Genomic DNA, 57671 nt, shown 5'->3' with positions numbered 1-57671 from the left:
TGCGGAAAACACTATGACATCCACTTCCAATGGTTCAGCGTCTTTGAACACCAAACGATGTCGAGCGGTTTCGCCGTCGCAGATCTTTTCTGTGATCATTGAGTTGTGAACGCTCAGCCCCATGGCTTCGATTTTTTCTTTTAGCACAGTGCCCGCTCCGTCATCGAGCTGGACGGGCATCAAGCGTGGCGCAAATTCCACAACGTGGGTCTTAACTCCAAGCAGTTTCAACGCATTTGCGGCTTCAAGACCTAGCAATCCACCGCCAATAACCGCACCTGTTTTCGCCCCTTGGCACGCTTGTTTGATCCGAGAAAGATCTTCCAAAGTACGATAAACAAAGATGTCTTCCCTGTCTTTGCCTTCAATCGGCGGAACAAAAGGATACGAACCTGTCGCAAGCACCAACTGGTCGTAGCCAAGAATATCTTCGCCATCCAGTACAATACGTTTAGCCTGCTTAGCGATAGAAGTGACCTGACTACCCAGAACCAACTCAATCCCGTGTCTCTGATACCATTCCTCACTACTCAGCATTAGATCCTGATGAGATTTTCCCGAAAACAAAGACGACAATTGAACTCGGTCGTAGGCAATAAACCTCTCTTCACCAATCACGGTGATCTTCTTTTCCAAATGCGCCCCACGCTCGACGAGCTGTGCGACAAAGTGGTGGCCGACCATGCCATTACCGACAATCACTACATGTTCCATACTCACGTCCTTATGCTGTCTTCGCAGGTGCAGGTTTGCTGTTTACTTTTTTCTTATCTGCTGGCAACTCTTGTTTCGATTGTTTTTCGTACAGGAATTTCAAAACAGATTGGCGATAGCGTTGATAAACAGGGTTATCCGCCAGTTCCACGCGATTTCGTGGACGAGGAAGTTCAATTTCCAGAACTTCACCAATGGTTGCCGCTGGTCCGTTAGTCATCATGACTATCTTGTCTGAAAGCAGCACAGCTTCATCAACATCGTGAGTAATCATAATCACGGTGTTGTTTAGCTCCGCCTGAATGTTCATTAATGAGTCCTGAAGGCGTGCGCGTGTTAGTGCATCCAGCGCGCCAAACGGCTCATCCATAAGCAAGACTTTTGGCTTGAGTGCCAGTGCTCTAGCGATCCCAACACGTTGCTTCATCCCTCCAGAGATTTCATCCGGTTTTTTATCCGCAGCCTGAGTCATCTGAATCAGGTCAAGGTAGTGTTCAACTTGCTCGCGAACCCAGTGTTTACCTTTACCACCAGCCACCTGCTTTACCGCCAGCTCTACGTTTTGATACACCGTTAGCCAAGGGAGTAAGGAGTGATTCTGGAACACTACAGCCCTATCAGGTCCCGGCCCGCTCACTTCACGGCTATCGACAATTACTCCGCCATCAGTAGGTAGGTGCAGCCCAGCGACAAGGTTGAGGACCGTTGATTTACCACAGCCAGAGTGGCCAATCAGCGACACAAATTCGCCTTTATTAATTTGGAGGTTGACGTTTTTCAGCGCGATGAACTCACCATTCGGTGTCGGGAATCGCATTCCGAGTTGCGTCAAATCTAATAGTGGTTTTGACATCATTATTTCCTTTTATCGCAATGCTTGCTGTTTGTTCCATGAAAGCCATTTCTGAAGCTGCAACATTCCTCTATCGAGCATCAGTCCAATAAAGCCAATCGTAATGACAGCGACCATAATCCGCCCTAGTGACGCTGAACTGCCGTTTTGAAATTCATCCCAGACGAATTTCCCTAACCCTGGGTTTTGCGCAAGCATCTCAGCCGCAATAAGCACCATCCATGCGATACCAAGCGATAACCTGAGGCCGGTGAAGATCATAGGAATAGCTGAAGGCAGAACAATGGTTCGGATATGCTGCCACCAAGACAGTTGAAGTACCTTGCTGACGTTAATCAGATCTTTGTCGACACTCGTAACACCTACAGCAGTATTAATTAAAGTCGGCCATAAGCTACACAAAGCCACCGTCAGTAGTGAGTTAATAAAAGACTTCGCAAACAAAGGATCGTCACTCACATAGGTCGCGCTCACTACCATTGTGACAATAGGTAACCAAGCCAATGGCGACACTGGTTTTAGTAATTGAATGATTGGGTTAAATGCTTGATAAAGCCCTTGGTTGAGCCCCAGCATTATCCCGAGTGGGATGGCAATCAGTGTCGCCAACAAAAATCCGGCTGCCACCGTAATTAGACTGGTGATGATCTGGTCAAAGAATGTCGGCTTTCCTGTATAAGGCCTTATCTTCACTTTTGCTTCAGGGTTCTTTGCCAACTTTGCTGCGTTGCGCTTTTCCTGACGTTCAATGAAAGCTTGTTCTTTGTCTCTTTCTTGCCAATGTTCATTGACTAGATTACTAAACTGTTGATATGTCTGAACTGGCCCCGGCAATGTGCCGAGTGATGTTTCGACCTGACGGGCGCTTAAATGCCAAAACATGAGAAACATCAGAATGCCGATCAGAGGGAACAGAATCAGTTTACTTTTATTAGCCACCAGCTTAGGGCTGGAAACTAGCGATATGACATTGCTAGGCATACTTACTCCTTTACTTCTTAATTCCTTTTTAAAGGAGAGCAGATTGCTCCCCTTCATTGCCTCTAAACCTTGTCTTTACCTTTCAAACCAATACTGAATTTCTTGAGGTAGGCATTAGGCTCGCGACCGTCGTAAACAATGTTGTCGATGAAATGGGTTTGAGGAGCTCGAAAGCCATCTTCCTTAGCGAAATCTGGGAAATCTTTCGCAGTCAGAACACCGTCCTCTATTAATGCATCGGCTGCTTGCTGGTAGATATCTGGTCGGTAGACTTTTTTCGCGATGTCCATGTACCAGTCATCCGATTGTTCCTGAGAAATTTGGCCCCAGCGGCGCATTTGCGTCAGATACCAAATAGCGTCGCTGTAGTAAGGATACGTTGCGTTGTAACGGAAAAAGACGTTGAAATCCGGCACAGCTCGCTTGTCGCCTTTTTCGTATTCAAACGTTCCCGTCATTGAATTCGCGATCACTTCCGCATCTGCACCAACGTACTCGCTTTTCGCCAGCAGTTTGACTGCTTCGTCTCGGTTCGCGTTGTTATTTTCATCCAACCAATGTGCCGCTCGAATTAAGGCTTTCACAACCCGTATGTGGGTATTTGGGTATTTCTCTGCCCATGACTTCGACACGCCGAATACTTTCTCCGGATTGTTTTTCCAGATTTCATAGTCCGTAACCACTGGTGCGCCAATCCCTTTAAACACCGCCTGTTGATTCCAAGGTTCACCTACGCAGTAACCTTTGATGGTACCCGCCTCCAAGGTAGCTGGCATCTGTGGCGGTGGTGTTACGCTCAGCAATACATCTGCATTGACTTGTCCGCTGTTATCACCCGTTTCAGGTGCGTAGTAGCCTGGGTGTATGCCGCCTGCAGCTAACCAGTAACGTAGTTCGTAGTTATGTGTCGACACTGGAAACACCATCCCCATGTTGAAGGGCTTACCTTCATCAAGGTAGCTTTCGACAACTGGTTTGAGTGCATCCGCTTTGATTGGGTGAACAGGTTTTCCATCAGCCTGTTTGGGGATGTGTGGCTTCATCTCTTCCCAAGTATCATTAGAGACCGTGATCGCATTACCATTTAGGTCCATGCTAAACGCAGTGATAACTTCCGCCTGTGTACCAATACCGATGGTTGCCCCCAAAGGTTGACCAGATAACATGTGCGCACCGTCAAGCTCACCATCAATGACACGATCAAGTAGTACCTTCCAGTTAGCTTGCGCTTCCAGCGTGACATAGAGACCTTCATCTTCAAAAAAGCCTTTCTCGTAAGCAACCGCGAGCGGCGCCATATCAGTGAGCTTAATAAAGCCAAACTTGAGATCTTCCAGCTCAGGCTCGCCGAGTTCAGCCCAAGCCGAAGGTACAGAGACCGACAATGCAAGGGGAAGAGCCAATAGTGATTGTTTAAAAGTTGACGTCCATTTCATTCGTTTTCTCCAAATAAAAAGCGCTACTGCTCTTTCGAGCAGTAGCGCCGTTGCATTCCTTCATTACCGCCGTTGATAACGTTGAATCGCGTGTGAACCAAATTTCTAAAATATGTATTCCAAGTTACGTGCCAATACTGAATTTCTTTTTATTTCATCACGTTAGCTTCCTAAAGCGTTTGATAGCAAAGATTGATGCTATTAAGTTGTGCATACTGCACCATTAAGGAAATTTATACCTAACCATAAAGAGGTAGTTCACTATTTCAAGGTTTCCAAAGTGATCAGAATGTTTTTCGCCACTTGGGCTAGGGTCTGGCTCGACTGCATTGCAGATTTCCGCATCGCTTTGTAAGCCGACTCTTCGTCCACATTATGTATTTTCATTAGCAACCCTTTGGCTTTCTCTATCATTTTTCGTTCTTCCAACTTCCCTGCTAAGGATTCAATCTCAGACTCCATCGCCAGCAATGATGCTCTCGCAACAGCGGCATGTTCTAGCCAAGGTTTAAGACTAAGATTAGAATCCGCAGGTAACAAAACGTAATCCATATGCTCAGGTAAACGATTAATATCATTGGATAAAAACTGCTTAATCACGACGAGTAGTGGCCGCTGTTTCTCGCGACAAACATCAATGATTAAACGAAGTTCCGCACTGGGCTGTTTCCAACCCGCTACAACATTGGCACCCGGTTCACGCCGTAACAAGGTTTCAAATTGGTTGAGCTGACATCCAATGACATCGTCATAATCCTGAGCCAATAAGGTGGTAAGCCTTGCTTGTTCTTCCAGCGAATCGCAGCAAACAATGGTGGGAGTTTTAGAGATTTTCTTTTGCATAACATTCCTTGTTTTATCTCTTTGCTTGTAAGAGACATAACAAGGAATGTGCCAGAGTGATTAAGTCAACTTAGGAAGGGGCTCAAAATGCTTATGAGCGAGACTCACAATGCTTTGACCATAGCTGATACGCTTGCTCAAAGGATTTATCTTTGTCGCCCGTTTCAGCAAACAGAATGCTTGCCATTGTGGTAACAACCGTGTTCGCCATCATGTTCAGCTCTTCCACTGGTGTACCTAACGGGCATTCATCAGGTAATGGAATGTCTGTGAGCATTTGTTCCGTCCAGTAGTGCGATTCCACACCGGAAGGTGTACTCATCCAAACCGTTTGGCTGACCTTAGGATTATACTCGGACTCTCCAGATTGGCCTTTGAACGACACAACAGCGTGGCGAGTCAGCCCTATCTCACCTTCTACTTCAGCATGCAACTGCTGAAATCCGGGATGGAAGCTGCCCCGAATGCCAATCTTGGCACCACCTGGGTTTAGCGCTCTCACCACGGTGTTAATTGGGGTACGCAAACCATAACGATTTTTCCAGCCAATCATGGTTTCGGCTTGAGGCGCGAAATGCTTGAGTGGTAAGTAGGCAATGTTGCTTTCTTCGAGCACATTCTTGGCGTGTTCCGCTGACTCGACCATTTTGACATCCAGTACACTCAGGTAATCTTCTGCATGCTCTCGCCCAGCGGGCCTGTCGTGATAGCCGTGCAATAGTACTTTTCTACCACTATCAGCCAGTATTTTCGCTGCCAACAGATGCCATGGTTTACCTGCGGCTTTTCTTTTACCTGCGTAACATGGCCAGTCAATATCAGCGCCAATGTTAGGCACGCGAGATTGAAATGCTTTTACGAAGCCAGCAATTTCCTGACGAGTTTCATTTTGCACTCGAATCAGCATCAGCAGCATAGCCATTTGATCATCGTCGCATCGGCCATCAAGATAATCATCCATGACATGAAAAGCTTGATCAAAAGTCAGTGGCTTACGACCTCGCTCACCTCGACCCACTGTTCGAATACATTCCTGAATAATGCTCATGTTACCTCTTGAGAAATCACCGACTCTACGGTCGCGTTAAGTTGTTCACGAAGTGTGACGACTTCCCCTAAGATAATCAATGCCGGACTCACACCTTTAAGCGCTTCTGACAGAATTATTAAGCGACTCAAACTTGATACATGGACTTTCTGTTGAGAGCTGCACCCGTGTGTCACTACCGCTAAAGGAAAGTCATCTCTCATGCCGAGACGAAGCAACCCCTCTTGTATCTCATTGGCCTTTTCCAGTCCCATATAAAACACCAACGTTTGCCCCGACGATACGAGTTGAGCCCACGCCGGAAGCGCGCCTGATACGACTTGCCCAGTCACAAATGTCACGCTTCGGGCCAACGCTCTGTGCGTCAACGGAATATAGGACGCCGCTGCACAACCAATGGCGGCGGTAATGCCAGGTACTACTTCATAATCAATGCTGTTCTGTGCCAGTAGTAGCCCTTCTTCACCACCACGACCGAAAATAAATGGGTCGCCTCCTTTAAGCCTCACGACCATGTACCCAGATTCTGCTAAATCCACCAAAATCTGACTGATTTCTTCCTGCTTTAGACTTGGCTGCCCACATCGTTTACCTACATAGATCCGTTTCTCTGCCTTTTCTGCTAACTCTAGAATCTCTCGATTGACTAAGCGGTCGTAAACCACCACATCAGCCTGCTTAATTAGTTTTAGCGCTTTGACGGTCAGCAAGTCAGGGTCATTTGGGCCAGCGCCAACTAGATAGACTTTTCCTTTTGAACGATAGCGGTCAGGTTTCTGTAGCTTACAAGAATCTTTATACAGTCGACGGTGTTCGCTGAAGCTTGCACCATTCAAATTTGTGTATGAACCTTCCCTTAGATTGATATCGTATTTCATCTTTCGCCCCTTTATTTCATCACTGCAGTCTTAGCACTATGCTCATTTACTAACGCTTCAATCTGAGGAATACACGAACCGCAATTAGTGCCGCATTTGAGCTGATTTTGTAATTGGGAAACGTTGTGACAACGACCACTCTCCAAAGCAGAAGTAATCTGTTTGTCGCTAACTCGAAAGCAGCTACATACCAGTTGGCTGGACTTCTCACTCGAAGCGACCGTAATTAGCTCAGAAAATGACAGTGGTTTACCAATCAAATCAATCAGTTTGGTGTAATCAATTTCAACAGGCTTGGGGGAGACAACAAGGATAGAAGTGACAATACGGCAACTTGAGGTCTCTTCATAATCAAAAGCCAACCAGCCTACTGGCAGATCAAGCATGATCCTCTGATGGTTAGATTTCTGACCATAAGACTTGGATACGCGTTTTGTATTAGCAAATCGCCAAATGCCAGACTGCTTTTCCGCCTGAAATGCACAGTAAGCAAAAGACTCGTTAGAGAATTGAGCACCAATGTACAAACCGTAGCTAGCAATCTTCTCTGGCAATACGTCAACACGACTGGACTTAAAAGCTGGCTGCCCAGAATGAGGGTCTACCATGCGGCTTACTACAGCATTAACTTGACTATTTCCAGCATAATCTCCAGCCCAATGCATCGACATATACAGCTGTTTTATCGGCAGATTCTCTTCAATCGTGGCTTTAGCCAGTATGCTGTTGTCACCGTTCACGACCCTAACCAACTCACCCTTTTTAGCACCTAATAGATCGGCGGATAATTGGCTCATATAAACTGTAGGCTCCAATTCGCTGGCAGCCAGATGAGCAATGTGCCCTGTCCGTGTCATTGTATGCCACTGGTCTCGCTGCCTACCTGTATTGAGCCACCAGTGCGGATCTTGAGCTTCTGGCAGCTGGTCACTGACAACAAATTTTGCCTTACCATCAGGAAAGCTAAATTTTCCATCTGAAAATGGCTGGTCTTTACCCCACTGTTGCGGCCGCCAATCGTCATACTCCTGTTCGGAAATATCTGCGTGTTCAGAGAGATCAAGCATCAATGATGAGTCTTGATTCAATGCTGTCATGGCGGCGAACTCTCTAAATACTTCCACCTCATTGGAGAAACCAAATCCGTTTGCTATTTCCATTCGTTCACAGAGCTTTTGGCCCACTTCACAAATCGCTTGCCAGTCTGGCTTGGCACACCCTGGTGGTTGAATAAATCGACGTTGTCGAGTCATACGCCTCTCTGAATTGGTGACCATACCCTGCTTTTCTCCCCAGCCAGCTGCAGGTAAAAGAAGGTTGGCGTATTTCGCAACATCCGAATCGGGCGTAATGTCGGAAACAATGACCATTGGGCAGCGTTCCAATGCTCGACGGACGTAGCCGTTATCCGGCATGGATACCACGGGATTCGTCGCCATGATCCAGATAACCTTGATATCACCACGTTCAACCGCTTCAAACATCTCTACCGCTTTTAATCCCGGTTTTGTCGCAATATCAGGTGAGCGCCAAAACGCTTTGATAACGTCAATCGATTCTTGGTCGAAGCCGCGATGAATCGCCAGCTGATTGGCCAGCCCGCCAACTTCACGCCCACCCATGGCATTGGGCTGGCCAGTAATTGAAAACGGTCCTGCGCCTTCCATACCAATAGAGCCAGTGGCTAAATGCGCATTAATGATCGCATTACCTTTGTCAGAACCAGTTTGTGACTGGTTTACACCCTGACAAAATACCGTAACCACTTTCCGTGTTTCGCTGAACCAGCGATAGAATGTCAACAGCGATTGTTTATCAATACCAAGCGTATCGCTCAGTTGAGCGAGAGCGAATTTGGAACTTTTGATCTTTTCCGCTAACTGGTTGAAGCCTGAGGTGTGCCGCTCAATAAATTCAGTATCCAAGCAGCCAGTGTCAATACAGTGCCTTATAAGCCCATCGAAAAGCGCGATATCAGCATCGTTGGGGATAGAAAGATGAAGATCCGCTTGTTGAGCCGTTACCGTTTTCCGGGGATCAATCACCACGAGCTTCAGCTTCGGATTCTTTTCTCTTGCTTGCTGGATACGCCTGAAGATCACCGGATGCGTCCATGCGGTATTCGCGCCGCATATAACAATGAGTTCGGCTTTATCTAGGTCGCTGTAGTTGACCGGTACCACATCTTCCCCAAACGCACGATTATGTGCCACTACCGCAGAAGACATGCAAAGCCGTGAATTGGTATCAATGTTTGCACTGCCAACGAAGCCTTTCATCAGCTTGTTTGCGACATAATAATCTTCAGTCAGAAGCTGGCCCGATACATACATCGCTACAGAATCAGGGCCCTCCGTTTGTATTGAGTTGTTCATGGCTTCTGCAATCACATCTGTCGCTTCATCCCAACTGATTTCTTTGCCATTGAACTTAGGGTAAAGCAAACGAGACGGCATATTGAGGCTCTCAGCTAACGCTGAACCTTTCACACACAGCGCCCCTTTGTTCGCAGGATGCACATCGTCACCTACAATCTTCCCTTTATCGACCTTCACCCCACAGCCGACTCCGCAATAAGGACAGGCTGTCTTTATACATTCCGTTGTCATCACTCACTCCTTGAAATAAAAAAGCCCCCTCCACTGCTTTAGTGAAGGAGGCTTCATTGCCCGTGACGTTGTTGTGCATTCTTTTCTAACTCGCTACTTTGAACGCGAGCAAAACCAATGCCATACTAGGATTTTATATAATTCAATAAGTTAGCATTTCAATGACTTCCCAGTCGCACCAAAATTGTGCATCGCAATACCATAGTGGTTCGCTTCATCGGTATCTTCATCAACTGAACATGCGCACTATTTTCGGCATTTGCGTACGCTCGCATACGGGCTGACGCCTTTACATTATTTACCCTCTCTCCTTAAGAATTATCTAATGACTCTTTCTCTAATTATTGTGGCATTATTTGAGTAACTTGTTCCAACAATGATTTATTTAAATAAATCATTAAAAAATTAACCACAAATATTTTACAGATATACAGTTATTTAAAACATGCGTTTGGGAAATAAATTATTAAATATTTTTGAATAACAGTTCTATCACTTAAGCTTTTGTTTTTATGAATTAATAACTATTGAGACCTTTATTTATCTGGCCTGCCATTTATTTAACTTTTACTAATTTAAATATTACTAAAAATAGAGCGAACAAACATTGATCAGCAAATTATATTTTATGTGATCAATAACGCATTCTAATCGATATCATTGCTATAGATTTAGCCAAAATGCTTGACGGAGGTAATAAAAAAACAAACTTATAAAGAACCCTATTAAAACAACACAGCTTGCTAGAAATATAAAACTCAACTCTTTTTGCTATATAAAATGCTTTAAATGGCAGGGTCGAGTACAAATAAAAATAAGGTATTAGAATGAAAAACATAAAAAAGCCACTTCTGCTATCAACACTTTGTTTAAGCTTAATCGCCGCTGGTGTGCAGGCTTCTACGTCAAATCAGGCACTGACTCCAAACTCTGCTGAGCAACAAATCGGCCAGATCAGTTACGACACCATTATGGGTGAAAACGGTGCGTTTATTGATTTGGACACAGACGAGTTTGTTCTAAATCAGAAAGAATGGTTCCAGATTCAAACATACGTTGAAGGCGCTCTGTCTTTACCAATCACAGAAGCGAGCATGAAATCCGCGTTTGATATCGCTGATGATGTCCCGTTTTCAAACTTTAAAGCGTTGATGGAACAATACGGCAAGGTCCACGCAGAGGCGTTTTACTGGAAAGAGGACCTTTACCCTGACATCGTCGATTTGGCGCTGTCGCTATCCAATTACAATGACATTCAGAAATACATGATTGACCCTCTGAGCGATCAGCTGACTGTCATCCTCACCAAGTCTATTTCTCCACTGCCAGCAGATGTTCAGGCTGTCGAGCAAGCACGTCAGCTTTCTATTGCGTACTTAAGCGCGCTGAAGAACTTCTCGGTTAATAACCAACAGAAAGTGGAAAAAGCCAGTGAAGACCTGCTGACTTTCGCTACTAAGATTGAAGAACAGAAGTTACAACTGGATGTGTTGAAGAGCACTCACAGTGGCTACCTGGAAGATGATGGCAGTGTACTGCAACAACGAGTGAACGATCTGAATGACCGTATCGATCAGCTTAATAAAGATTACGATCACTATGTGACTGTTGCTGCGACAGCCGTTACTTACGCTTGGTTCCCAGCGGTAGCCGTTCCGATCATGGGTGTTTATGGTGACAAAGCCGAGAAGGCTAGAAAGCTTCGTAATCAGCTTCAGGACGAAGCAAAGGTGCTTGAGGCTCAACTGTCTACCACTCAAAAGATCTACAACTCTTACACACGCTCAACGGAAAGCATCAACATCATTTCAAGCAAAATCGAGAACGCGATCCCTTATGTCAACAAGCTAAAGCTTCACTGGCAGAAGATGAATACCGACTTCGACTCACTGATCGTTGCGCTTGAAGCCGCTGAAGCAAATACTGAAATTCTACAATCCAACGCTATTCTGGCCGCAGCGGGAGCAATGGCAAATACCGCAGTTGCAGAGCAAAACTGGAACAGTATCAGCGAAAAAGCCAAAACATTCGCTAACAACGCATACATACAAAAAGCCGAATAGCCCAATTCAGGCATAAAACAATAACGGGATTCAATCCCTAAATACCTTCCCCACCCGCGCTTCTGCGTCGGGTGCGGGAAAGGCTACTCAAAATTTTGCTTGGGTAGCACCTCATAAGGAAATAAAAATGAAAACAATCCTTGCACTTGCTGTTACCGCAGCGGTATCGAATGGGGTTATGGCCTCTGACTGGCTGGACATCAATAACCTGCCTGCAAACACACAATATCCTGAGTGGCTTGATAACCCATACTCAAAAACGGACCCAATCACTCGTTCAACTTCTGATCTGTACGTCAATCTTAAAGAATGGGTAACACAGCAAAATCTGTATCAAACTAAACCAACCAAAGTGTATATCTTTGCTGATACCCTTGAAGTCTCCGACAACTTCAATCTGGTGATGAATAACCAAAACATTGTTATTTTTGCACGTAAAATCGTTGGTTCTGGCGTCCCAACTTTCGTCCTCGGTCAACAAGGCGCTGCGGCTTCTATTACGGTTATCGCAGAGGAGATGGAAACACCGTTTAATGTGCTCGCCTTCACCCCGGACGGAGGTGTAACGGCTGATACAATCGGAACCAGCGAAAGTACGGGTACTTCCATTATTCTTTCTGGCGAGCATTACATCAAACAACAGCTTGCCGATGACCTTGCCGCCAACTTCCAGCTCGCAAAATCGCAGTTTTCAGACATTGTGAACCGTTCATTCGATATGGCCATCAGCCTGTATGATGAACAGCCTCAGACTAGCCTAGCCTTGCTGAACTGGGTAGAGCGCAGTATGCGTAATGCAGGCACGACAGTATCTGATGACCCATTGCTTACCGATCTTTACTTGCAAACTGTTGCGTTCAAACAGTTTACTGATTTGAGTAGTCGCTCGGACAACTTCGTCCCTTACCTTGACCGTTCGCTTTATCAGGATAAATACAAAGCATATCTTGATGCGATGATCGCTTTTGAACAAAAACGCGATGTCGTTGCAGACCGAAATACTCAGGTTGAAGATAAGATTGAAAACGCCCAGCTTGCCCTAGGCAATATCGAAGATGTTTTGCAATCTCAGAACGCCGTTGTAGATCAGTCAGAACAAAACATTGCCAAGTTGCTTGATAGTGTCACTGAAGTGGAAAGCCAGTATAAAACTCAAGAACTCACCGCTTTAAGTGCTCGCAGTGACTACCTCTATGGCGTTGAAGTATGGAAGACTCAGCAGCAGCTTAACGCGGCGTTAGCGATATTTAAAGCCATCGCAGAGATAGGTAGTGCAGTCAGCGGTGTCTTTACTGGCAACTTGTCAGGCATTAACGATGTCACCGAACAGTTGGCTAAAACGCCAGAAGCATTAGATAAAGCCAAGAACCTAGTAACCAACGTTAAGAGCGTGACCGGCATTATCGATAGCATTACCAAAACGGTCGCGGGTATCGCATCTCTGACAACTGAAGTGAAATCCACAATTAAGATGCAACGTATCTCAGAGACGATGGATTCTTTCGACTTCGCGGTGCCTTCTTTGAATGAAAGTAACTTAGCCTGGGACCTTATGATCGCGGAAGTTAGAAGCAATCTACGCTACGCGGATTCCCTTGGCATTAAGGGGGCGCGGGTCTATCTACTTGAGTTAGAGAAACAGGTTTTGCTTGGCAAAGCGATTAACGCTTCACAACTCAATCTTGTTCAGGAACAAGCTAAACTGGTCGATCTCCTTTTAACGCGTAAAGTGACCATTAACCAGAAAGAACGCCTGAATCAGCTAATTGCGAATGCCTCCGATGACAGCAGTGCACTAGAGAAAGTTGAGCAGGAACTGGCACGGGTTTCACTCCACTTTAAACGCCCGATGTTTGTAGCGCTTTCAAACTACGTCGCAGCCTATGAATATTGGGCACTTAAAGACAGCGACATCAAACCAAGCCTGAACAAATCCTATCTTGATTATCAATTTGATTTAGCAGCAATTGAAAACGAGTATGTCAATGCACTCAATAGCTTCCAACCTGCTCCGCAAAGCTTCAATAATTTCAACTTCCGCAATTTCATTATTGACGATGCAAAACAAATTGAAGCCTTGTTCAAAACTGGCGAGTTCAACTTCAACATTCCTTTAGATCAACCACAATTTTGTTTCTATGATCGAGTGAGGTTAGACACCATTCGCGTATTCCTCGAAGGTGAAAACCTGCCTTATGGCAAAGAATTCAATTTGAGTATTTCCAACGACGGTAATTACTATGATCGATTCGAACAAAAAGAATTTAAGTTTAGTGCTAACCCAATGACAAGAGCCTTCTACTATCGACTCGATGATGCGGCTAACAACCAAGTGAGTATCAGTACTGACGGTTCTTTATCAGACAGGTTCGCATACGCCTACTTCGAGCCAACGCCGTTCACTAACTGGAATGTGACACTCGACAACTTTGATCACAATGATGCAGAGAATAACCAATATCTAAACTCGGTAGAGCGTTTAAGAGTCGAGTTTTCTGGCAATGGCATACCGAACGGAAGGGGTTGTTCAAACTGAGGAGAGCACGAAAAAACAATAATAATCACTATCTAAAATGATTTTTCGATACGCAGATACAAAAAAACCAGCAAAAGCTGGTCACTGTATTCTCGTAGAGAATGGAGGCGCGTCCCGGAGTCGAACCGAGGTCCACGGATTTGCAATCCGCTGCATAGCCACTCTGCCAACGCGCCTCATTTTTTAGATGGTGCCCCGGGCCGGACTTGAACCGGCACAGCGCGAACGCCGAGGGATTTTAAATCCCTTGTGTCTACCAATTCCACCACCAGGGCAACGCAATCATGCGATGGTAACACCATCTCTCACTGGCCTGTGCCGTGAGAACGAGGCGTACTTTAACGGATTGAGATTTGAGATCAATAAAAATTTTGTCTTTTTGATTCAAATGGTTAAAAACCACACTTTGCAGAGCAATTGACGATCACTTTGCGCAAAAGATGCCCGACAAATTCTTTTTTCACTCGTTGGCATACAAAAATGTCAGGCGCTGAAAGCTTTATACACTTTGCTGATAAACAAATCTTTCTGCTTCATATTAACGAGAGGCTTCAATGTGGTAACCGCAAAAGGTAGCTCCGCTACGCCCGTTTTCTGCCCCGTAGGTATCAATGCCATAAGTGGGCTTCGTTTGTAACCTTTGGTTTTTTTGTTTTTCCGTTTGTTCAATATGGTTTTGGCAACATGCTCACCCTGTTGTTGGGCCAGATAGCCAAGTTTAGGCTCGCCAACATCAGCTACATCTCCTAGGGCATACATGTTTTTCTGCTCAATCACCTCTAGCTGTTCATTGACCTTCACAAATCCGCGGCTATCGAGGATATGCCCCAGTTTCGCTTTGAGAAATTCGCTATTTGGCAAGGTCCCTACCGCTTGGAGCACTAAATCGGCATCACTTTCTCTGCCAGTGTTTTCATCAATGTAGCTGCTGCCAGTTTGACTATAACGCGTGTTAAATTCGACCTGAACGCCCAAACTTTCCAGTTGTTCGAGCGACTTACGGCGTGTTTTCGTTTTAAAACCATCTAAGATTTGTGATGAGTTGTGCGCTAGCACTGTTTGCTTATCAGGAAAGGCATACGCAATTTCACCAGCTAGCTCTACGCCCACAACGCCACCACCAATCACTAGCACCTTTTTAGCCGCCTTGAGAGCGTGATGATGTGTCGCCATCTCTTGATTACGCGCTTCCAATGCGAAGGCCGTGTTCGACTTCGCGACAGGCATCGTTGGGTAACGCGTTCCTGTCGCAATGATCGCTGTGTCGAATTCGATAACATCACCATTCTCTAGAATGGCGGATTGATCACCCAGAGTCGCCACCCCACTTTGAACAAACTCACCAGTCAGAAAGCTTGTATAGTGTTTTCTTGCATCAGATTTCGTGACTTCAGGTGCTGCAACGTTTCTTAGTGTCGCGAAGGTCACCTCAAAATAGTCCTTACGATCCACCAATAGTGTTTTCACACCCTGCTTTTCAAGTGCCTGTGCTGCTGATACACCTGCAAAACCACCACCGATTATCAGTACTTCAACTCGTTTCATCATCAAATATCCTGTGCATTACATCTTTCTTGATTGGATAACGACACGTTAAGGCATTTCATTTATGTATGAAATGAGCGAAAATTAGACACTGATGTGCATATTTGCAACGGAATAATTTATGAACAAATGGACCGAGCTTAGAACCGCTTACAAACTCGCTCAATATCAAACACTCAGTGCTACCGCAGAAGACATTGGCGTACACAGATCAACGGTAATGAGACACGTTGATGCGCTGGAAGAGGAACTTGGCGTTACCCTATTTCAACGAAGTGATAAGGGTTACATACCCACCGAGGCAGGCCTTGAAATCATGCGAATTGGCGAAGTCACTGACAACCATTTCTCCCAACTGACCGCGCAAGTCCAAAGTAAAGAACAAGAGCTGGAAGGAAAGATCACGATTACTGCGGTCAACGAAATGGCCAGTATGATCATGCCCGCCATTCAGGAGTATCAAAGCCGCTACCCGAGCATGCGTGTGGAATTCATCGGAGACATACGAAACTATAATCTCGAATATGGGGAAGCTGACATTGCGATACGTGGCGGCGACAAACCCACAACTCCGGATAACATTGTTTTCCCATTGACCACGGTTGACGTCGTATTGTGTGCTCATCGCAGTTACATTGAGAAAATGGGTATGCCAGATATCAACGACCTTCACCAACACAAGTTCATTGCTATGAAGGAGCGCCCTACCCACCTTCACTGGAACGAGTGGATTCACGATAACATCCCCGAACACAACATCGTCTTTCTCTGCTCAACGATGCATGTCGCGATGAAAGCGCTCGAAGCAGGCACTGGCATTTCTATTCTCGCCAAAGACACTGTCGATGCCCAAGAAGACTTTATCGAAGTCGCCCCCGATTTACTCTGGCAACTACCTGTTTGGGCGTTGGTCCATCGAGACATGTACCACCTGAAGAAAATCAAAGCGTTTGTCGATATTCTGCGTGAATTAGGACCTGCTCCCATTCACTTTAAGCTATAACCAAAACTCTTATCCATTTTAGACTGTTACTTTATCTGTCTCATAAATGAACCGAAATCTAAATTTCCTAATTTAGTAGAGGATATTTTATAAATATTCGTTAGCCTATCGCAGGAAACAAAACGCAATGATCAGTAGTTTTGCGTTATTGCTTTACCTTTCAGATAACGCATCGTGCAACCTCCTGAAAGTCTAATAATTACAACAATATCCAATCGGAATTTAACAAAGAGATATTCAAGTGAAAAACATCAACACACTTATCGCTCTTGCTGCGGGAAGCCTGCTACTCGTAGGCTGTAAAAGTACATCTGATCACGCGAACTCGCTGCCGAACAATGTCGAGTCAACGACAACAGTAGGAACAGTACAGAAAGAGATTCGTCAGGGTATGACGCAAGCAGATGTTGCTTCAGTCCTTGGCTCACCAAACATCGTTACTGGTGGTGGTACAGACAACGAAAGCTGGATCTACGACAAAATAAGCACGCAAACAGCGTACTCCACCAGCTCCGGTGGCGTTTCTGCACTTATTCTCGGTGGCAAAGGCGGCAAATATCCACTTCTTGGAGGTGCATCCGCAGGTTATGAAGAGCAAACTGGCGTGACCTCAACCACACAGAAGACACTGACAGTAATCATCAACTTTAAAGAAGGGATCGTAGATGACTTTAAGTATCACTCGTCTACGTTCTAGTCACCATCGCTGGCTGTTCGCGCTGCTTGTTTTGACGCTATTAGCCGGATGCGCGTCATCGACACGTCCTCAGCAACCAGAAATGACTCAACTTCAAGTACGTCAGATGCAAACCCGTGAATACTCTGAACAATCGGAGCGAAATGTGCTGCGTGCTGTGATAGGTGCCCTTCAGGACGAAGGCTACATCCTCACCGTTGTTGAGCCAGAGCTCGGGTTAGTTACTGCGGCAATGGAATTGGATGAACTTGATAACGGTACAAAAAGCTTTAATGATTTCTTTTATGGACCTGGTTCCGGTACCTACCAAACGGTTAGACGTGTAGAGGTTTCAGCAACGGTACAGGAAAAATCCCAGTCTGTTCGTGTCCGCTTGAACATTGTTGCTAAAGCGCTGACCAACACTGGCGGCACATCATGGTCTCAACCTGTTTATAGCGCTAAAACTTATCAAGATATTTTTTCTAAGGTCGACAAATCTGTCTTCTTAACGTCAAACGACTTGTAATGAGTCAGCTAAAACTACAAGGAAGTAGTTTTTCTATTTAGAATTACAAAAGTGATGTTCATACGAAATGTAATAAGAAGGGAAAAGAATGGAGGCGCGTCCCGGAGTCGAACCGAGGTCCACGGATTTGCAATCCGCTGCATAGCCACTCTGCCAACGCGCCTTTTCTTTTAACGCTTTAGTTACCCACCGCTGCGTTCGATGCATACTTTACGGATTGAGCGATGAGAGTCAAACAAAAATATCCATTTCCTGTTTGATTGCTGACATTTAAATCAAATGGTTGCTTATTTGATCTAACCAGCGAATTTTTGCACAACTCAATTCTAGTCGTACCCCAACGCGACCCTTTGTGCTTTGGGTAATTTACTGACGATCAGTTCATACGAACGCTCACAAAGATCCTGAATTAGGCCATCTTCAACGTCCCCCGGATAATAAACCGTCACCCAATGCCTTTTGTTTGTGTGGTATCCCGGTGTAATGTCTGTGAATTGGGATGTTAGCACTTCGCCATCTTCAGGCTTTACTTTCACGGTTACGTATTCGCGCCCTTCTCTCATCGACAAAATGGCGAACATTTTTCCTTTCACTTTGTAGACCAGCGCCTCAGGGCCAAAAGGATAATCAGACTCAGCGCTCATAAAGGTGTCCAGATACTCAGCAAGCTGTTTGTTGTCCATTTTCATTCACCTATAAAAAAGGAGCGATAACGCTCCTAGATCCATCATTTACTAACAAGTGCATCTGATTCGAATTGAATGCCTTGCCAACCAAACTTAATAAAATTGCGGATATTAGCGTGATCCTCTCCGTCTGGATTTTGAAGGACATCTTCACGATAAAAGCGACCAAAGCACGCTAAGGTGTCTTGCTCAGAGAGCTGATTCAGCTGGGCGAACGCGAATATTTTGCACGATCCATTGTTCTGGTTGGCTTCATTCTTTGTTTCGCCATTACTGAATGCCGTTGGCGTAAACTCGTAATTCGCATCTATCGCTGCCATTGTTTGTTCAAACTGCACCGTCGTTGGGTTTTGCTTCAGTTGCTCAATAAATACACTTAATTCCATTTTTCACTCCCGTTAAAACAGATTAAGTCTATGATATTGATTCATAATTAAAAAGGTGTTTATTCCTCAAAAACTCTATAATGGCGCTCTATAATAAACTAACAGTACAGCATTTAGGAAAGAACAAATGGTAGATACACAGCAATGTTTAACCGATCCGGACGCGCAACTGATTGACCTATCAAAGTGGCAGGAAATGGTTAACCTGCTGGCTGATTTATTTGGAGCGGCAACCGGAGCAATCGTCCAACTAAGAAATGACGAGTTTAATGTGGTTGTATCGAGCCAGAATCAAGATCACTACTTAGAAGCGCAAATGAACTGGCCATGGAACATGAAAAGCTTCTGTCGCCATATGGTCGAAACACGGCAAGATCTATACGTACCGAGTGCAGCAACTCATGAAGTTTGGTCGGCTGCCCCCCCTGTCTCAGAGGGTGCCGTTCGTTCTTATTGCGGAATACCTATTTTTTGGCCAAATGGTAAGCCTTTTGGCTCCATTTGCGTTATCGATACCAACGCAACTTCATATGACAAAACTCTAATTAGAGTGCTGTGCCAGCTCGCTCGATTGGTCACATTAGATTTAGATACCGCTTGTCGGCTCCAAGAAGCTGAAGAACTCGCATTAAAAGATGATTTAACTGGCGCATTTAACCGGCGAGGGTTAACTTTGCTCGGAGAGCAGAAAATAAAAGATGCGCCGAGATATCAGCAAGCCATTGGGATGATTTACATCGATATTGACAACTTAAAACAGGTCAATGATAAGGGTGGGCATGAGTCAGGAGACCAGTGCATACTCATACTGGCTCAAACTTTAAGAGAGGCGTGTAGACAAAGTGACGTTATCGCTCGCTTAGGCGGAGATGAGTTCGTTGTACTTTCGCTGCTCAATACGCGAAGAGAGCTAAAACAACTCGCGGCTCGGGTTTCGGCGGAGTATCTAGCCCAGACCAAGGACAAAGAGTCGCTGAGTTTAACCAGCTTAAGTATTGGATCTCATATCGAAGACTGTTTTGGCGCCCCGTGCCTTGAAGATCTTATCGCTCAATCAGACAAAGCTATGTATCAAAATAAACAGATTAAGAAATAAAAAAGCCGACTCTCAGTGAGTCGGCCATTTGCGTGTTCTAATATTTGAACTGCGATACTTCCGCATTAAGCTGCTCGGCTTGAGAAGATAAACCTTGCAGCACATGGTCTACGTCACTGACCTGACTAGACACTGCAGAAGATGCGTCCGCAATCGAAGTAATACTGCCACTAATTTCGTCGGTTACCGCTTTTTGCTCTTCGGTTGCTGCGGCAATCTGCACATTCATTTCATTCAGATCGTTGAGCATGGTCACTATCTGCTCAAGCATACCCGCGTTCTGATCACACGTATCCACGCCTTGTGATACCGTATTGTTAGCATTTTCAATACTCTTTGATACTTCATTAGTTTCTCGTTGCAAGGATTCAATTTTTCCACGAATTTCTTCGGTCGATGACTGAGTCCGGCCAGCAAGGGAGCGTACTTCATCAGCCACCACGGCAAAGCCGCGTCCTTGTTCACCCGCGCGCGCCGCCTCAATGGCAGCGTTGAGTGCCAGTAGGTTTGTTTGTTCAGCAATTCCCTGAATCACATCCAGAACTTCGGCGATCGAATTACTTTCATGATGCAGGCGCCCTATAGCATCGACAGCCGTCTGCATTTCCTCATTGAGGCGTGAAATTTCATTACCAAGGTTTCGGCCAACACCCACCCCTTCGCTACCTGTATCGTTGGCATTTTTCACAAACTCAGCAGCTCGGCTAGCAAACTGAGCTACTTCAGAGATCGAAGCACTCATTTCGTTTACGGCGGTAGCAACAGATTCGGTGCGGTGGTTTTGCTCTTGAACCGCGTCACGGGTACTGTTCATGTTGCCAGCCATGCTTTGTGTGTTGTTGTTAAGATTTTCAGTTGCTTCGGCGAATTTGCGAATAATGTCCTGTAAATGTGTAAATAGGGAATTGAGTGAGACGGCTAAATCGGTCATCTCATCTTTGCCTTCTACATCCAACCTTTCTGTCAGATCATTTTCTCTACTGATTCTCTGGATTTTCTCACTCGCCATACGGATTGGCCTCGAAATACTGCTACCAAGGAAGTAAGAAACAAGCACAGCGGCTATCACCCCAACAACTATGCTTGTCATAACCGTAGTAAATTTAGACTGCACCAGTGCATCAAGATCAGCCAATGCTTCTGCCTTATCTATTTCGGTCACAATTGCCCACTGCAAGCCAGCTGCATCGAGAGGCGAATAAACTGATAAAACTTCTATACCACGGTAATCGTCGATCACTTCAGAGCCACTTTGGCCGCGAAAAGCGGCTTTGACACTCGCAGTGTCCGCCATCTGTCGACCAATAGCCGAAGACTTACCTTGTATCTGGTCCATGATGCTTTGCGATACACCGGATGCTCTTAGCTCCTCAAAATAGAGCTCAGGTTCTTCGATAAGGAAACGCGATTCACTGCGTAGCAAACTATCCGGACCGACAAGATAAGTTTCACCTGAATTACCCAACCCCGCATAACTCCAGTTTTCACCGAAAGTCATAATGCTATTAATCTTATCGACAGGCATCTGGAAGATCAGAACGCCAATGGTTTGGTTGTCGACTTTCACTGGTGTCGCGATAAAAGAAGCGGCCGCTTCATAGGAAGGGAAATATGGCGCAAAGTCTTCAAGGTGATACTGAGATGCACCTTTATTCAGCGCATTTTTAAACGCCTTGGCAATACCGCTTCCAGCGTAAGGGCCGGAATTCAGGTTGGTTGCATAATCAAGCTCTTTAAAAACCGAGTAAACAATGTTGCCACTGGTATCGACTAGGAAAATATCATAGTAGCCAAACTCTTCCAGAAAGCCTTTGATGCTTGGATGATACTTACTGTGTACTTTGTCGTATTCAGTCCCTAACGAGTCAGCCATCATCTGATGTTTTTCACCCAAGGGGTTCGGGTTAACACCGATGTAACGTGCCTGAAGCGCCTTTGCCCTCGGTGACAGCATGTTCAGCTTTTGCAGTTCATTCGCTGAGTTACCACCATTTGCCGTTCGGTAGGTAGCGCCAAAATTAGAGGTGTAATAATTGGAAAGACTCGATAAATCACTGGCGCTCACCGACTCAACCGGATAACGCTCAAACGTGTCATTAAATGCAACCATCGCATCTCTGACACCAATTGAATTCGCGGCGGTGAGCATCTGACCACGAATATGCTTGAAATAGTTCTCTATCTCACTTTTTTTGTTTTCCCGTATGGAAGTAAGTTGACTAATAGCGCGTTGATAAAGTGCTTGCTCTGATAGCTCAGATGCTCTCCATCCTACGAAAGTCCCAGTCGCGACAACGGCTATACTGCATAACAAAGTCGACGCCAACACTATTTTAGTGGCAATTTTCATAACCAAACCTCTTTGCGGAAACTCCATCTCCGCCTCTGTTTATCCAGAAGAGTCTTGCCAGCTGACGTACTATTTATATGCATTTAGTGCTATAAGTGTAAGCACAAAAAATAAACTTTTCGATTAACCCTCAAAGGTTTATCCATAAGGTGAAAGTGGGAGCAATCCATTTGAACCACTAAGCATCTAATATATAAGGCTAAAATAGGTTTTCACTCCTACCCCTTAAGTAGTAATAAGAACTGGTTTGACCTGTGATGTTGACCGCAAATTCTCTTCTGCCATACCTATATCCACTCGGTATGGAGCCGCTATTCACTCAACGGTTAACAATTTGATTAGACAGACATGTCCCAACCCAAATTGCTACCTCATCAACCAATTTTGGCTCTGCTTTTTCTGTCTAAAAGAGGTTTTTTCGACAATTTTTGCAAAAAAATCCGGATGATATTCTTGTAAAATTCCCTAATTCGATAGTGAATATTTTCAGTTTTCGACATTCCGATTCAAAAAAACCAGCACTTTCATCTGTTTTTTAACGTTTGTAAGAATTAGTTTACTCTCGAAAAATGACTCAAATCAGGCGTTATTTAACATTTTGGTTACACTTAAATTAACTGGCATCACCAAGATTCATCACTGGATTAAGTAGATATATCAGTGTGAAAGAATGCATCTGACTTATTCTCTAGAATAGTGTTTCAAATTGAGAAAAAACTCAGATCGGCATAAAAATGGTTTTGCCCGGAGGATGTTAATTAATTGCTGCCAAAGAATGCAGCGCAACAAGGAGCTTGAGATGAACGTTCAGGCCTTACCCATGAATCGATTTATCGATCACCATGGTCAAGTCGTTAAACCACTCCCAGAGTGGGCTGATGCTGCGACACTGAAAAAGTTCTATTGCGACATGGTTGTCGCACGCACCTACGACAATAAAGCTGTCGCCTTACAAAGAACCGGAAAGCTAGGAACCTACCCTTCACACTTAGGTGCAGAGGCCTTTGGTATTGCCATAGGTCACGCCTTACGTGTGCAAGACGTCTTCGTCCCCTATTATCGCGATATGCCCGCTATGTGGGTTCGAGGTATTGGAATGGAGAAAAACCTCCAGTATTGGGGAGGCGATGAACGAGGTAGTGACTTCTGCCCAGATGATAGCCATATATCATGCCGGGACTTACCTTTCTGCGTACCTATTGCTACTCAATGTACACACGCTGTCGGCGTGGCGGCGGCATTGAAAATAGATGGTAACCATAATGCAGCACTTGTTACTTGTGGTGACGGTGCAACGTCTAAAGGTGACTTCCTTGAGTCCATAAACTGCGCAGGCGCTTGGAATATTCCACTAGTGTTTGTCGTCAACAATAACCAGTGGGCGATTTCAGTACCACGTGCTCTTCAGTGTGCTGCCGATTTTCTTTCAGAGAAAGCAAAAGGTGCTGGCATACCGGGTATCACAGTTGACGGCAATGACGTTGTTGCCATGTTCGACGCGGTTGCAACTGCACTAGACAGAGCCAGAAAAGGGAAAGGCGCGACCTTGATTGAAGCGGTAAGTTACCGACTCAGCGACCACACCACTGCGGATGACGCTAGCCGCTATCGCAGTACAGATGAGCTCAATCAAGCTTGGCAATTTGAACCCATTCTCCGCCTCAAAAATTACTTGATTCAACAAGGCCATTGGTCTGAAGAAGAAGAGCAAGCCTTGCTAGAACAAGCTAGAGTCGAAGTTGAAAAAGCCGTTGAACGCTACCTTAACCTTCCACCTCAAGCTCCCGAAACTGCCTTTGATTACCTGTATGAATCTCCTGTTACAGAACTCAATAAACAAAGGGATGAACTGATCAACAAAGCGATGCGAATGCAGGGAGGCAAGCATGTCTGAGATTACACTGGTTGAAGCCGTCAACCTCGCCTTGCATCATGAAATGAGCAATGACGCTAAGGTGGTTGTGTTAGGTGAAGATGTTGGCGATAACGGCGGTGTGTTCCGTGCAACCGTAGGCCTGAAAGAAAAGTTCGGCCTGAAACGAGTGATCGATACACCGCTAGCAGAAGCATTAATTGGCGGTGTCAGCGTTGGTATGGCCACTCAGGGCTTGAGACCTGTGGCAGAATTCCAATTCCAAGGCTTCGTTTTTCCTGCTATGGAACATCTGATGTGTCATGCGGCACGTATGCGAAATCGTACACGTGGTCGACTTACCTGCCCTGCCGTTTTCCGAGCGCCATTTGGCGGCGGTATCCACGCTCCTGAACACCACTCGGAAAGTGTTGAAGCACTGTTTGCTCACATTCCCGGTTTCAGAGTTGTGATTCCATCGTCACCTCAACGTGCTTACGGTTTATTGCTGGCGGCCATTCGTAGCAACGATCCTGTGATGTTCTTTGAGCCTAAGCGTATCTACCGTACCGTCAAATCTAACGTAATAGATAATGGCGAAGCTCTGCCACTCGACAGCTGTTTCACTCTGCGTAAAGGGCGAGATCTGACGCTTGTGACTTGGGGTGCATGCGTGGTTGAGTCGTTGCAGGCAGCACAGACGCTATCCGAGCAAGGTATTGAAGCAGAGGTGATTGACCTTGCCAGCATCAAACCTATCGACATGGATACCATCTTGAAATCACTCGACAAAACAGGTCGCTTACTGGTGGTTCATGAAGCCAGCAAAACCTGTGGTGTCGGTGCGGAGATCATCGCCAGAGCCGCCGAACACGCAATGTGTACCTTAAAAGCGCCACCGAAGCGTGTCACCGGCATGGATACAGTCATGCCTTATTACAGAAATGAAGACTACTTTATGATTCAGGAAGAAGACATTGTTATCGCAGCTAAAGAACTCGTGGAGGGATGGAAATGAGATCATTTTTACTGCCAGATCTTGGTGAAGGGCTCGCGGAATCGGAAATTGTACAATGGCATGTGAATGTCGGTGACATGGTCAAAGTCGATCAGATTATTTTGACCGTTGAGACCGCAAAGGCCGTTGTAGAAGTACCAGCACCATACAGTGGTAAAATAGTCAGTCGCCATGGAGAAGAAGGCGACGTTATCAATATTGGTAGCTTGCTTCTAGAAATTGAAGAAGAAGGCTCTGCGAAAAAAGTAGAATCAAAACAGAAAGATGCCGCCACAGTTGTTGGTAATGTGTCGAGTAAAACCCATCAAGTTGACGTTGACGATTTCTGGATTGGTGCGTCTCACAATACGGGGGAAGGCTCACCACTCACCGCGATGCCTTCTGCACGTTTGTTGGCGAAAAAGCTCGGTGTCGATCTTCTACATGTCAAAGGCAGTGGTCATGATGGCATGATCACGGATGCAGACATCTATGAAGAAGCCGGTAAGCAGCAGCCCGGGACAGAAGTACTTAAAGGTGCTCGCCGAACTATGGTGGGAACCATGGCGGAGTCACACCACAATGTTGCCTCTGTCACCATCACAGAAGAAGCGCTACTTGAAAACTGGACCAAAGGTGAAGACATTTCAGGCCGTCTAATTCAGGCGGTGGTTCACGCTTGTGAAAAGGAACCCGCTCTAAATGCTTGGTTTGACGCAGAGACCATGACTCGCTGTGTACACAGTGCCGTGAACATTGGTATTGCTGTCGACAGCAGCCACGGCTTGTATGTCCCTGTTTTACGTAACGCTAACGAAGTGAAAACGGAAGACATCCGCTCCTGGCTCAATGAAACTGTGACGGGTATTCGTGACAGAAAAATTGGTCGCGAGCAGTTACAGCATGCAACGATCACGCTGTCTAACTTCGGGGCCATCGCAGGTATCTACGCCACTCCGGTTGTTTCTCCGCCTCAGGTTGCGATTGTCGGTGCTGGTCGTATCATCGAAAAAGTCGTGATGCGAAACAACGAAGCCGTCGCTGTGAAAACAATGCCACTGTCTGTAACCTTTGACCATAGAGCGTGTACGGGTGGTGAAGCTGCTCGTTTCACCAAACTTCTGGTAGAACACTTGGAAATGAAACTTGACTAAGTTCTCGCCGTAACTTGGTTGCGGCCATTTTCCTTAGCGCTATAGAGTGCCTGATCTGCGCGCTCTATAGCGGTTTGCCAATCATCCTCTCCATTAAATTGAGTCACCCCAAAACTCGCCGTGCACGAATCGACATTACTCGGCAACATCCGAGCCCTCTTAATCGCTTCTCTGAGCTTCTCGGCCACAATGACGGCCTTCTCTACATCGGTATTCGGCAGCAACACCAAAAACTCTTCACCACCGTAGCGAAAACTCAAATCGTCTTTTCGGGTTTGAAGAATCAGCAGTTTGCCTGTTGTCCGCAACACTCTATCGCCCGCCTGATGCCCATAGGTATCATTGACCTTTTTGAAGTGGTCGATATCAAGAAGTAGCACAGACAAAGGCTGACCATGGCGGTTTGATCTCGCCATTTCTTTGGGGAGTAACTCCTCTAACGCACGACGATTATAAAGTTGGGTAAGCTCGTCTTTAATTGACGTATCATAGATGGTCGCAACGAGTCGGCCCGTTAGCATCCATGTCACTGAAAATCCGACAAATATAATCATTAATAAGGTACTGATAAACGCCAGTTGGTGCGCAGTGCCAGAAAGCATGAAGTCGTCTATCCGTTCTTCAAATAGAGTCCAAACAAAACGGAACAGATTATAAAGCCCTTGAGTTGCTAGCCCAGTCGACAATAACAGTTTAGAGGGTGCGATGTCGGCACTTTTGCCTTTCTGATTAGCAAGAATGGAGATGAAGCACATCCCGGAGACGAACATTGTCATCAGGATGACCCGTGCGTTGGTCGACGGCATAAAAAACGTAAAGTAAGTCAGGCCAACGATCAAAACCGGAAAGCTATAGAAGCCGATGTTGGCTAGGCGCCGGTCATAGCTTCGAAACTGACACACACCTAACAGAATAACGATATAGCTGAACGCCATCATTGAGTTAGCGAGAATCTTAGACACCCAATGCGTAACATGATTACCGAAGCTAAGCAGAAGAAAACTGAGGGAAAGAAGAAGTAATGCCGCCGCTATCGTACTGATACCGTTAACGGTTGGCTGAAGCTGTTGTATCAACAATAACCCTATGCAATAGCACAAAGATAATAAAACACAGATGATAGACAACGTGGTTATATCTAAGTGTATGACCATGAGCCTCCCCCACTATGCACCTAGTAGATTTAGTTTAGGAGAGTTATTGATAGTTTACTCACAAAAACGCCCACTAAATTAGCGGGCGTTCTGTTTTGGCTTTTAGATAGAGTTGGTTAGCTCTGGTAAGATTTCAAACAAGTCACCGACCAATCCGTAATCAGCAATCTGAAATATCGGAGCTTCCGGGTCACTATTAATAGCTACAATCACTTTAGAATCTTTCATCCCTGCCAAGTGTTGAATCGCCCCTGAAATCCCGACAGCAATGTAAAGCTCCGGCGCAACGATTTTGCCTGTCTGACCGACCTGAAGATCATTAGAGACAAAGCCTGCATCCACAGCGGCACGTGACGCACCGATAGCACCACCTAACTTGTCAGCAAGTTGCTCAACCATAACAAAGTTTTCTTTACTACCAAGCCCTCGTCCACCAGAAACAACGACTCTTGCCGCAGGCAAATCAGGACGAGCACTTTCGGTTTTCTGACGTTCGACAAGCTCAGACAGATCGTTGCCAATGTTGATATCAACCGGTTTGATTTCGGCTGATGAACTGTCATCTATTTTTGCTGAATCAAATGCAGAACTGCGCACCGTGATGACTTTAATTCGATCCGACGACTTTACTTTAGCCAATGCATTGCCCGCATAAACAGGCCTAATCACCGTGTCATCAGACACAATCTCAATCACATCTGACAATTGTCCCACGTCAAGCAGCGCAGCAACTCTTGGCATGAGGTTTTTACCAAACGTCGTTGCAGGAGCAAACACATGAGAAAAGTCCGCCCCAACTTGTTGCACCAGTTCTGCACAGTTTTCAGCCAGTTGGTTTTGATAGATTTCTGAATCGGCTACCAACACCTCTTTGACAATCTCGACTTTAGCAACCTGATCAACAACAGCCTGACACCCACAACCCACCACTAGTGCACTGACTTCATTACCTAAAGAGGCGGCGGCAGACAGGGCTTTCAGTGTGTCTGTAATCAAGGTCTGATTATCGTGCTCGACAATAACTAACGTTTTCGCATTCATACTCATTCCCTCACAGCACCTTGGCTTCATTCTTAAGCTTGTCGACCAGTTCACTCACGCTAGTCACCATTTCTCCTGCAGAACGCTCCGCTGGCGCCATGACTTCAATGATTTCCTGACTACGCACTAACGCGATACCTAAATCATCAGCGGATATCACATCCAACGGCTTTTTCTTGGCTTTCATGATGTTAGGCAACGAAGCATAACGCGGTTCATTAAGGCGTAGATCAGTGCTGATAATGGCAGGCAATGCAAGTTTCACTGTTTCCAAACCGCCATCGACTTCTCTTGTTACACTAACTTGCTCACCCTCCACAATTACTTCCGAGGCAAATGTCCCCTGCGGGCGACCAGTTAATGCGCCAAGCATTTGCGCGACCTGATTGTTATCTGTATCGATTGATTGTTTGCCGAGGAGAACAATACCCGGCTGCTCTTTCTCCATTAGTGCTTTCAGTAGCTTCGCCACAACCAGTGGCTCTGGTGAACCATCGGCTTCCACATGAATGGCTCGGTCTGCACCCAACGCAAGTGCACCTCTCAGGATTTCCTGGCTTGCTGCATCTCCAATAGAGACCACAATCACCTCTTCTGCGACACCTGATTCTTTTAGGCGAACCGCTTCTTCCACAGCAATTTCACAGAATGGATTCATCGACATTTTGACGTTGTTCGTTTCAACACCACTGCCATCACTCTTCACCCTCACTTTGACATAAGGATCAATCACTCGCTTTATGGCTACTAGTACTTTCACATCTCCTCCTTGGTGCTAAAAGCATTTTCCAGAACGATAACAAGTTGATAAATCATAGTTTTATGATTAGCCCAATCTTTTTACTTAGCGGCTTAAGATCTCATTAAACATGTTTCATGTCGGATTTTTTGCCTATATTCAGCTTAGTAAAGTTTACGTTTACGTCAACTGCACTATATTTATCTATAAGAATTAATTGGCAAGGTAGGTTTACACCATGGAAAGAGAATGTATGGAGTTTGATGTCGTCGTAGTCGGAGCCGGGCCTGCGGGATTGTCGACCGCAATCAAACTTGCCCAGCTCAGCAAAATCAACGAAGTACCTCTATCAATCTGTGTTGTTGAAAAAGGGGCTGAAGTCGGTGCACATATACTTTCAGGTGCAGTTTTTGAAACCAAAGCTCTGGATGAACTTTTCCCTGACTGGAAAGAACTTGGGGCACCAGTCAACAATCCCGTCACTAGCGATGAGTTCATATACATGACAACGGCAAGCAACCACATCAAGATGCCTGCATTTGTAACGCCGAAGCTAATGCACAACAGTTCCGACAATCACGTCATCAGTCTAGCGAACTTGTGCCGCTGGCTTGGTCAGAAAGCCGAAGAACTGGAGATTGAGGTTTATCCGGGTTTTGCCGCTGCTAGCGTGAATTATGATGAATCAGGTGCCGTAACGGGTATCAACACATCCGATATGGGTCTGAACAAATCAGGAGAGCAAAAGCCAACGTTTGAAGCTGGGATAGAACTGAAAGCCAAATACACCATATTTGCTGAAGGTGCACGCGGTCACTTGGGCAAGCAGCTCATCAGCAAGTTCAACCTCAGTGAAGGTCGACAACCACAACACTACGCTCTTGGATTAAAAGAAATCTGGCAACTCCCTCAAGACAGCGAACTCCATAAGGCTGGTAGTGTGCTTCATGGCGCAGGTTGGCCTCTGAACGAAACAGACTCTAGTGGTGGTAGTTTTCTTTACCACCTTGAAAACAATCAGGTCGTCGTCGGGCTGATCATTGATTTGAACTACTCTAATCCGTACCTCAGCCCATTTGATGAGTTTCAACGCTTTAAGCACCACCCTGTGATTCGACAATACCTCGAAGGCGGTGAACGGATTTCGTATGGTGCAAGAGCGATCGCTAAAGGCGGTTTTGATTCATTGCCCAAACAGCAATTTCCGGGCGGCCTACTGATTGGCTGTGACGCAGGAACGCTGAATTCAGGAAAAATCAAAGGCAGTCATACTGCTATGAAATCCGGCATGCTAGCCGCAGAAGCGGTATTTGACGTACTCCAAGCAGACGGCGACCAGAGAGAAGCCGATTATCAAAGCCAGTTTGAGTCATCTTGGCTGTTTGACGAGCTAAAACAGAGTCGAAACTTTGCCTCTTCAATCCACAAATATGGTGCGATTATGGGAGGCGCTTTGGCCACATTCGAACAAAACATCTGGCAATCTCTGTTTCACAAGGAAGCACCGTGGACAATTTCCGATCCGCAAGCAGATTACCTGTCGATGAAAGAGATTTCCCAATGCAACGCGATTGATTACCCTAAACCCGATGGCAAACTGAGTTTTGATAAGCCCTCTTCTGTTTACCTTTCCGGCACACAACATGAAGAAGACCAGCCTTGTCATCTAATCATTGCCAGTGACAGTATTCCTATTGAAAATCATCTTCCTCTTTTTGATGAACCCAGTCAGCGATACTGCCCTGCGGGCGTGTACGAAATTGTTACGGTTGATAATAGGCCCAAGCTACAGATTAATGCCGCCAACTGCTTGCATTGCAAAACCTGCGATATAAAAGATCCTTCGCAAAATATCACTTGGCTACCGCCAGAAGGTGGCGGTGGTCCCAATTATCAGAATATGTAACTGCTTTTCGCAAGAAATCCAGCACTTAGTGAAAGTGATCAAAGTTTCTATTTCTTACGTATATGAGAATGTCTCTCAACTACAAACCGTGAGGAATAAATATGATTAAACGTAGTGTTGGAATTCTTGCTGTTGTCTTTGGCGCAGTCAGCTTCGGAGCTCAAGCAAGCGCAGAATGTTCTGTTTCTGTTGATGCAAACGACATGATGCAATTCTCGACTAACAGCATTAGCGTCCCTTCTAGTTGTAAAGAAGTCACACTAACGTTGAACCATACAGGTAAGCTAGCAGCGACCTCTATGGGACACAACGTGGTTATCGCCGATACAGCGAATGTTCAGGCTGTAGGTACGGAAGGTATGTCTGCGGGCGCGGCGAACAACTACGTCAAACCAGATGATGCGCGCGTTTACGCGTTCACCAAAATCATCGGTGGCGGTGAAAGCAATTCAGTAACATTCAGCACAGAGAAAATGAAAGCAGGTGGTGATTACACCTTCTTCTGTTCTTTCCCTGGCCACTGGGCAATTATGAAAGGGAAATTCGAGTTGAAATAACTCATTTCCAAAACAAGAAAGGCACGTAACTCACGTGCCTTTTTAACGTTTGAAAGCCTAAGCTTTACATGAATATCCCGCCATCGACTTCAAATACACGCGCATTCACGTAGTCATTCTCAAAGATAAACTTAGCGGTATTCGCAATTTCTTTGGGATCTCCCATTCGACCCACGGGTACCATTCTTTCCAGACGCTCACGCGCTTCTGGTTTCATCGCTCCCGTCATCGATGTCTCAATCACACCAGGTGCAATAGCGGCCGCTCGAATGCCATATCTTGCCAGCTCTTTACCCCAAGTCGCCGCCAGAGTCGCCACAGCTGCTTTAGACGCCGCATAGTTTGTCTGACCTATATTCCCAGCACGAGCAACGCTAGAAATGTTGATGATGACCCCTTTTCGCTTGGAATTGATCATCTGAACCGCGGCTTCTCGTCCACACAAAAACGTTCCGGTAAGGTTCACGTCAATCACGGAGTTGAATTGCTCGAGTGACATTTTAGTCATCTCACCATCTTTGACTTTTACCAGTAAACCATCGCGAAGAATCCCAGCATTGTTGATCAGGCCGTCTAACTGTCCGAAATCAGTGACAATGTCACTAAATACCTGCTCCACTTCCTGCTCGTCCGTCACATTAACTTTGTAAGTCAGTGCTTTAACCCCGAGCATATTGCACTGTTCTTTGGTATCCATCAGGGCTTCTTCGTTAACATCCAGTAGGGCCAGTTCTGCGCCAGCTTGCGCTAGTGTGATAGCCATCATCTGGCCTAAGCCTTGCCCTGCACCAGTAATCGCTATTACGCTCTGTTTTAGATCCATCGGCGAACTCCGTTACTTTTTAGATTGATAAAACTCGAACAAACTTGAAAAGTCTAGCTCTTCATTGCCATTTGCGTTGTGAAAAGCGTACAGATTTCGGGCTAAAGAACCCATCGGCACGGAAGATTGACTCTGCGCAGCAGCATCCAGCCCTAACCCCAAGTCTTTAAGCATCAGTTTACTCATAAAACCTGGCTTAAATTCGTTGCTAGCAGGTGCTGTTTCCATCACACCTGGGCAAGGGTTATATAATTCAAGTGCCCAGTTTCGGCCAGAGCTCTGCAGCATGATGTTAGAAAGGACTTTCGGGTCCAATCCATTATCAATGCCTAGGTTAAGTGCTTCACACGTCCCTGACATAAGAATACCCAACATCAGGTTGTTGCAGATTTTACCCATCTGTCCATCACCTGCTTTACCAGCATGGAAGATGTTTTTGCCCATATGTTTCAGCACAGACTCTGCTTTTTCAAAGGCACCGTCTGAACCTCCAACAATAAAGGTCAGCGTACCCGCTTTTGCCCCTGCCACACCGCCAGAGACGGGGGCATCAACAAAATCAAGCCCCTTCTCTGCCGCACACTGAGCAACAATGCGAGCTGACTGGGGATCAATAGTTGAAGAGTCGATAAGAAAAGTGCCATCTTCAACCATGTTTAATAAGCCAACACCACCGCTATGGTCGCCAAGATATACCGCTCGTACATGCTCGCCAGCAGGTAACATCGTTACCACCGTATCTGCGCCTTTGACGGCATCTTCCACTGTGGCGGCAGCAACGGCGCCTGCGGACTCCAGTTTTTTTACTGCTTCAGGCATTAAATCGAACACCTGCACTTTCAAACCTGCAGCAAGTAAGTTTTCGGCCATCGGGCCGCCCATATTACCTAAACCTATAAACGCTATGGTACTCATGAATTATTTCCTTCTTTCCCTGCTCGTAGAGCTTAGTAATGGCCCAGTTGTGCCAGCGGGTGCGACTTTTCATCCCAAAGAGATGCAAACAAGGTATCAATCACGGCTTCATCGACATTATCGACACGGCTGAACTGCCATTTAGGCTCACCATCCTTATCAATCAGTCTGGCTCTGACGCCCTCTCGGAATTCCCCTAACAGCCCAGAACGTACCGAGAGATTCAATTCAAGACGGAAACAATCGGCTAATGACAGATCTTTGTATCGATTCAACTGCCTGAAACAAATATGGGATGTGATCGGGCTGCCTGAGGCATGATTTCTCTTCGCAACATCGAGCCACTTACTTTGCCCTTCCAGATCCAGAATGTTCTTACTTACTTCTACAACATTACTTGCGCTGCACGCACGTTGGATATCCTGCATAAAGGGTTGCATTTGCGGGTCTGGCTTGTGGCCGTTAACATTGTCACCGAATTCAACGAGCAAGTCAGTCACGGCTTCATAAGCGTCTTCCTGCTCGTTCCAGTACAGAGATAACAAGCGCTCAACCAGCGACTCTTTCTCTTCTGAGAGCACCATATGGTCAGCTAAATTTACATCAAGCGCATCGCTACCGTTGATCATAACTCCCGTTAAACCGAGGAATAGCCCCACCCCAGGTTCAAGCCGATTAAGGAACCACGTGGCCCCGACATCGGGATACAAGCCGATGCTCACTTCAGGCATGGCCAAGCGCGTTGATGGCGTCACCACTTTGTGGCTAGAGCCCATGTAAAGGCCCATTCCACCACCCATGATGATGCCTTCACCCCACGCGATAATTGGCTTGCAATAGGTGTGGATCAGATAGTCACATTCGTACTCAAGTTTGAAAAAAGTGGTACAAAACGCTTCGATTTCCTGACTGGATTGATCTCGCATGACATCATGCATGGTGCGTACGTCACCACCAGCACAGAACGCTTTCTCGCCTTGCCCTTCCAACAAGACACAAGCAATACTGTCGTCTTCTTGCCAGCTTTCGAGTTTCTCTTTGAGCAAAGCTAACATGTCATAGGTCAGGGCATTTAGTGAGGGCGCATTATCAAGAGTCGCCACACCAATCTTGGTATTCCCGTCCTGGCATGGCAGCTCTTTAAAATGAACGGTTGCTGTCATAGTGCCTCCTAGCCATTTTTCCATTGAGGTTGACGTTTTTCTAGGAACGCGTTGACACCTTCTGTTTGATCTTGAGTGTCAAACAACTGAATAAACAGTTCACGTTCCTTCATCAAACCGTGTGCTAGTGGGCTCGTCCTTGTGTTTTGTATCAATGATTTACAAGCCGTGACCGAAGACGGAGATTGATTTGCCACCATTTCTGCAAGGCTAATTGCCGCATCAAGAGCATTCCCTTTACTGACAACCTCTTCAACCAGCTTGATGTTGAGTGCTTTTGCCGCATCAATCTGTTCACCGCACAAGATAACGCGTTTCGCCCACCCTTCACCGACAAGCGCCGTCAGGTTTTGCGTACCACCAGCACAAGGCAATAGGCCAACTTTGGCTTCTGGAAGTGCCATAACCGCCTGTTCTTCCGCAATTCGAATGTCACACGCTAATGCCACTTCCAGGCCGCCCCCCATCGCGTAGCCATTAATGGCGGCAATAGACACACCACGGAATGCAGATAAGGTTTCAAATGCCTCACCAAACAAGCGCGACATATCTACTGCGACCGATTTGTCACCATCAGCAAACAATTTAAGGTCAGCACCGGCAGAGAAGAACTTCTCACCCTGTCCGGTAATAACTAAGGCGTAAACGTCTTTGTTCTCATTAAGATCTAAGACGAGTTGCTTCAATTGAGCCAGACTTTGTGCCGTCCACGTATTCGCTGGAGGGTTGTTCATGGTAACGACTGCGACATGGTTGCGAATCGTATGTTGAATGGTACTTCCTTCTGAATGATTCATCGTTGAGCATCCTTTCGATTAGAGTAGTTGAGAGCCTTCAGCTAGCATTCGACGCGCGATGATCAATCGCATGATTTCATTGGTACCTTCAAGGATCTGGTGAACACGCACATCGCGGAAATGACGCTCCATCGGGTACTCTTTGATATAGCCGTAGCCACCGTATAACTGAAGTGCCTGGTCACAAATCTTAAAACCGACATCCGTCGCAAATCGTTTCGCCATCGCACAATATGCCGTGGCTTCTGGGTCCTGATTGTCCAATTTGCTTGCCGCGAGGCGCACTATTTGTCTGGCCGCGACCAGCTCTGTCACCATGTCGGCTAACCTGAACTGTAGCCCCTGAAACTGAGCCAGTTCTTTGCCAAACTGTTTGCGCTCTTTGACGTATTGCATCGCCTCATTCAATGCCTGCTGCGCTGTACCTATTGAACAAGTCGCGATATTAATACGCCCTCCATCCAGCCCTTTCATTGCGAAAGTAAAGCCTTCTCCTTCTTTCCCTAACAAGTACTTTTCAGGTACCACAACGTTGTCAAACGTGATGGCACGTGTCGGTTGACTGTTCCATCCCATTTTGGGCTCTTTACGCCCGTAGCTGATACCTTCCGCATCCGCAGGAATGACAAAAGCAGAAATACCTTTTGCTGAGCTATCGCCTGTACGCGCCATCACGACTAACACTTCCGTGTCACCAGCGCCGGAGATAAAGGTTTTACCGCCATTGATGATGTACTCATCGCCCTGCTTTTTCGCAGAGGTTGTCAATGAAGCGGCGTCAGATCCCGCGTTCGGCTCTGTTAGGCAATATGAACCAAGCCAATCGCCAGTGATCAGCTTTGGACAAAACTCTTCTTTAGCTTCCTCAGTGGCAAAACTGGCGATCATCCAGGTCACCATGTTGTGAATGGTCATGAATGCCGTGGTGGAGGTGCAGCCCATCGCCAGTTGCTCGAAGATGATTGAGGAATCAAGACGGCTCAGCTGCAAGCCCCCCTGATCTTCCGGCGTATACAGGCTGAGAAAACCTAATTCACCTGCAGCTTTAAGTACATCTTTTGGAAACAGCTGCTTTTCATCCCACTCTGCTGCCTTCGGCGCTAGTTCATCCATCGCAAACTGCTGAGCGGTTTCAGCAAATGCACGTTGGTCTTCATTCAGTTCAAAATCCATTTGTCCTCCCGTTATCGCAGTTGAATGGTTAGGTTTGGCCCTGTCGGGATATCATCATCAAACCAGCGCGACGTAACGGTTTTGGTTTCGGTATAGAATCGAACCGCTTGCTTGCCATAAGCATGCAGGTCACCATAGAAACTGCCACGCCACCCAGTGAATGAGAAGAACGGCAAAGGCACAGGAATCGGGACATTGATGCCCACTTGACCAACTTGAATTTCATGTTGGTATTTACGCGCAGCCGCGCCATTTGCGGTGAAAATCGATGTTCCGTTGCCATAAGGGTTGTTGTTGATGAGTTCGATCGCCTCTTCTAGCGTCTCGACTTCCAGACAAACTAATACAGGACCAAAGATTTCCTGTTCATAGACCGACATATCAGTCGTCACACCTGTGAACAAGGTTGGGCCCAGCCAGTTCCCTTCCGGCATGCCTTCAACATGACACTGAGTACCGTCTAGTTCACACACAGCCCCTTGCGCTTTGCCTTCTTCAATCAAGCTCACCACGCGATTCTTAGCTTCTTTGCTGATCAATGGGCCGTACGCTGCGTTACCATCATCCCATGCACCCGGAGTCATCTTCGCCATTTCAGTCTTGAGATCATCGACCCACTCTTTCGAGCTGCCAACGAACACGGCAACTGAAATTGCCATACATCGTTGGCCGGCCGCGCCAATTGAGCTGCCGACCAAGTTGCTAATCACCTGCGCTTTATTGGCGTCTGGCATCACAACCATATGGTTTTTCGCACCGGCAAACGCCTGAACACGTTTATTGAAGTTGGTGCCCGTCTGATAGATGTACTGAGCAACAGGCACGGAGCCAACGAATGACACCGCGCGAATTAAAGGGTGAACCAACAGTTTATCGACCTGATTCTTACGGCCATGAACAACCTGAAGAACACCTTTTGGCGCACCAGCCTGTTCAAATAGCTCAGCCAAACGCATCGCAGTAAGCGGCACTTGCTCAGAAGGTTTAAGAACGAAGGTATTACCTGCGGCGATTGCCAGTGGGAACATCCACAAGGGAATCATGGCTGGGAAGTTAAACGGTGTGATACCACAGCATACCCCAAGCGGTTGAATCATCGAGTAAGTATCAATTTCTGTCGCAACATTTTCGACGGTTTCACCCATCATATTGCTGGCGATGTTTGCAGCTTGTTCAACCACTTCAATACCGCGCCAAACATCACCTTTCGCATCGATGGTGATTTTGCCGGTTTCTTTTGAAAGAAGCTCCGCTAGCTCATCATGGTGCTCTTTAAGTAAGTGCTGATAACGCAGCATCAAGCGAGCTCGCTCCGATACTGCAACTTCCTTCCATGATTTGAACACTTCAGCGGCATTTTGAATCGCTTGCTCCATTTCCTGTTCAGTCGCACAAGGAAGTTTGGCAATGACTTCACTGGTTGCCGGATTGGTCACCTCGACCCATTCATTGGTCTGTGACTGGCAGAACTCACCGCCAATAAATAAGGGAACTGACTGAGTCATAATGATGTCCTTTTCTTTTATAGTGGGATCTCAATACCCATTGCGGTTGCTTCACCGCCACCAATACAGAGTGATGCAACACCTCGCACCACGCGTTTGTTGTTCTGATTTCCATCTGTGCCCAAAGCTTGCAACTGACGAAGGCTATGGATCAGCGTGACAAGTATCCTTGCGCCACTGGCGCCAATGGGATGGCCCAACGCGCACGCGCCGCCTTTCACGTTGACTTTCTCACTATCGAGGCTGAGCTGTTTGACCGCGATCTGCGTCACCACAGCAAAAGCTTCATTGATTTCCCATAAATCCACTTCGTCCACCGCCCAATCTAGCTGTGATAGAAGCTGCTCGATCGCGTAAACAGGTGCTAATGTGAATTCAGCAGGAATACGGGCATGCGTTGCATGACCTTTGATAATGGCTAGAGGTTCCACCCCCTGTTGCTTGGCCGTCTGCGCGTCCATCACCACCAGAGCGGCAGCACCGTCGGATATTGCGCTGGAGTTGGCCGCAGTAATGGAGCCATCTTTGGCAAATGCAGGCCTTAACTGAGGAATTTTTTCGGGTTTGATTGAGCGTGGTTGCTCATCATAATCAAGCGGAGGATCTTTCTTGAGGGCAACAGGGACGATTTCATCGGCAAACAACGCCTGCTGCTGCGCTTCAATCGCACGGTTAACCGACAAGGTCGCCCATTCGTCCATTTGCTCTCGGGTAAATTCAAGCTTATCGGCAATCTGCTGACCGAAAACGCCCATGAGTTCACCTTCATACGCGTCCTGCAGACCATCTAGAAACATGTGGTCGTAGGTCGATTTATGACCCATACGCATCCCAGAACGTGACTCTTTAAGCAGATACGGCGCATTAGTCATGCTCTCCATACCCCCTGCAACAATGCAATTGGCACTGCCCGCCCGAATAAGATCGTTTGCCAGCATCACCGCTTTCATACCGGAGCCACAAACTTTATTGATGGTCGTACAACCTACCGCTTTCGGTAGGTCAGCCCCTAGAGCCGCTTGTCTCGCTGGCGCTTGCCCACAACCTGCGGGCAACACACAGCCCATATACACTTCATCGACTAAATCTGGCGATAAAGATTGCTCTTCCATTGCCGCCTTTATCGCGACCGCCCCTAGCTTGGGTGAAGAATATTCAGAAAGCATGCCCTGAAAACGCCCCATTGGCGTTCTCTTCGCTGCAACTATCCAAATCTCTTTCTCTTGCATTGCCTGCTCCTCACAAGATTGTTGAGTAACGGCTTTACTACCTCAGCGACTACAAAGCAGCTTAATTCACGACGCCGCTTTCACTTTTCAAAGCCATTTGTTTTTTGCACGGTTATTTTCTTGACGTTTACGTAAGCATAGCACTAACATTTACGTTAACGTAAAGAAACACATTCACAACCTGTAAAATCTTTTTTACCGTCGTAGTGGAAAGTGTGATTGTCTATCACCTAGCAGTTGGGGAGTTTCATCTGGTGGAAACATACAAAATCAGCGAGCTCGCTAAAGAGTTTGATATCACAACAAGAAGTATCCGCTTTTACGAAGATATGGGCCTAATTCAACCTGATCGCAAAGGCAGTATGCGGATTTATCAGCGTAGAGACAGGGTTCGTCTTAAGTTGATTTTACGAGGGAAGCGACTCGGTTTTTCGTTAGCCGAGATTCGCGACTTGTTAGAGCTTTACGATACTAATCAAATAGATACCCAGTTGATTAAGATGCTCAAGATCATTGATGAGAAGGAAGCAGTACTCAAACGTCAACGTGAGGACATCACCATTGTTCTTGACGATTTGAATACTGCTCGTCAGCGATGTGAAGAAGCGTTACAGCGTTCAAAAGCCAGCTAAGCGCCTCACGAGACATCATTAATCTGCCAGGGATCGTAACCAGCAATAACCGCTGAATCGGAGGCGATATGATATCTCAGTACACCCCCCTCAACTTTGGGCTCGATGAGTCTGTGAACATGTTGCGGGAACACGTGAATGCTTTTGCCCGCGAGCACATTGCACCTATCGCGGCCAAAGTGGACGAGGAAAATCAATTCCCGAACCACTTGTGGTCACTGATGGGTGAAATGGGCTTGCTTGGCGTGACCATAGACGAACAATATGGTGGCGCTGCAATGGGCTATTTAGCACACGTGGTAGCCATGGAAGAGATAAGCCGTGCTTCTGCTTCTGTAGCACTTAGTTACGGTGCTCACTCTAACCTATGTGTGAATCAGATTTTCCGTAACGGAAACGCTGAGCAACGAGAAAAATACCTACCTAAATTAATTGATGGCTCCTACATTGGTGCGCTAGCAATGAGTGAACCCAATGCAGGTTCAGACGTTGTCAGCATGCAGCTCAAAGCCGAATTAAACGGCGATCATTATGTGCTGAACGGCACTAAAATGTGGATCACCAACGGCCCTGATGCAGACGTACTCGTCGTTTATGCCAAAACCGACCCTAGCGCGGCTTCACGAGGTATCACCGCTTTCATCATCGAACGTGATTTTGAAGGATTCAGTCACGCTCAAAAGCTCGACAAACTCGGTATGCGAGGCTCGAACACCTGTGAGCTGGTTTTCAACAACTGCAAAGTACCCGTTGAAAACGTACTTGGTGAAGTGAATCAAGGCGTCAAAGTCTTAATGAGTGGCTTAGATTACGAGCGTGTGGTACTTGCCGCTGGCCCACTAGGCATCATGCAGGCTTGCTTAGATCTTGTCGTCCCTTACGTTCATGACCGTAAGCAATTTGGTCAGTCCATTGGTGAATTCCAGTTAGTTCAAGCCAAAGTGGCGGATATGTACACTCGTGCCAACGCGGCACGCGCTTATGTCTATACCGTTGCCGCTGCCTGCGACCGCGGTGAAACGACAAGAAAAGATGCCGCTGGCGCGATTCTTTACAGTGCTGAATTAGCAACACAGCTTGCACTCGATGCCATCCAGTTGCTAGGCGGTAATGGATATATCAATGAATTCCCTGCCGGCCGGTTATTAAGAGACGCCAAACTCTATGAAATTGGCGCGGGTACTTCCGAAATTCGCAGGATGCTTATCGGGCGTGAACTGTTTGAAGAGTCACGCTAACGAGGATGTTATGGCAATCATAAAAACTAAAATCAAAACCGACTCTCCCCTGTTCACTAAAAATCAGCAAGCGATGAGTGGACTGGTCGAAAAATTGAACGCAGATGTTGAATCCATCAAACAAGGTGGTGGCGCTAGGGCTGTCGAAAGACAGCGAAAGAAAGGCAAACTTCCGGTACGCGAACGTATTGACCTTCTGCTCGATCAAGGATCAGACTTTTTGGAAGTCGGTCAGTTCGCTGCATGGAATGTTTATGAAGAATCAATCCCTTGTGCAGGTGTCGTCGCAGGTATCGGCAAGATCAAAGGGGTTACCTGTATGGTGCTGGCCAACGACCCATCAGTCAAAGGTGGTACCTACTACCCACTGACAGTAAAAAAACACCTAAGAGCACAAGAAATCGCTGAACGCTGCCACTTGCCATGTGTTTATCTAGTCGATTCGGGTGGTGCGAACTTACCTCACCAAGCTGAGGTGTTCCCAGACAAAGACCATTTCGGGCGTATTTTCTTTAATCAAGCACGCATGTCCGCCAAAGGCATACCACAAATAGCGGTTGTTCTTGGGCCTTGTACCGCGGGGGGCGCTTATATTCCGGCGATGGCAGACGTCTCCGTTATCGTGAAAAAACAAGGCACCATTTTCCTTGCCGGGCCTCCTCTCGTTAAGGCTGCCACAGGTGAAATCGTGACTGACGAAGAACTCGGCGGCGCGGATGTTCACTGCCGTAAATCAGGGGTAGCAGACTACTACGCAGAAAATGAGCAACAAGCTTTCCATATGGCGCGAGAAGCACTTGCAAGCAGCAACCAAGAACCTGTGATACCGCAGACGGAAAAGGTGTTGCCACCACGTCTACCCGCTGAAGATATCTACGGCATCGTCAATGCCGATCTGCGCTTGTCTTTCGATGTAAGAGAAGTGATTGCGCGCATTGTTGATGATTCCGACTTCGATGAATTTAAAGCCCTGTTTGGCACAACACTAGTGTGTGGCTTTGCTCGTATCGAGGGCAAACTGATTGGTATTGTCGCCAACAACGGCATCTTGTTTGCGGAATCAGCGCAGAAAGGCGCCCACTTTATCGAGTTGTGTGCCAAGCGAAAAATTCCATTGCTGTTCCTACAGAACATTACGGGATTCATGGTTGGCAAAAAAGTTGAGGAAGGTGGCATCGCCAAACATGGCGCCAAACTCGTCATGGCAGTGGCTTGTGCTGATGTGCCTAAATTCACCATCATCATTGGCGGCTCGTACGGAGCGGGCAACTACGGAATGTGTGGGCGAGCTTACGAACCAACGATGATGTGGATGTGGCCTAACGCTCGCATCTCTGTAATGGGCGGTGAGCAAGCAGCTGGCGTACTAACTCAAGTGAAGCGTGAAGTCCTGAAACGCCAAGGGGAACCTTGGTCAGAGATGGAAGAAGGCCAGTTCAGACAGACCATCGTTGATCAGTATGAAGAACAAGGCCACCCATACTACGCCAGTGCTCGCCTCTGGGATGATGGCATCATCGATCCGAAAGAAACCCGACATGTTCTCGCCCAAGCGCTCACCGCGACTGAACATGCTCCGATGCCAGATAGCCATTTCGGTATCTTTAGAATGTAGGAGCATGACATGACCACTTTGAAAGATACCGACTACCTCACTTGCAGCGTCGATGCATTCGGCGTTGCCAATCTGTCACTTAACCGGCCAGACAAACACAATGCGTTCAACGCTCAGGTTATCGAGCAGTTGATAGAATCGATTAACTCACTGGCACAGAGGTCGGACGTTAGATGCTTGATGTTACGTGGTAACGGAAAACATTTCTCCGCAGGCGCTGATCTTGGCTGGATGCAGTCAATGGCAGATAAAAGCGAACAGGAAAATCAGGAAGATGCGTCAAGACTTGCTCAGTTGATGCGCTGCTTGGATAACTTCCCTCACCCTACTCTCGCTGTTGTTCATGGCTGCGCGTTTGGTGGAGCTCTGGGGCTCATCTGCTGCTGTGATGTCGCGATTGCTGATCATAGCGCCTTGTTCTGTCTCAGCGAAGTAAAGCTAGGACTTGTTCCAGCGACCATCGGGCCCTATGTGAACCGCGCGATTGGTGCGCGCCAGTCTAGGCGTTACATGCTGACTGCTGAACGTTTTGACGCTAACAAAGCGCTTGAGATTGGTTTGATTCATGAAGCTGTCGAAGCCAGCAAACTGGAGAAAACCGTCACTGAAATAGTAAATCAGTGGCAGCTTAATAGCCCTGCTGCGCTTACGCAAACCAAAGCTCTGATTCGAGAGTGTGATTCTCAGGTGCTTGACGATGCTTTAATTGAATACACCAGTCAATTAATCGCAAAAGTCCGAGTGTCTGAGCAAGGGCAAGAAGGTCTTAAGGCCTTCTTCGATAAGCGACCACCAAATTGGGCGATGGGAGGCCGTGAATGACGACGACCTCGTTACTACCAGAGTCAGTCAAGATAGTTGAAGTAGGTCCTCGCGACGGTTTGCAAAATGAGCAAGCCGTTTCAACCGAGGCAAAAGTCGCGCTAATCAACCAACTCTCTTCTTGCGGACTCACCCACATCGAAGCCGGATCGTTCGTCTCACCAAAGTGGGTGCCACAAATGGCGGACTCGTTAGAAGTCATGTCCAAAATTACTCGCGCGCCGAATGTTACGTACGCCGCTTTAACACCCAACATAAGAGGGTTTGAGCAGGCACTCGACGCCAACGCCAGCGAAGTTGCGGTATTCACATCCTCTTCAGAAGGCTTTTGCCACAAGAACATCAACTGTTCTATAGAAGAAAGCCTTGAACGATTTCGCCCAGTGGTGGCTCAAGCAAAAGACAAAGGCATTCCGGTTAGAGGTTACTTATCCTGTATCGTCGATTGCCCTTATGACGGTCCAACCGAACCCAGTCAGGTCGCTAAGGTTGCTCAAGCACTGCTTGATCTTGGTTGCTATGAAGTGTCTCTTGGAGACACGATTGGTACAGGTACGCCAGTACGAGTTGCGAACATGCTCGACGCGGTTTTTGAGAAAGTGCCTTCACAACAGGTCGCCGTTCATTTTCATGACACTTGGGGGCAAGCGCTTGCCAATATATACCAAGCCCTTCAAATGGGCGTACGTGTTGTAGATAGCAGCGTAGCAGGTTTAGGGGGATGCCCTTATGCAGCAGGCGCTTCTGGTAACGTTGCGACCGAAGATGTGGTTTATCTTTGCCAAGGTTTAGGTATTGAAACGGGCGTGGATCTAAATCGTCTCGCCCAAGCCGGATGGGAAATCAGCGACGCCTTAGGGCGCCAGCCGACTTCCAAAGTTTCACTGGCTTTGCGTAGCTAACAAACTCTCTCTATTTTTGGGCTGATAGGATTGAAGTAACAAGCAAACCATTATCAGCCCAATTCCTCCCCACCCCGACATGCCAATATGCTCTCCGACTACAACTACGGCAAATACTGCTGCTACAGCAGGCTCAAACAACGTCAACAAACTCGCTTTGCTGGCAGACACTGTTTTTAACCCATAACCAAAGCAGACATAGCCAAGAAACATTGGAACAAACGCCATGTACAGGGCGACGGATGTATTTATAGGTGTCACAAACAAATTACCACCAGTAAAAAACAATGAAGGTAACAGCAATAGTGAACCCAGCCCGAAAATACTCCCCATCGCAGATTTGGAATGTACGCCTTCAGTGATGAGCATTTTGGCTGCCCACGCGTAAGTGGCATAGGTGAAACCCGCAAGCAACCCGAGCGCTATTCCTATGTATTTTATGTGTTGAATATCAGTTTGTGTGGAAGTTGATGTCTCTGATAGAGTCAGTAAAAAGATACCAGTTGCGCCCACGATAAGGCTTATCACCCAGCGAGTATCGATTGACTTTTCTTTGCCAAACAGGCACTCCAGAAGTGCTACGAAGAATGGCGCACTCGCGATAGACACTACCGTTCCAATTGCCACGCCCGCCATTCTCATCGAGCTATAAAACGCGAGAGGGTAAACGGCCAAAGCAAGTGCTCCAGTCAACAAAATAGCTTTATTGGATTTCAATATGCGCCGATCTTTTCTGATCGTATTACAAGCAAACAGAGCCAGTAGAAGTCCACCCACACCCATAGAAAAAGCACCAATAGCCAACGGGCTTATATCAGGCGCATACGTGGCTGCCGTACCAGTCGTCCCCCACAATAAAGAAGCGAACAGGATGACCAAAACTCCAAGGTGTTCATTGTGTGTTTTTAGCGTCTGACTCATAGCTGTACTCTTTGTGTTTATCATTTTGATAAGCACAGCTTAAATAAGCGAAGCGCATTTAACTTTGCAGAAAAGACACTTTACTTGATTTTATAGACTCAATTTCATCAACCGCGTAGCTCTCGGGGAGAAAGCCCAAATGATGATGAAAAACGTCGGCTAAAGGCTGACAGGTCAGCGTACCCTACTCTCTCTGCAATGAGCTGAACTGGGATATCTGTGTGCGTAAGTAGTGCCTTGGCTTTTTCCATTCTTTGTTTAGTCACGTATTGGAGGACACTTAATCCAGTAGATTGTTTAAAGATCTTTTTAAACTGCGTCGGGCTCAAACAGGCGACCTTAGCCAAGTTATCAACCGTGATCTCTTTTGAAAGGTCTTCCTCAATATGATGCAGCACCGCTCTAACCCTATGATCAAGTTGCTGCCCGGCCTGCTGCTCCGCCAAAAGCTTCATAAACATGTCGACCATTGGCTCTTCGATGGAAGGGGTTACCCGATGCTGAAGCTGAGATTCAACAAATGTTAGGTAGGACTGAAGTGGTGAAGAAATCGGAAAAACCAGAGTATCCATATCCAACAAATTCTCTGGCAAGGTGTTTAAATCAGCGACAATGAAACGCGCCGCTTCTTTAGCGCGGAAATGGTGAAAAGTATTGGCTTGTATCACCACACATTCACCGACCGACACTTTTCCTTGGTAACCTTCCAACTCAATAATGATGGTACCCAAAATAGGAAGCACAAGTTGGTGATGCTCATGAGCGTGGCCTCTACGTTGGCGAGTATAGGCTCGAATAGTGAGATTGTTTTCCAACATCGGACTGGATTCACTCCACAAAGTGAGACTGATAAAACTTAGGTGTCACAGCAAGTTTCTTTTTGAAATGTCGCTGAAAATGCGCCTGATCTGAGAAACCCAGGTTATTGGCAACATCAACGATGCCTTCCCCGGACTTGAGCATCACTTTCGCTCGCTTGATTTTCTCATCCATTAGATAAGCGTACGGCGGCAACCCATAGTGGTCCTTGAAAGCACGTAAAAGCTGATATCGGCTCATTCCCGCCTCCTCGGCTAGCTCTTCTAAGGAATGAGAGTTACTCAGTTCATCCATTAACTTCTCGCGCACCACCACAAGACTCGACAAACCGGTCTTTGCCATCGGTTTAACTCTCTGTCGAGAACTAAGCTCAATAAAATCATACAAACAAGATTGAGCTAACAACACATTTTCTTCGCTCTGAAGGGCGGAAAAAAGTGCCAAATACCGTTGCTGAAATTCCGGATGACGCTCTAAATCCTTCTCAAAAGCTAAGTAGTCATATTGTTGATTCGAACTCATTTCTCGCTGAATTTCTCCCATCTCCAACGCATCAACAAACAACATACTATAGGACCAAGTACCTTGGTGTGGATTACACGAGTGAATATCTGCAGGGTTAATAGTAACGATATCCCCCTGACCAATCTGATGTGTATTGCGCCGATTTCGGTAATCTGCACGGCCCTGATTGATAATGCCAAATGAAAATTCATCATGGGAGTGCGCGTCATAACATGCCGTCGACTGATTGGCGACACGCAACTCGATCCATGGAAGAACCGTACTCTGCTTGAAGCTCGCACTTTTATCTTTCTTCATTCTCTCACCATCGTATTCAGAGCCAAATCATCACGACAGACACGCATAGCATCATTGCCATGAATCTATTAAATTGGCGATGAGCTCGTGGATTTGCAAGTCGATTCGCTAAAACACGGCCAATCATCGCCCATATACCAACACCGATCACACAGACTAATAATGAAACCAGAGTAAATAGCCATAAGGAATATTGTTCATTTTCCTGCCCTATTACGTAAAGACTTACGCCGGACATCGCGACCAACCATGCCTTGGGGTTGAGTATTTGAGTCAAACATCCAGTCACCCAGCCTGAACTTTGCCCTTGCTGGACAGCGACACCTTGTACCGGCGCTACAAAGATTTGGTAAGCAAGGTAAAACAAGAAGCTACTGCCGATTAACTGCATCCAAAACTCAAGCTTGGGTAACGTTGAAGCCAGCGTTTGCATCATCTGCCCAGTACCAAACACGACAGCAGCATACGCTATCGATGCGCCCAGAACGTGCTTTGACGCTGCCCTTAATCCGTCATTTACCGCAGTGGTTGTCGCCAATAAATTCACTGGGCCAGGTGTCACGGCTCCAACGAATGCAAACACCACCATCGCCAATATCAAATTTTCCATCTCGTATCTCCTCTTTTTCACCAAGATAACGACTAGGAGAAAAACAGTATTGAACGATATTGCAGAACATCGAATACCGTTAGCATTGCGGTAACCAATCCAATCTTGTCAAAATCCCCTAGATTTTGAATCTCCCCTCTCTCACAACACACTCATTCAAATATTTCGAACGAGTATGTTAGTTTTCTCCGATTTTTTCTCACCTCATCAGCACCTAAACTTAGTTTCAATCATTGAGGGAGAGGCATAAGCCCCCTATTGCTGAATTTGGAAAATTTGAGGATGACACGATGAAAGCTCTACTGAAAACACTGACAGAATCAAAAGCAGGTTACAGCGCGCTGGCACTACGTATTCCCGTTGGGATTATTTTTATGGTGCATGGCGCACAAAAACTATTTGGCTGGTTTGGTGGTTATGGGCTGGAAGGGACTGGTCAGTGGATGGCATCTATAGGTCTAGGGCCTGGTGTTCTAATGGCATTGTTAGCGGGCAGTGCTGAGTTCTTTGGTGGTCTTTTCATTTTGCTTGGCCTTCTTACACGTCCGGCTTCCATTGCTCTTGCATTTACTATGCTCGTTGCCATTTTCTCAGTTCACTTTGAGAATGGACTTTTCATGTCAAACAACGGCTATGAGTTTGGCCTAGCACTTATGGCAGCGAGTGTTTCACTAGCATTATCAGGTTCGGGCAAAGCAGCTGTTGACCAATTCATCGCAAAGAAATTCGCTTAACAACGAACATTGGAGGGCAATCTTATGATTACAGTTAGACACTCAGATGATCGTGGCGGCGCAAGTTTTGGCTGGCTGGATAGTAAACATACGTTTTCCTTTGGTGATTACTATGATCCAAAACACATGGGATTTTCTGCTTTACGAGTGATTAATGACGATATCGTTCAGCCAAGTGCTGGGTTTACCACACACGGTCACAGAGATATGGAAATCATCAGCTATGTGTTGGAAGGCGCCATCGAGCACAAAGACAGCGAAGGCAATATTCAAACCTTGCCTGCTGGAGAATTCCAGCTAATGTCCGCTGGCCGTGGAATTTATCATAGCGAGTACAACGCGTCTGACTCCGAAACTCTACGATTTCTACAGATTTGGATTCAACCAAATACGTTCGGTAATCAACCTGGCTATCAGCAGAAAGACTTTGGTAAAGCCGAGGGGTTAACGCCTATCGCAACACCCGATGGTCGAAATGGCACCCTGCATATAAAGCAGGATGCCTCTCTTCAACAGTTGATTTTGACTGCTGGTCAACACATTGACTATGAGATTACACAAGGCAGAAATGTCTACATCCATCAAGTAGAAGGACAATTGACCGTCGACAGTACCGTACTGCACTCAGGTGACGGAGCAAAAGTTGAGGCGACCACATCGGTTTCTTTCAAAAACTCGGGAGATGCACCAGTTACTGCTCTAATATTTGACTTACCTTAACAATTTGATCGAGCCTCAGAGCGAGCTAACCTTCTCTGAGGCTTAAAAATTCTCTACCCTCAGCTTATACAACGGCAGATTGGGAGATAAGCTTCAACATAAGCGCCTCTCTTCGAAGCTCAAGGATATCTTCAATGATTCGCTCTTTTGCATTGAGACCAAAGTGTTCGGCGTAATTCTTAATCGTATCCACTTCATGCTTTTCCAGCTTATACACATTACGCTTTAAATACGCTTCAGCTTCGCTTTTGATCAATCCGTTATCTTGCAGGTTCTTGATGATTACATCATCTAGCTCACTCAACTTTCTTGTCATTTTCTTCTGCTTTTAGTTACAAACTACGTACATCATTCCAAAAACAAAGCTCGAAATGACATCCGGACTGAAAAGTACCGAGAGACTATGACAAAAAGGTGACAGTGCGAGACTCTAAAGCAAATCACTTCATATTTTGATGTAGTTTTGTGCAGACAGCCTTATTAGAGCCCCAACAAGAACAATTTGAAATGCCATATCATGCCCTCTTGTTACGTTAACGAGAGAGAATTTTGATGACCAAATAGTGAGTTAGATACGTGAACTATGTGGAGTAGTAAGATTATCGTATAAACGCGATGAATCAATATTCACCATAAGAGTATAAATCATCACAAATCACTTCCAATGGGCCTTAACGCAAATTTGTCTGCTGTTCAAACTTTAATCACACAGTTTTATATTTTGGCCTTCAATACAGTATGAACGACCACATGGAAAACTAAAATATCGTCAATAGTTCCACCTTTTATCAAAAAAGCAGTTGAGAAGTTCAATTTACCCTTCTGGAGTTAGCGAATATCAGAATTGTTTGCTGGATCAAGTTTTCCGTCAAAGATGTTGCGGACCTATTTATAAAATGAATAATACCAAATTGTTACACACATGTAACAAACACAGCATCTATATAAATAATATTCATATAAACCATAATGCATAGGCAGGAAAAGCATGACAAAGCGTATATCGCTTGCCGTTTTGGCAAGTCTTTTTGCGGGTAGCGCTGCGGCATCCAACTTGGATGACAAAATCAACGAAGTCGTTGCACCTATCGTCAACCCATTTGTAGGCATGATCTTCTCGACCATTCCTTTCCCTTTTACAGACGTACAGGTGCCTTGGATCGTTCTTTGGTTGGTTATTGCAGCAAGCTTCTTTACCTTTTACCTTGGCTTCATCAACTTCCGTGGGTTCAAACACGCAGTTCAATTAGTCTCCGGTAAATTCTCAGATCCAAAAGCCAAAGAAGATGGCGAGGTATCTCACTTTCAAGCACTGACTACGGCTCTGTCTGGTACGGTTGGTCTTGGTAACATCGCTGGTGTTGCGGTCGCTGTTTCTATTGGTGGCGCAGGTGCAACATTCTGGATGATCCTTGCTGGTCTTCTGGGTATGTCGAGTAAGTTCGTAGAGTGTGCTCTCGGTGTGAAATATCGTAACACCAACCCAGACGGCTCTGTTTCAGGTGGTCCTATGTACTACCTAAGCAAAGGTCTAGCTAAACGCGGTAACGCTGCATTTGGCCGTACTCTCGCTGTTCTGTTCTCTGTGTTTGCGATCGGTGGTTCTCTTGGTGGCGGTAACATGTTCCAAGCTAACCAAGCGTTCAAGCAGGTAGTCGGTGTAACAGGTGGCGACGCTTCATTCTTCGCTGATAAAGGCTGGTTGTTTGGTCTTATCCTGGCCGTCATTGTTGGTATTGTTATCATCGGTGGTATCAAGTCTATCGCTAAAGTTACTGAGAAAGTCGTACCTTTCATGGCGTCTATTTACGTCGGTGCTGCTCTTATTATCATCTTGATGAACTTTGATCGCATTGATGACGCTTTTGGCGCTATCTTTAACGGTGCATTCACGGGTGAAGGTATCGCTGGTGGTGTAATTGGCGTACTTATCCAAGGCTTCAAACGTGCAGCATTCTCGAACGAAGCAGGTGTCGGTTCTGCAGCCATCGCTCACGCTGCGGTGAAAACGAAAGAACCAATGTCTGAAGGTTTCGTTTCTCTACTAGAACCGTTCATCGATACCGTTGTAATTTGTACTATGACAGCCCTAGTTATCATCATCACAGGTCACCTAGATACAGACACAGGCCTAGCGGGTGTTGAACTGACTTCAGCAGCATTTGGTAGCGCAATCGGCTGGTTCCCTTACATTCTTGCTATTGCCGTTGTTCTATTTGCTTTCTCTACAATGATCTCTTGGTCTTACTACGGTCTTAAAGCTTGGACTTACCTGTTTGGTGAGAGCAAAACAGCGGAGCTTATCTTCAAGGTTAAATTCTGTATCTTCGTTGTGATTGGTGCAGCAATGAACCTAGGTCCTGTTATCGACTTCTCTGATGCGATGATCTTCGCGATGGCACTAGTGAACATTATTGGTCTGTACATTCTGGTTCCAGAAGTGAAACGCGATCTAGCTGATTACCTAGAACGATTCAATGCGGGTAAAGTGTACAAAGTTCAGCAGAAGCAATCTCAGACTGAAGCGGTTGAGCAGTAAGTAATCTCAGCCTCTAAGAAATTCAAGCCCGGCACTTTCGCCGGGCTTTTTATTTTCGTTTTATGTCCTCTTGCCAACATTCAACCAGATAGTCGATAAACTGTCGTACAAGGGGCTGCTGATAGCTTCGCGACAAATACACTGCCCATAGCGCATAACTTGGATAGTGATAGTCATTTAGAATGGAGATCAACTCCCCTTTCTCTATTAATGGGTTGGCTAAGTCGCACGGTAACCGAATCACTCCCTTTCCATTAACCGCGACCCTCACTAAAGTACTCAGATCGTTCGCTCTAACATTGCCCGATACTGCAACATCCACCGTTTTATTGTCTTTAACGAACAACCAGTTTTTGGCATTTAAATGTGTTAAACAGTTGTGGCCTGCTAACTCTTCGGCGTGTTTAGGTTCTCCAAATTCGGTTAGATACTCCCGCGATGCGCATATGGCCGTATCAATTGCCATTAACCTTCGAGCAATTAGGTTGTCCGCTGGTTTATCAGTGAAGCGCAATGCAACATCCACTCTCTCATCCACCAGCTCTGAGTTTTGATCGGAAGCCAATATATCGATTACAACTTGTGGATGGCGTGACACAAAATTTTGGACTCTATCGATTAGCAGATTCTGTGCAAACCCAATCGGTGAAGCCACCCTAATGGTTCCCGCTAAAGCCTCTTTACCATTCATTGAGTCTAATTCTAGTGCCGCAGCTTCATCTAAAATGCGCTGGCACCGAACAAACGCCTGCTCACCAGCGTGAGTTAAACTGACCTTTCTCGTCGTGCGATGAAGCAAACGCTGTTGAAGCCAGTTCTCGATCTCCTGTACATGTCGAGACACCTGCAACCGGCTGATATCTAGTGATTCCGCTGCCTTGGTAAAGCTCTTAGCATTCGCGACTTCAACAAAACTTCTTATTGCGACTAAGCGATCCATACGCCACCATTAGTAACTTTTATTGATACAATGTGTATCACATACGCTCATTTATCGCTAGATATGTATCTATTAGACTGCATTTGTTGTTACGAAATACTGAATTACTGACAGGAGATATGAAGATGAAAATTGCAGTTTTAGGTGCATCAGGTTGGATCGGTAGCCACATCGTGAATGAAGCAAAAGCACGTGGACATGAGGTTATCGCTTTAGTAAGAAACCCAGCTGGCTTCGAAATAGAGAATGTTGAAGCACGACAGTTTGATTTACTGGACCAAAATTCTGATATCACTGCCGCAGTTGATGGTGCCGAAGTGGTGATCTCTTCCATTGGCGGACGAGCGGCGGGCAATCACGACATCGTAGCGAAAACCGCAGAAACTCTGTTGACGCAATTGCCTCAATCTACTGCTTCTCGACTACTTTGGGTCGGTGGCGCAGGTTCTCTGGAAGTTGCACCAGGAGTTAAGCTTGTGACAATTCCAGAATTTCCTGACGAGTATAAGCCTGAAGCGGTCGCTATGGGTGAAGCATTAGAAGTATTTCGCTCTCTAGAAAGTACCATCAATTGGACCTTCGTTAGCCCTGCAGCGGATATTTTCCCCGGCGAGAAACAAGCACCTTACCGCATAGGCGGTGACATGTTGTTAACCGATAGCGACGGCAACAGCCGTATCTCTGTCGCTGACTACGCCGTTGCTATGATAGATGAACTTGAGTCAGGCAAGCACGCCAACCAGCGTATTGGTGTCGCGTACTAAGTAAAAAGGAGCCTAAATGGCTCCTTTCTGATTTCTAAACATTAATCGACTATCTACTGATCTAGGTCATATATCCAGAATAATGAAGATGTTAGCTTTCTGCGATCACACTACGGAAGCAACAAATCTATGAACCACATAGAAACAACAAATATAACAGAAGAATCGATCCTAAAAGCAGTCACTAAAGTCGAGAACATCCATAAAGTACGACTGGACAGCTTTAAGCAATATCTTCACAACCACAGCTCAGAAGTTATCGACTCATTAAAAACGATTACAACCTTTTCTTCACTCGATGAGAAATATCTGCGCATTGATAAGGATTTCACCCAATTTTCCGATAAATCAACGCATTTACTCGAAGTCTCTCTTTTGCTTGGCTCATAAATGGGGATTCAATACCATTCAATCTTAAAACAACAAAGAATAGTCACCCTCAATTTTCCAATACAGCGTTGGAAGCAAACTCCAGCCCGCTCATCTTAATGTTGCTGATGTATTTGAGATACTCAACAACTTCATCTTCTGGAAGCGGGCGAGAAAACAAGAAGCCTTGAATGTAGAGAAAGCCCATATCTAATAGAATCTGCAATTGAATGTCCGTTTCTACACCTTCAACTATCACGGTCATGTTGCGGCTTCTTGCAAGGTTGAGCATCGATTCAAGGACAGGCTTCGTCGTCTGTTGCTTATCAAGATTCTTCACAAACACGCGATCAATCTTCATGATTTCAAACGGCAGTTGACTGACAAAATTCAAACCAGAGTAACCCGTTCCGAAATCATCAACAGCAATCCGGATACCAGCACGACAGAGCTCCTGAATATGGTTCTTGGCGAGTTCTAATTCCTCATCGGTATATTCACCATTCTCAGTAATTTCAAACACCAGTTTCTTTAGTACATGCGGATGGGCTTTCTGGAACTGCTTAACGATACGAATCAGTCTCGGCGCAATTAATGTTTTACGGCTTATGTTAATGCTAACGTATTTGCCGATTAAAACATTTTCATTTTTAGCAATAAAATCAACAACCTGATTAAACACGTAATAGGTCAAGCGATTGATCAAATTGAGCTTTTCAGCTAAGGGGATGAATATGCCGGGCGACACGAAGCCTCGCTTAGGATCATTCCAACGTAGTAACGCTTCACACCCTATTGCCTTGTGACTGTCCGCATCAATTATGGGTTGATAATAACATTCGAAATACCCTCGATTCAGTGCATCTACAAGGGAAAACTCCAAGCTATTTTTGGCGATACGTCGTTTGCTAGAAAAAGAATAAGAAACGATAACGACACTAGAAACTAACAGAAACACCCAATATTTATCGAAAATGTAAGATAGATAATACGCATGACCAACTTGGGATTTTAACGCAAACGGAAAACGTTCCCCCTTGTACTCGCTCAGGCCAAAAACCTCTGAATCTAATGAAGTCATTGGAGATTTGTTGTTTACCAGTTGCCCGCTTACCCAAAGATCAAAACCAATTCCTTGAGGAGCAAAATTCTGTTCAATTAACTCGAAAAGATAGCTAGGCGGAATCAAAATACTGACGCCACGCTGTTGATCGTCCAAGAACAATAAACCGATGGAGTTAAGACGGTTTATCGCTGCTTTAAAATAGGCCACTGTTTGATGAAGCGGTAAAGATTGAAGCTCTTGATAGATATGCGGATAGAGATTAAACGATACCTTACCTTTGTTGGTCGCACAGAAGAACTGCCCACCCTCCCTAAAGACCGCGACCTCCTTCGCCATATGCGTTTCAAACACAGACTGTCGCATATCAACTAACAGCACGTCACAGCTTTCAGCCAGCTTGTTGTCTTTCGCTAAATAATTAAAGTCACCTCTAATTCGATCGAAGTGTGTTTCAATTTCTCTGGCTGCTTGCTTGGTGGAAGAATCTAAGTGAAGATTGGCACAAACGATGAGAACCACAGCCAATACTACATTAAATAGACAGAGTAATAATATTGAAAACAAGCGCTTACGAGGTACATTAATACTGTTCAGCCATGCCATCGCACTCATTTTTCAAACACCCTTTATTGCTCCAGTTCATATTGATATCTTTATTAAAATCATTCTTCGAAGCGCTGTAATTCAACGCCACATGAAAGCATTCAATATAGCTATTTGTTTTTGTTACTAATTAATATTAAGAATAATTTCGAAATGTAACAAAAGTAAGACGTCCAGACACCCTGACATCTTGGTTACGTGATAGTAGTCTCATTATAAATTGAGACTCCGCTCCATTTGAAAGCCGTAAAGATCGTTCGGTTCACGTTGCTGGTGTGAACCCGATCTTTGTTTAAACAGTGTATGTGACTCGTTGGGGCGAAGATTGTAGTTACTCATTAAGAGATCAGCGTAATCGTCTAATCGCTTGATTTAGGCGTTGCATAAATTCAGGATGATCTTCGAGGAAGCGTTTCGAGATATACAGACCAAACTCTTTTTCTTCTTCAAGGATAATTCCATAACCGCTCAAGTTACTGAAGTTATGAAGGAAAACGACCTCAGCCACTAAGATGGCATCGACTACTTTAATGTCTAGCTTTTCGATTAGACCGTAGATATGGGTCGCTGGGGGGACCATTTGATAACCTTGATTTTCTAACCAATAAGCAGTGTTGGTATTGAGTAAACTGGTGACTTTCGCTTGGCTCCTAAAAGCTGAATCATGAGGGGCAAACCTTTCGATATCTTCACTACGAACTATCCAAACCCAACGATTGCTCATTACTGGCTCTGAAAATACCGCGTACTTGTCACGCTCTTCATTCTGTGACGCCATAAAGAAGCCATCTGAACGCTGTTTTCTCAACTCAGACAAAGCTCTACCGTGGTTTGATGAAACGGTCACCGTGTATTCCACGCCTATCGACGACAAAATCGGTAGGACCTTATCAATGCCAATACCCGTCGGTTTACCCTGTTCATCTGTGGTCGTATAAGGTGGGAAATCAGGGAGGAAGAAATGCATATTGTATGCAGCGTAGACCTTGGCATTTGCACAAATGAAAACCAAAACGGAGATAAGTAACGGCTTTATCATCATTGGGCTTGAGCGTCTCTTGATAGTTTTATCTAAGTATAGGTAGAGAATCTCTTTACGTTGTTTCGATAGGTTATACAGTGATGAAGCTCAAACTGAAGCTTGTGCTTCAACACCAATATCAGGTTCGAACAGACAGATGACATCTTCAATTAGAAGGTTATGGCAGCTTATATTCTTCACCTGTCATGCATACAATCCAAACCAGACTTCCACCGTTGTATCTGATAATTCCCGTCGAGTCGATGTCTTTTACGCTTGGAACACCGTCGATTTCTTCGTTAATACCTTTCGCGACTTCCTCTGGCACACTCCAGATGCACGCGGCTATTTTGCATGATGTCGAGTTTTCGTTGCAGCCTTCGGGCGTACTCCCTTTATTCCATTCTGTATCTTCTTTCACCAGTAATTGAGCAGCTATGTATTCTGGATGGCTGACGTACTGCTCAAACCCAAACCAATCATTGCTGTATGGTAAGTACGGCCCATTCCAGCCTTCTATACCGGGATCTTCGATTAAATCGTCAATCGCCAAATAACCGTATTCGACATTCGTATCTGACGTAATTTCAAGCGCTCTCCCGGTATCTAACTGATACTGTTTGGCAGCGTTGAGCATTGCTTTCAGCTCACGAGTGACCTGCTCCTGCTCGGTGTTACCATCGTCGCTGGCTCCAACTGGTATCGAAACAGAACCAAGTAGCAATGCGAAAACAAGGTAGATAATTTTAGCGTTCATGTTAGTTTCTTTATGCGAATTAATAGACAGGATGATACAGCCTCCATGGCATATTCCACCACAGAGGCTGTCACTTAATTAAAGTACACGTTTCATCTGCCCGTATTCACCACTCGTTCGTAAAATCACCATTACGGTGCTGTCATTACGATTACGGAAAAACCAGCCGTGATTACCGGTAAAAGCAGCCACCAGCTCCCCTTCATCTTCAGGAACGCCTCGACCTTTCTCATAGCTGATTGAGTTTCCGTTCCCATCTCCATGAGTATCAAAATTGACCGGCCCACCCTTCGACGTCCAGGCGAACGTCGCAGTTTTCCCTTCTTCCATGGTGAGTTTTACTTCGGCTCCTTGACCTGGTTTTAATGAGATCATGATTTTGTCTTTCCATTCTGGTGCTGAAGGGGCCTCTTCCACGGTTTCTGGTTGTGGTTGAGCAACAGGCTTGGCCGCTGCGAGTGTTGAGGCGACTTCACTTCTGGCTTGATCTTCAGCGGCCTCCTGAGCAAGCTGCTCTTTGATCTCTCCCATTTCCGTTAA

At 46.0% G+C, this 57671-nt stretch carries 53 protein-coding genes and 3 tRNA genes (2 of these 56 running past the window's edge); 21 read left to right on the top strand and 35 right to left on the bottom strand.

From position 1 onward, the window contains the following. The 8 genes from nirB to F0265_RS12190 form a co-directional block, all read right to left on the bottom strand. Positions 1–714, bottom strand: the start of a protein-coding gene (gene nirB, locus F0265_RS12225; RefSeq protein ID WP_171749094.1) for a nitrite reductase large subunit NirB. It extends 1770 nt beyond the left edge of the window; 714 of the gene's 2484 nt are visible here — the first part of the coding sequence; the start codon lies at positions 712–714; the stop codon falls past the left edge of the window. 10 nt (positions 715–724) lie between these two features. Beyond that, positions 725–1567, bottom strand: coding sequence for an ABC transporter ATP-binding protein (locus tag F0265_RS12220; RefSeq protein WP_065741898.1), 843 nt, complete (start codon positions 1565–1567; stop codon positions 725–727). 12 nt (positions 1568–1579) lie between these two features. Next, positions 1580–2548 carry an ABC transporter permease gene (locus tag F0265_RS12215; protein WP_040121562.1) on the bottom strand — a complete coding sequence of 323 codons (969 nt, stop codon included), beginning with the start codon at positions 2546–2548 and terminating at the stop codon, positions 1580–1582. 62 nt (positions 2549–2610) lie between these two features. Next, positions 2611–3984, bottom strand: a complete 1374-nt coding sequence (locus tag F0265_RS12210) for a CmpA/NrtA family ABC transporter substrate-binding protein (RefSeq protein WP_171749093.1) — start codon at positions 3982–3984, stop codon at positions 2611–2613. A gap of 261 nt (positions 3985–4245) precedes the next feature. After that, positions 4246–4827, bottom strand: coding sequence for an ANTAR domain-containing protein (locus tag F0265_RS12205; protein WP_171749092.1), 582 nt, complete (start codon positions 4825–4827; stop codon positions 4246–4248). A gap of 91 nt (positions 4828–4918) precedes the next feature. Further along, positions 4919–5875 carry a glycosyl transferase family protein gene (locus tag F0265_RS12200; protein WP_171749091.1) on the bottom strand — a complete coding sequence of 319 codons (957 nt, stop codon included), beginning with the start codon at positions 5873–5875 and terminating at the stop codon, positions 4919–4921. Next, on the bottom strand, positions 5872–6753 hold the full coding sequence (cobA, locus tag F0265_RS12195) for a uroporphyrinogen-III C-methyltransferase (protein ID WP_171749090.1): 882 nt from the start codon (positions 6751–6753) through the stop codon (positions 5872–5874). Before cobA ends, F0265_RS12200 begins: the two co-directional genes overlap by 4 nt. Positions 6754–6764: 11 nt before the next feature. Next, complete coding sequence (locus F0265_RS12190) at positions 6765–9362, bottom strand: nitrate reductase (protein WP_171749089.1); 2598 nt, start codon at positions 9360–9362, stop codon at positions 6765–6767. Positions 9363–10189: 827 nt separating this feature from the next. Between F0265_RS12190 and F0265_RS12185 the strand changes: the two genes are divergently transcribed. Together F0265_RS12185 and F0265_RS12180 are read left to right on the top strand one after the other, a co-directional pair. Further along, on the top strand, positions 10190–11425 hold the full coding sequence (locus tag F0265_RS12185) for an alpha-xenorhabdolysin family binary toxin subunit A (protein WP_171749088.1): 1236 nt from the start codon (positions 10190–10192) through the stop codon (positions 11423–11425). Between the two features lie 127 nt (positions 11426–11552). Beyond that, the gene (locus F0265_RS12180; protein WP_171749087.1) at positions 11553–13961 is read left to right on the top strand and encodes a hypothetical protein; all 2409 of its coding nucleotides are present in this window, start codon (positions 11553–11555) and stop codon (positions 13959–13961) included. A 102-nt stretch (positions 13962–14063) separates the two neighbouring features. Here the strand turns inward: F0265_RS12180 and F0265_RS12175 are convergent. The 3 genes from F0265_RS12175 to F0265_RS12165 form a co-directional block, all read right to left on the bottom strand. After that, positions 14064–14137 (bottom strand) — tRNA-Cys (locus F0265_RS12175). 12 nt (positions 14138–14149) lie between these two features. Then, a tRNA-Leu gene (locus tag F0265_RS12170) sits at positions 14150–14236 on the bottom strand. A 208-nt stretch (positions 14237–14444) separates the two neighbouring features. Next, positions 14445–15509, bottom strand: a complete 1065-nt coding sequence (locus tag F0265_RS12165) for an FAD-dependent oxidoreductase (RefSeq protein WP_171749086.1) — start codon at positions 15507–15509, stop codon at positions 14445–14447. A gap of 118 nt (positions 15510–15627) precedes the next feature. Between F0265_RS12165 and F0265_RS12160 the strand changes: the two genes are divergently transcribed. From F0265_RS12160 to F0265_RS12150, 3 genes are all read left to right on the top strand, one after another. Further along, positions 15628–16509 carry a LysR family transcriptional regulator gene (locus F0265_RS12160; protein ID WP_171749085.1) on the top strand — a complete coding sequence of 294 codons (882 nt, stop codon included), beginning with the start codon at positions 15628–15630 and terminating at the stop codon, positions 16507–16509. Positions 16510–16750: 241 nt separating this feature from the next. Continuing rightward, positions 16751–17206: a hypothetical protein gene (locus F0265_RS12155; RefSeq protein ID WP_171749084.1), complete on the top strand. Its 456-nt coding sequence runs from the start codon at positions 16751–16753 to the stop codon at positions 17204–17206. Further along, positions 17175–17714 carry a hypothetical protein gene (locus F0265_RS12150; RefSeq protein WP_019276210.1) on the top strand — a complete coding sequence of 180 codons (540 nt, stop codon included), beginning with the start codon at positions 17175–17177 and terminating at the stop codon, positions 17712–17714. The genes F0265_RS12155 and F0265_RS12150 overlap by 32 nt, the downstream gene beginning before the upstream one ends. Before the next feature lie 89 nt (positions 17715–17803). Here F0265_RS12150 and F0265_RS12145 read toward each other — a convergent pair. The 3 genes from F0265_RS12145 to F0265_RS12135 all read right to left on the bottom strand — a co-directional run bounded on the left by F0265_RS12145 (position 17804) and on the right by F0265_RS12135 (position 18786). Next, a tRNA-Cys gene (locus tag F0265_RS12145) sits at positions 17804–17877 on the bottom strand. A gap of 163 nt (positions 17878–18040) precedes the next feature. Continuing rightward, on the bottom strand, positions 18041–18397 hold the full coding sequence (locus F0265_RS12140; RefSeq protein ID WP_171749083.1) for an MmcQ/YjbR family DNA-binding protein: 357 nt from the start codon (positions 18395–18397) through the stop codon (positions 18041–18043). Between the two features lie 44 nt (positions 18398–18441). Then, positions 18442–18786, bottom strand: a complete 345-nt coding sequence (locus tag F0265_RS12135) for a HopJ type III effector protein (RefSeq protein ID WP_171749082.1) — start codon at positions 18784–18786, stop codon at positions 18442–18444. Between the two features lie 127 nt (positions 18787–18913). On the opposite strand from F0265_RS12135, the gene F0265_RS12130 reads away from it, so the two are divergent. After that, a complete protein-coding gene (locus F0265_RS12130; RefSeq protein ID WP_171749081.1) occupies positions 18914–19882 on the top strand; it encodes a sensor domain-containing diguanylate cyclase in 969 nt (322 codons plus the stop codon). Between the two features lie 37 nt (positions 19883–19919). Here the strand turns inward: F0265_RS12130 and F0265_RS12125 are convergent, their stop codons facing one another. Next, positions 19920–22232 carry a methyl-accepting chemotaxis protein gene (locus F0265_RS12125; protein ID WP_171749080.1) on the bottom strand — a complete coding sequence of 771 codons (2313 nt, stop codon included), beginning with the start codon at positions 22230–22232 and terminating at the stop codon, positions 19920–19922. Positions 22233–23031: 799 nt separating this feature from the next. Between F0265_RS12125 and pdhA the strand changes: the two genes are divergently transcribed. Genes pdhA through F0265_RS12110 form a run of 3 tightly spaced genes read left to right on the top strand, consistent with a single transcriptional unit; the run spans position 23032 to position 26235 of the window. Beyond that, positions 23032–24126: a pyruvate dehydrogenase (acetyl-transferring) E1 component subunit alpha gene (pdhA, locus tag F0265_RS12120; RefSeq protein ID WP_171749079.1), complete on the top strand. Its 1095-nt coding sequence runs from the start codon at positions 23032–23034 to the stop codon at positions 24124–24126. Continuing rightward, positions 24119–25102, top strand: coding sequence for an alpha-ketoacid dehydrogenase subunit beta (locus tag F0265_RS12115; protein WP_065741930.1), 984 nt, complete (start codon positions 24119–24121; stop codon positions 25100–25102). Before pdhA ends, F0265_RS12115 begins: the two co-directional genes overlap by 8 nt. After that, entirely contained in the window at positions 25099–26235 is a 1137-nt protein-coding gene (locus tag F0265_RS12110; protein WP_171749078.1) for a dihydrolipoamide acetyltransferase family protein, read from the top strand. Before F0265_RS12115 ends, F0265_RS12110 begins: the two co-directional genes overlap by 4 nt. Here F0265_RS12110 and F0265_RS12105 read toward each other — a convergent pair. From F0265_RS12105 to F0265_RS12095, 3 genes are all read right to left on the bottom strand, one after another. After that, entirely contained in the window at positions 26232–27311 is a 1080-nt protein-coding gene (locus tag F0265_RS12105; protein ID WP_253809436.1) for a GGDEF domain-containing protein, read from the bottom strand. The two genes, F0265_RS12110 and F0265_RS12105, sit on opposite strands and share 4 nt — an antisense overlap. Before the next feature lie 180 nt (positions 27312–27491). Beyond that, positions 27492–28430, bottom strand: a complete 939-nt coding sequence (locus F0265_RS12100; protein ID WP_171749076.1) for an FAD-binding protein — start codon at positions 28428–28430, stop codon at positions 27492–27494. Between the two features lie 10 nt (positions 28431–28440). Then, on the bottom strand, positions 28441–29190 hold the full coding sequence (locus F0265_RS12095; RefSeq protein WP_171749075.1) for an electron transfer flavoprotein subunit beta/FixA family protein: 750 nt from the start codon (positions 29188–29190) through the stop codon (positions 28441–28443). Positions 29191–29407: 217 nt separating this feature from the next. Between F0265_RS12095 and F0265_RS12090 the strand changes: the two genes are divergently transcribed. Both F0265_RS12090 and azu read left to right on the top strand, forming a co-directional pair. Continuing rightward, on the top strand, positions 29408–31075 hold the full coding sequence (locus F0265_RS12090) for an electron transfer flavoprotein-ubiquinone oxidoreductase (protein ID WP_171749074.1): 1668 nt from the start codon (positions 29408–29410) through the stop codon (positions 31073–31075). 101 nt (positions 31076–31176) lie between these two features. Next, a complete protein-coding gene (gene azu, locus F0265_RS12085; RefSeq protein WP_171749073.1) occupies positions 31177–31632 on the top strand; it encodes an azurin in 456 nt (151 codons plus the stop codon). Between the two features lie 64 nt (positions 31633–31696). On the opposite strand, the gene F0265_RS12080 is transcribed toward azu, so the two are convergent. Genes F0265_RS12080 through F0265_RS12050 form a run of 7 tightly spaced genes read right to left on the bottom strand, consistent with a single transcriptional unit; the run spans position 31697 to position 39237 of the window. Beyond that, complete coding sequence (locus F0265_RS12080; RefSeq protein WP_006960839.1) at positions 31697–32455, bottom strand: SDR family oxidoreductase; 759 nt, start codon at positions 32453–32455, stop codon at positions 31697–31699. A 12-nt stretch (positions 32456–32467) separates the two neighbouring features. After that, the gene (mmsB, locus tag F0265_RS12075) at positions 32468–33370 is read right to left on the bottom strand and encodes a 3-hydroxyisobutyrate dehydrogenase (protein ID WP_171749072.1); all 903 of its coding nucleotides are present in this window, start codon (positions 33368–33370) and stop codon (positions 32468–32470) included. A 32-nt stretch (positions 33371–33402) separates the two neighbouring features. After that, positions 33403–34533 carry an enoyl-CoA hydratase/isomerase family protein gene (locus tag F0265_RS12070; RefSeq protein ID WP_171749071.1) on the bottom strand — a complete coding sequence of 377 codons (1131 nt, stop codon included), beginning with the start codon at positions 34531–34533 and terminating at the stop codon, positions 33403–33405. 8 nt (positions 34534–34541) lie between these two features. Then, positions 34542–35330, bottom strand: coding sequence for an enoyl-CoA hydratase (locus tag F0265_RS12065; protein WP_021455857.1), 789 nt, complete (start codon positions 35328–35330; stop codon positions 34542–34544). A gap of 18 nt (positions 35331–35348) precedes the next feature. Next, a complete protein-coding gene (locus F0265_RS12060) occupies positions 35349–36503 on the bottom strand; it encodes an acyl-CoA dehydrogenase family protein (protein ID WP_171749070.1) in 1155 nt (384 codons plus the stop codon). Between the two features lie 11 nt (positions 36504–36514). After that, entirely contained in the window at positions 36515–38008 is a 1494-nt protein-coding gene (locus tag F0265_RS12055) for a CoA-acylating methylmalonate-semialdehyde dehydrogenase (RefSeq protein WP_064486228.1), read from the bottom strand. A 17-nt stretch (positions 38009–38025) separates the two neighbouring features. Beyond that, positions 38026–39237 (bottom strand): acetyl-CoA C-acyltransferase, encoded by a 1212-nt coding sequence (locus F0265_RS12050; RefSeq protein WP_171749069.1) that lies wholly within the window; start codon positions 39235–39237, stop codon positions 38026–38028. Between the two features lie 254 nt (positions 39238–39491). Between F0265_RS12050 and F0265_RS12045 the strand changes: the two genes are divergently transcribed. The 5 genes from F0265_RS12045 to F0265_RS12025 all read left to right on the top strand — a co-directional run bounded on the left by F0265_RS12045 (position 39492) and on the right by F0265_RS12025 (position 44446). Next, positions 39492–39869 carry a MerR family DNA-binding transcriptional regulator gene (locus F0265_RS12045; RefSeq protein WP_031342232.1) on the top strand — a complete coding sequence of 126 codons (378 nt, stop codon included), beginning with the start codon at positions 39492–39494 and terminating at the stop codon, positions 39867–39869. 68 nt (positions 39870–39937) lie between these two features. Continuing rightward, a complete protein-coding gene (locus F0265_RS12040) occupies positions 39938–41107 on the top strand; it encodes an isovaleryl-CoA dehydrogenase (protein WP_095664372.1) in 1170 nt (389 codons plus the stop codon). A gap of 10 nt (positions 41108–41117) precedes the next feature. After that, on the top strand, positions 41118–42722 hold the full coding sequence (locus tag F0265_RS12035) for a carboxyl transferase domain-containing protein (RefSeq protein WP_019275778.1): 1605 nt from the start codon (positions 41118–41120) through the stop codon (positions 42720–42722). A gap of 9 nt (positions 42723–42731) precedes the next feature. Continuing rightward, a complete protein-coding gene (locus F0265_RS12030; RefSeq protein WP_171749068.1) occupies positions 42732–43544 on the top strand; it encodes an enoyl-CoA hydratase/isomerase family protein in 813 nt (270 codons plus the stop codon). Continuing rightward, on the top strand, positions 43541–44446 hold the full coding sequence (locus F0265_RS12025) for a hydroxymethylglutaryl-CoA lyase (protein WP_171749067.1): 906 nt from the start codon (positions 43541–43543) through the stop codon (positions 44444–44446). The genes F0265_RS12030 and F0265_RS12025 overlap by 4 nt, the downstream gene beginning before the upstream one ends. On the opposite strand, the gene F0265_RS12020 is transcribed toward F0265_RS12025, so the two are convergent. The 4 genes from F0265_RS12020 to F0265_RS12005 all read right to left on the bottom strand — a co-directional run bounded on the left by F0265_RS12020 (position 44426) and on the right by F0265_RS12005 (position 47618). Further along, entirely contained in the window at positions 44426–45367 is a 942-nt protein-coding gene (locus tag F0265_RS12020) for an EamA family transporter (RefSeq protein WP_171749066.1), read from the bottom strand. The two genes, F0265_RS12025 and F0265_RS12020, sit on opposite strands and share 21 nt — an antisense overlap. A 107-nt stretch (positions 45368–45474) precedes the next feature. Next, entirely contained in the window at positions 45475–46185 is a 711-nt protein-coding gene (locus tag F0265_RS12015; RefSeq protein ID WP_171749065.1) for an AraC family transcriptional regulator, read from the bottom strand. 10 nt (positions 46186–46195) lie between these two features. Continuing rightward, complete coding sequence (locus F0265_RS12010; protein WP_171749064.1) at positions 46196–47008, bottom strand: AraC family transcriptional regulator; 813 nt, start codon at positions 47006–47008, stop codon at positions 46196–46198. A 16-nt stretch (positions 47009–47024) separates the two neighbouring features. Further along, complete coding sequence (locus tag F0265_RS12005) at positions 47025–47618, bottom strand: LysE family translocator (protein ID WP_171749063.1); 594 nt, start codon at positions 47616–47618, stop codon at positions 47025–47027. Between the two features lie 290 nt (positions 47619–47908). Here F0265_RS12005 and F0265_RS12000 point away from each other — a divergent pair, with 290 nt between their 5' ends. Together F0265_RS12000 and F0265_RS11995 are read left to right on the top strand one after the other, a co-directional pair. Next, a complete protein-coding gene (locus tag F0265_RS12000) occupies positions 47909–48352 on the top strand; it encodes a DoxX family protein (RefSeq protein WP_171749062.1) in 444 nt (147 codons plus the stop codon). A 24-nt stretch (positions 48353–48376) separates the two neighbouring features. Then, positions 48377–49072, top strand: a complete 696-nt coding sequence (locus F0265_RS11995) for a pirin family protein (RefSeq protein WP_171749061.1) — start codon at positions 48377–48379, stop codon at positions 49070–49072. Positions 49073–49136: 64 nt separating this feature from the next. Here F0265_RS11995 and F0265_RS11990 read toward each other — a convergent pair whose 3' ends face one another. Then, positions 49137–49388, bottom strand: a complete 252-nt coding sequence (locus tag F0265_RS11990; protein ID WP_171749060.1) for a hypothetical protein — start codon at positions 49386–49388, stop codon at positions 49137–49139. Positions 49389–50060: 672 nt separating this feature from the next. Between F0265_RS11990 and F0265_RS11985 the strand changes: the two genes are divergently transcribed. After that, entirely contained in the window at positions 50061–51611 is a 1551-nt protein-coding gene (locus F0265_RS11985) for an alanine/glycine:cation symporter family protein (protein ID WP_171749059.1), read from the top strand. 49 nt (positions 51612–51660) lie between these two features. Here the strand turns inward: F0265_RS11985 and F0265_RS11980 are convergent, their stop codons facing one another. After that, a complete protein-coding gene (locus F0265_RS11980) occupies positions 51661–52551 on the bottom strand; it encodes a LysR family transcriptional regulator (RefSeq protein ID WP_171749058.1) in 891 nt (296 codons plus the stop codon). Positions 52552–52676: 125 nt separating this feature from the next. On the opposite strand from F0265_RS11980, the gene F0265_RS11975 reads away from it, so the two are divergent. Both F0265_RS11975 and F0265_RS11970 read left to right on the top strand, forming a co-directional pair. Further along, a complete protein-coding gene (locus F0265_RS11975) occupies positions 52677–53315 on the top strand; it encodes an NAD(P)-dependent oxidoreductase (RefSeq protein WP_171749057.1) in 639 nt (212 codons plus the stop codon). 129 nt (positions 53316–53444) lie between these two features. Next, a complete protein-coding gene (locus F0265_RS11970; protein WP_171749056.1) occupies positions 53445–53705 on the top strand; it encodes a hypothetical protein in 261 nt (86 codons plus the stop codon). A 49-nt stretch (positions 53706–53754) separates the two neighbouring features. Here F0265_RS11970 and F0265_RS11965 read toward each other — a convergent pair whose 3' ends face one another. The 4 genes from F0265_RS11965 to F0265_RS11950 form a co-directional block, all read right to left on the bottom strand. After that, positions 53755–55362 (bottom strand): EAL domain-containing protein, encoded by a 1608-nt coding sequence (locus F0265_RS11965; RefSeq protein ID WP_171749055.1) that lies wholly within the window; start codon positions 55360–55362, stop codon positions 53755–53757. A gap of 337 nt (positions 55363–55699) precedes the next feature. Further along, positions 55700–56395, bottom strand: a complete 696-nt coding sequence (locus tag F0265_RS11960) for a transporter substrate-binding domain-containing protein (protein ID WP_171749054.1) — start codon at positions 56393–56395, stop codon at positions 55700–55702. A gap of 157 nt (positions 56396–56552) precedes the next feature. After that, the gene (locus F0265_RS11955; protein ID WP_171749053.1) at positions 56553–57131 is read right to left on the bottom strand and encodes a type II secretion system protein; all 579 of its coding nucleotides are present in this window, start codon (positions 57129–57131) and stop codon (positions 56553–56555) included. Positions 57132–57209: 78 nt separating this feature from the next. Continuing rightward, positions 57210–57671 carry the 3' portion of a transmembrane anchor protein gene (locus F0265_RS11950; protein ID WP_171749052.1) on the bottom strand. The gene runs 162 nt beyond the window's last position, so 462 of the gene's 624 nt are visible here — the last part of the coding sequence; its start codon lies beyond the right edge, outside the window — the gene reads right to left on this strand; its stop codon occupies positions 57210–57212.

Origin of the sequence: Vibrio sp. RE88 (assembly GCF_013113835.1) — a bacterium.
Lineage (GTDB): Bacteria > Pseudomonadota > Gammaproteobacteria > Enterobacterales > Vibrionaceae > Vibrio.
This window is presented reverse-complemented; position numbering and strand designations above follow the sequence as displayed.

Bases quoted from the DNA above. Each gene is read 5' to 3' on its own strand.
- F0265_RS12220 (WP_065741898.1), bottom strand. From the start codon at position 1,567: ATGTCAAAACCACTATTAGATTTGACGCAACTCGGAATGCGATTCCCG.
- F0265_RS12215 (WP_040121562.1), bottom strand. From the start codon at position 2,548: ATGCCTAGCAATGTCATATCGCTAGTTTCCAGCCCTAAGCTGGTGGCT.
- F0265_RS12210 (WP_171749093.1), bottom strand. From the start codon at position 3,984: ATGAAATGGACGTCAACTTTTAAACAATCACTATTGGCTCTTCCCCTT.
- F0265_RS12205 (WP_171749092.1), bottom strand. From the start codon at position 4,827: ATGCAAAAGAAAATCTCTAAAACTCCCACCATTGTTTGCTGCGATTCG.
- F0265_RS12200 (WP_171749091.1), bottom strand. From the start codon at position 5,875: ATGAGCATTATTCAGGAATGTATTCGAACAGTGGGTCGAGGTGAGCGA.
- cobA (WP_171749090.1), bottom strand. From the start codon at position 6,753: ATGAAATACGATATCAATCTAAGGGAAGGTTCATACACAAATTTGAAT.
- F0265_RS12190 (WP_171749089.1), bottom strand. From the start codon at position 9,362: ATGACAACGGAATGTATAAAGACAGCCTGTCCTTATTGCGGAGTCGGC.
- F0265_RS12185 (WP_171749088.1), top strand. From the start codon at position 10,190: ATGAAAAACATAAAAAAGCCACTTCTGCTATCAACACTTTGTTTAAGC.
- F0265_RS12180 (WP_171749087.1), top strand. From the start codon at position 11,553: ATGAAAACAATCCTTGCACTTGCTGTTACCGCAGCGGTATCGAATGGG.
- F0265_RS12165 (WP_171749086.1), bottom strand. From the start codon at position 15,509: ATGATGAAACGAGTTGAAGTACTGATAATCGGTGGTGGTTTTGCAGGT.
- F0265_RS12160 (WP_171749085.1), top strand. From the start codon at position 15,628: ATGAACAAATGGACCGAGCTTAGAACCGCTTACAAACTCGCTCAATAT.
- F0265_RS12150 (WP_019276210.1), top strand. From the start codon at position 17,175: ATGACTTTAAGTATCACTCGTCTACGTTCTAGTCACCATCGCTGGCTG.
- F0265_RS12140 (WP_171749083.1), bottom strand. From the start codon at position 18,397: ATGGACAACAAACAGCTTGCTGAGTATCTGGACACCTTTATGAGCGCT.
- F0265_RS12135 (WP_171749082.1), bottom strand. From the start codon at position 18,786: ATGGAATTAAGTGTATTTATTGAGCAACTGAAGCAAAACCCAACGACG.
- F0265_RS12130 (WP_171749081.1), top strand. From the start codon at position 18,914: ATGGTAGATACACAGCAATGTTTAACCGATCCGGACGCGCAACTGATT.
- F0265_RS12125 (WP_171749080.1), bottom strand. From the start codon at position 22,232: ATGAAAATTGCCACTAAAATAGTGTTGGCGTCGACTTTGTTATGCAGT.
- pdhA (WP_171749079.1), top strand. From the start codon at position 23,032: ATGAACGTTCAGGCCTTACCCATGAATCGATTTATCGATCACCATGGT.
- F0265_RS12115 (WP_065741930.1), top strand. From the start codon at position 24,119: ATGTCTGAGATTACACTGGTTGAAGCCGTCAACCTCGCCTTGCATCAT.
- F0265_RS12110 (WP_171749078.1), top strand. From the start codon at position 25,099: ATGAGATCATTTTTACTGCCAGATCTTGGTGAAGGGCTCGCGGAATCG.
- F0265_RS12100 (WP_171749076.1), bottom strand. From the start codon at position 28,430: ATGAATGCGAAAACGTTAGTTATTGTCGAGCACGATAATCAGACCTTG.
- F0265_RS12090 (WP_171749074.1), top strand. From the start codon at position 29,408: ATGGAAAGAGAATGTATGGAGTTTGATGTCGTCGTAGTCGGAGCCGGG.
- azu (WP_171749073.1), top strand. From the start codon at position 31,177: ATGATTAAACGTAGTGTTGGAATTCTTGCTGTTGTCTTTGGCGCAGTC.
- F0265_RS12080 (WP_006960839.1), bottom strand. From the start codon at position 32,455: ATGGATCTAAAACAGAGCGTAATAGCGATTACTGGTGCAGGGCAAGGC.
- mmsB (WP_171749072.1), bottom strand. From the start codon at position 33,370: ATGAGTACCATAGCGTTTATAGGTTTAGGTAATATGGGCGGCCCGATG.
- F0265_RS12070 (WP_171749071.1), bottom strand. From the start codon at position 34,533: ATGACAGCAACCGTTCATTTTAAAGAGCTGCCATGCCAGGACGGGAAT.
- F0265_RS12065 (WP_021455857.1), bottom strand. From the start codon at position 35,330: ATGAATCATTCAGAAGGAAGTACCATTCAACATACGATTCGCAACCAT.
- F0265_RS12060 (WP_171749070.1), bottom strand. From the start codon at position 36,503: ATGGATTTTGAACTGAATGAAGACCAACGTGCATTTGCTGAAACCGCT.
- F0265_RS12055 (WP_064486228.1), bottom strand. From the start codon at position 38,008: ATGACTCAGTCAGTTCCCTTATTTATTGGCGGTGAGTTCTGCCAGTCA.
- F0265_RS12050 (WP_171749069.1), bottom strand. From the start codon at position 39,237: ATGCAAGAGAAAGAGATTTGGATAGTTGCAGCGAAGAGAACGCCAATG.
- F0265_RS12040 (WP_095664372.1), top strand. From the start codon at position 39,938: ATGATATCTCAGTACACCCCCCTCAACTTTGGGCTCGATGAGTCTGTG.
- F0265_RS12035 (WP_019275778.1), top strand. From the start codon at position 41,118: ATGGCAATCATAAAAACTAAAATCAAAACCGACTCTCCCCTGTTCACT.
- F0265_RS12030 (WP_171749068.1), top strand. From the start codon at position 42,732: ATGACCACTTTGAAAGATACCGACTACCTCACTTGCAGCGTCGATGCA.
- F0265_RS12025 (WP_171749067.1), top strand. From the start codon at position 43,541: ATGACGACGACCTCGTTACTACCAGAGTCAGTCAAGATAGTTGAAGTA.
- F0265_RS12020 (WP_171749066.1), bottom strand. From the start codon at position 45,367: ATGAGTCAGACGCTAAAAACACACAATGAACACCTTGGAGTTTTGGTC.
- F0265_RS12015 (WP_171749065.1), bottom strand. From the start codon at position 46,185: ATGTTGGAAAACAATCTCACTATTCGAGCCTATACTCGCCAACGTAGA.
- F0265_RS12010 (WP_171749064.1), bottom strand. From the start codon at position 47,008: ATGAAGAAAGATAAAAGTGCGAGCTTCAAGCAGAGTACGGTTCTTCCA.
- F0265_RS12005 (WP_171749063.1), bottom strand. From the start codon at position 47,618: ATGGAAAATTTGATATTGGCGATGGTGGTGTTTGCATTCGTTGGAGCC.
- F0265_RS12000 (WP_171749062.1), top strand. From the start codon at position 47,909: ATGAAAGCTCTACTGAAAACACTGACAGAATCAAAAGCAGGTTACAGC.
- F0265_RS11995 (WP_171749061.1), top strand. From the start codon at position 48,377: ATGATTACAGTTAGACACTCAGATGATCGTGGCGGCGCAAGTTTTGGC.
- F0265_RS11990 (WP_171749060.1), bottom strand. From the start codon at position 49,388: ATGACAAGAAAGTTGAGTGAGCTAGATGATGTAATCATCAAGAACCTG.
- F0265_RS11985 (WP_171749059.1), top strand. From the start codon at position 50,061: ATGACAAAGCGTATATCGCTTGCCGTTTTGGCAAGTCTTTTTGCGGGT.
- F0265_RS11980 (WP_171749058.1), bottom strand. From the start codon at position 52,551: ATGGATCGCTTAGTCGCAATAAGAAGTTTTGTTGAAGTCGCGAATGCT.
- F0265_RS11975 (WP_171749057.1), top strand. From the start codon at position 52,677: ATGAAAATTGCAGTTTTAGGTGCATCAGGTTGGATCGGTAGCCACATC.
- F0265_RS11970 (WP_171749056.1), top strand. From the start codon at position 53,445: ATGAACCACATAGAAACAACAAATATAACAGAAGAATCGATCCTAAAA.
- F0265_RS11965 (WP_171749055.1), bottom strand. From the start codon at position 55,362: ATGAGTGCGATGGCATGGCTGAACAGTATTAATGTACCTCGTAAGCGC.
- F0265_RS11960 (WP_171749054.1), bottom strand. From the start codon at position 56,395: ATGATGATAAAGCCGTTACTTATCTCCGTTTTGGTTTTCATTTGTGCA.
- F0265_RS11955 (WP_171749053.1), bottom strand. From the start codon at position 57,131: ATGAACGCTAAAATTATCTACCTTGTTTTCGCATTGCTACTTGGTTCT.